Source organism: Campylobacter sp. CNRCH_2015_0338h (genome assembly GCF_025772785.1).
In the GTDB taxonomy this organism is placed as follows: Bacteria; Campylobacterota; Campylobacteria; order Campylobacterales; family Campylobacteraceae; genus Campylobacter_D.
Genome location: NZ_JAKMST010000002.1, coordinates 57,672 through 114,349, shown reverse-complemented (window position 1 = coordinate 114,349; position 56,678 = coordinate 57,672). Strand labels below are relative to the sequence as shown.

Below are 56,678 nucleotides of genomic sequence, written 5' to 3'. Positions count from 1 at the left end.
TATTGTTTCGATTATATTTTTTATACAACTTGCTAAAATTACTGCTTATATTGAAATTACTTTTTTTGAATTAATCAAATTATATATTTTTCTTTTACCAAAGATATTGATTTTTACTTTACCCATATCTTTTTTCATAGCTTTGACTTTGGCATTTTATAGGCTTTCTAGGGAAAATGAAAGCACGGTGTTATTTGCTTTGAGTATAGCTCCAAGTATGATAGCAAGTTTTTTTGCAAAAATTGCAGCTTTGGTAAGTGCTTTTATGCTTGTGGTGGTTTTGGTTTTTATACCTATATCTTTTGAACTTTTTGATAATTTTGTAGATTATAAAAAAATTAGCGCTAAAGTAAGTATAAAAACAGGAGAATTTGGACAAAGATATGGGGAATGGCTTGTTTTTATTGATGCTAAAAATTCTGATGAAACTTATAAAAATATCATAATGTATCATCCAAAGAAAAATCTACAAGATAAAGAACAAGTGATTTTGGCCAAAGAAGGAAAGTTAGAAACAAATGATGGGGTTATTACTTTTAAGCTAGATGAGGGAAAAGCTTATGAGATTAAAGAAGAAGATTGGCATATTTCTAGTTTTAAAAATTTATTAATTAAAAGCAAACTTTCTTCTAAAGAATTAAATACTCAAAGTTTTTATGGGTATTGGTCTGATGTAACAAGCAATAAAGAAAAAGCAAAAGAATTTGTTATTTATATTCTTATAGCTTTATTTCCTTTGGCTAGTGTGCTTTTTGCACTCTCTTTTGGTATAGTAACTTATCGTTATGAAAAAGGTTTTGCTTATTTTGGAATTTTTGTGATTATTTTTGCTTATTTTACGCTTTTGATTAGTTTTTACAATCCTCCTTTTGTAGCTATTGCTGTGATTTTTTCAAGTTTTTTAATTACTTCTTTGTTTTATTTTAAAGCAAAAATTGCAAGTAAGTATTAATGCTTTTAAAATTAACTTTTTCTTATGATGGTTCTAAATTTCAAGGTTCAGCTACCCAGCCACACAAGCTTAGTATCCAAGATACCTTAGCGCAAGCCTTGTCGCATTTGGGTATTTATGAAAAGCCTTTATTTGCTTCAAGAACTGATAAAGGTGTGCATGCATTTAATGCAGTTGCTTGTGTTAAAGCGGGAGAACATTTTAAAGATTTTGTATATTTAAAAAATAAAATCAATCATTTTGCGCACCCATTTATACATATAAAGCATATTCAAAGAATGCAAGAAAATTTCCAAGTGCGTTTTGATGTGCAAAAAAGAGCATATCGCTATATTATAAGTCATGAAAAATACAATCCTTTTTTAGCCTCTTATGTACATTTTTATCCAAAAATAAATATTGAATTGGCCAAGGAAATTGCATTTTTATTTGAAGGAGAGTATGACTTTAAACTTTTTCAAAAAGAAGGCTCTGATAATAAAACAAGTATAAGAAAAATGTATAAAACTAGAGTTTATGCTTATAAAAATTACACTGTGTTTTATTTTGAAGCAAATGGCTTTTTAAGATCACAAATTAGAATGATGATGGCAAGCATTTTAAAAGTATTAGAAGGAAAAATGAGCAAAAATGAGCTTTTAGAGCAAATTAATGCTAAAAAAGCTCATTGTAGATTTTTAGCTCCTGCTAGTGGTTTATATTTGAGTAAGATTTCTTATTATAATAATGCATGATTTTTTTATGTATAAAAAATGAAAAAAGAATGATTAAAGTCCCCATACAAAAAGGTAGCAGCTCTACATCTACTCCAAAAATACTCATATTGATAAAAATACTTATAGGTATAATGGCATTATTCATCAAGGCTAAAACCCCACTATCTACTTCCGTAGAGCCTTTATTCCATAAAAAATATCCAAGTCCCGAAGCAATAGTCCCAAGATAAATCAAGGCTATCCAAGAACTTAAATTGGATGGTAAATTATTATAATCTCCAAAAAATAAAAAAGCAGGTAAGGTTATACTGGTTGCGCCTAGATAAAAATAAGCAAAGGCTTCTTTTTGGCTTAAATTTGTATTTTTTTCTAATAAAATTTTATAAAAACTTTGTCCAGCACCAAATACTAAATTAGCTCCTTGAATAAGTAAAAATCCATATAAAAAATTAGAGTTAATATTATCAAATTTAACTACAAAAGCACCCATAATGCATATAAAAATACTTATAAAATATAAATATCTAAGATTTTTTGAAAAAAGCCCATAAAAAAGCACAACGTAAAAAGGTGTAAAAATCGTAAAAAGCGCTACTTCGCTTACACTTAAATATAAAAAAGAATGATAATAAAATAAATTCATCACGCCAAGTTGCAAAGCCCCAATGCTTATGAGTTTTAGTTTTAAATGCAAATTTAGCTTAAAATTTAAAAAAGGTAAAAATACCAATAAAGATAAAAAAACTTTTGCAAATGCTGCAAAAAAACTATCCATTTCTAAGGTAATAAAATGCCCAATTAATGGAAAAGAAAAAGCCCAAATAAAACTTGCTAGCAATAAGCTTGGCATTTTAAAGTACGCTTTCTAATTTAAGTAAAGTTTCTTTGATAAATAAACCACCATTGTATCCACCTAAGTGATTTTTAGCTACTACTCTATGGCAAGGTATAAAAATTGCAAGTTTATTTTTAGAATTTGCATTGCCTACTGCTCTAAAAGCTTTTGGATGATTGATAAAAGAAGCAATTTCTTGATAAGTTTTAGTTTGTCCATAAGGAATTTTTATCAAAGCTTTATATACCTTTTGTTCAAATTCGCTTCCCTGAAGAGCTAAGGGAGTGCTAAAAGTAAAAAGCTTTTTGTTAAAATAAAGGTCTAGTTCTTCTAAGGCTTGTTCTAAAACAGGGTGTTTATCTTTGGTAAAATCAGGCTTATATATAGCAAAATCAACATTAATAAGCTTATCTTTATCACTTTGTAAAAGAATATAAGCAAAACTAGCTTTATAAAAACTTTGATACATATTTTTCCTTATTTAAAAGCAAGCATTGTATGAATTTTAAATTAATTAATTGTTATTAAAGCAAAAATTTAGTTAAAATAGTGATTTAATTTATATTCAAGGAAAATATTTGAAGATTTTATTATTTAGTTTGATTATAAGTTTAAATGCTTTAGCTTTGGATTATACTTGTGAGTATGTTAAGGAAAATAAGGCTGATTTTTTTAAAGAGTTTGAGCCAAAAAATACACAAGATTTTTCTCAAGTGGATTTAAATTGCGCTTTTTCTTTAAAAAATCATCAAATCACAAAAAGATTATATGAACTTGCTAATGAAATTAGAGGAAGCAATAGTGCTTGTATGGGTGGAGAATACTTTAGTGATTTGAGAAAATTTGATTTTAAATTATTAGAAATTGCACTTGATCCACAAGGCTATCAAAAGACTTTACAAGATCCTATAATACTTGAAGAAAAATTTGCAAAATTAAAAGCGTATTTTAGATATTGGGCTTATCAAAGCATTGGAAATTTTAAACTTTTTAAGGAATTTTGGAAAGAATATAATAATGCGATTAACCCTCTAACAAGATATTTTCAAAAGGAATTTAATTTAGATAAAGCAAGTGCAATTTATTTTGCTAGTAATGCTTTGAATGAATTTTTAAACTGGGCAGTTGGCGAGACTAAAATCTTTAAAGATATTTCAGATTTTGAAAAATTTGTAGCTAATAAAAATAATTCTTTGGAGCAGATTAAAGAGTATATTTATACTAAAAAAATTAGTAATTTAGAATTAAACAATGGTTTTAAATCAGCCTTGTTAAATAATAGAGAAAGTGAGATTATAAGAGAATTTATTAAATTGGGTGTAAAAATAAATGAAGGTTATGAGTCTGCTTTATTTTTTGCACTAGATAATGCAGAAAATGTTAAGCTTTTGCTTGAAAATGAAGCGGTGGTTGATTATAAAAATTCTTTTGGAAAAACACCTTTGTTTTATGCTGTTGAATATAACAACTATAAGATTGCCAAGCTTTTGCTTGAAAATGGTGCAAATGTAAATCAAAAATACATTAATGATAATGAAAAACTTTCTATTGCCAGTATGGGAAGCAATACGCCATATTTTATCACCTTATGTGCGCTTGAGCATACTTCTAAAAATATCTTTATGCATGGAGCAAATTATGCTGATGTAAAAATGCTTAAGTTGCTTATAGATTATAAAGCTAATTATAAAGAAATAGATGATTTAGGATTTAATGCTCTTGATTTTGCTATCATTGCAAAAAAAGAAGAAAATATTAAATTTTTAAAAAAACTTGGTTTAAAAGAAAATGAAAATTTGATGTTGTATGAAGAGGCTCAACCATGAAAATTGCTTTAATAACAGGGGTAAGTTCAGGTTTTGGACTAGAGAGTTTAAAAGCCTTAATAGAACTTGATTATAAGGTTATAGCCATAGCAAGACGTAAAGAAAGGTTAGAAAAACTACAAGAGCTTTATGGGGATAAAATTTATCCTATCGTGCTTGATGTTAGGGATAAACAAGCGGTTTTTACAGCAATTGAAAATTTACCTCAAGATTTACAAAATATTTCTTTACTTGTTAATAATGCAGGTCTTGCTTTGGGTTTAAATGAGTTTGATTCTTTGGATATTGAAGATATTGAAGCCATGGTAGACACTAATATCAAAGGCTTTTTATATATAGCAAGAGCTACTTTACCTTTACTTAGAAAGGCAAAAAATGCTCATGTGGTTAATCTTGGTTCAATTGCGGCAAATGTGCCTTATTATGGAGGTAATGTTTATTGTGGTACGAAAGCTTTTGTGGCACAATTTTCTAAAGCTTTAAGAACAGATTTGCGCGGAAGTAATATAAAGGTAACAAATATAGCTCCAGGGCTTTGTAAAACTGAATTTAGTGAAGTGAGATTTAAAGGTGATATTAAAAAGGCTGATGAGGTTTATGAAAATACTAAATATATTAAAGCTGAAGATATAGCAAAAATTATTACTTTTATTATTAGCTTGCCTGAGCATATTAATATTAACGAAATTGAACTTATGCCTGTGACTCAAACATGGGCAGGAACTTTTAGCGAGAAAATATAAAAACTTAAGGAAAAATATGAAAATTTTTTATTTATTATTAGCTCCTTTATTGTTATTTGCTGATGCACAAGCAAATGCAGAACTTTTTGGAGTTTGGACGCTTTTACCACCGGTGATAGCTATTATTTTAGCTTTTATCACTAAAGATGTAGTGCTTTCGTTGTTTATTGGTGCATTAAGTGGTACTTTTATGCTAGGACTTATTGAAAATAGCATTTATCATGCTATTATTGCTTCTTTTACAGGCTTTATTTCTAAAGTGGTAAATGCCATGGCAAGTCCTGGTAATGCAGGAATTTTATTGCAAGTTTTAACTATAGGTGGGGTTGTAGCTCTTATTACTAAAACAGGTGGTACTAAAGCTGTGGCTGTTTGGCTTTCTACTAAAGCTAAGCAGGCAAAAAGCTCACAATTTGCTACTTGGTGTATGGGGATTTTTATTTTCTTTGATGATTATGCTAATTCATTAATTGTAGGTCCTATCATGCGCCCGGTAACAGATAAATTTAGAGTAAGTCGTGAAAAACTTGCTTTTATTATGGATGCAACTGCAGCGCCAATTACCGGTCTTGCTATCATTTCTACTTGGATAGGACTTGAAATTTCTTTAATTCGTAGCGGATATGATTTAATCGATAATGCAACTTTTGCGCATTTAGGTATAGTAAAAGAAGAAATCAATGCTTTTGAAATCTTTGTACAAACCTTACCTTATAGATTTTATAATCTTTTTATGCTGATTTTTGTTGTTTTAACTATTTATACAGGTAGAGAATTTGGACCTATGTTAAAAGCTGAGCTTAGAGCTAGAGCGGGTAAATTTTCTCATGGTCACGAGCAAATTGATAATATAGAAGATAAGGTTTTAGAGCCAAAAGAGCATGTGAAATTACAAGCTTCTAATGCTATTATACCTTTAGCTGTTTTGATTGTATTTTCATTTATAGGTTTTTATTTTAGTGGTTATAATGCTCTAGATGATGCGAGTATTAAAGCACAAATTGATGCAGCACCGCTTAGTTTATTTGCTTTTAGAGAAACTTTTGGTGCAGCTGATGCTTCGGTTGTATTATTTCAAGCAGCACTTTTAGCTACCATAGTAGCTATTATTTTAGGAATGTATAGAAAAATATTTACTTTAAAAGAAGCTATTGCGGTTTGGACCCATGGTTGGAGAACTATGATTATGACTGTGATTATTTTACTTTGTGCATGGTCATTAGCTTCTGTGATTAAGGATTTAGGAACTTCTAAATATTTAATTGATTTATTTTCAGATAAAACGCCTATTTACTTGCTTCCTACGGCAATTTTTATTTTTGCTTCTATTATTTCTTTTTCAACAGGAACTAGTTATGGGACTATGGGTATTTTAATGCCTTTAGCTATTCCTTTAGCTATGGCTGTTGGTGTTCATAATGAATTAAGCGGAGCAGAGTTGCACCAATATATGATTATTAATATTTCAGGGGTTTTAACAGGAGCTATTTTTGGAGATCATTGCTCGCCAATTTCTGATACAACTATACTTTCATCTATGGGAAGTAAGTGTGATCTTTTAGCTCATGTTAGCACGCAAATGCCTTATGCTTTGAGTGTTTGTGCTATTAGTATACTTTGTGGTTATTTACCAGTAGCACTAGGACTTAATGTATGGCTAGGGCTTGTTTTTGGAATCTTAGCTATGATAGCTTTACTTTTTGTAGTTGGCAAAAAGGTAGATGCATAGATGCATTTTGAAGAAAAAATTGCTTTAAATAAAGCATTGTTTTCTTCTTTATATGATAAAGAAATTCAGTGCTTTAAATCACCTTTAAAAGCTTATAGAACTAGGGCAGAATTTTCTATATATCATCATGAAAATGGGGAAATTTCTTATGCAATGTTTGAAAATAAGAAAAAAAATCCTATTGAAAAATTTGATATAGCAGATGAAAAAATTCAAGACTGTATGCCTATTTTATTAAATAATCTAAATGAAAATTTAAAACATAAGCTTTTTGGAGTAGAGTTTTTAGCTACAAAATTAGATTTAAGTATTACTTTGCTTTTTCATAAAAATATAGAGTTAATTGTACAAGATTTACAAGAATTAGCAGAAAAATTAAATCTCAAACTCATAGCAAGAAGCAGGGGTAAAAAACTTGTATTTAATGGAGAAAATTTAAGACAAGCTTTAAAAATCAATACAAATGAATTTTTATATGAGTTTAATAATGATTGTTTTATCCAGCCTAATACTTTTATCAATGAAAAGATGATTGAATGGGTTGTATCTTGCATTGGAAGTGATTTTAAACAAGATTTATTAGAGCTTTATTGTGGTTATGGAAATTTTACCATAGCTTTAGCAAGAAATTTTAACAAAGTTTTGGCAACTGAAATTTCTAAAAAAAATATCGAATTTGCTTTAAAAAATTGTGTTTTAAATTCTATTGAAAATATAACTTTTACAAGACTTTCTAGTGAAGAGTTGAGTCAAGCTTTGAAAAAAGAAAGAGAATTTAACCGTTTAAAAAACATAGATTTAGATAGCTTTAAAATATCTCATGTCTTGGTTGATCCTCCAAGAGCAGGGCTTGATCTAAGCGTGATTGAACTTATTAAAAATTATGAAAATATCATTTATATTTCGTGTAATCCTATCACTTTAAAAGAAAATCTTGAAATCTTGTGTCAAAGTCATGAAATTTTAAATTTAGCCTTTTTTGATCAATTTGCTAATACTCCTCATCTTGAATGTGGGGTGCATTTAAAAATAAAAGCTTAGTATAAGTTAGAATTTATACAAGCTTTGTTATTATAAAAATAGTTGATTTAATCAATTAATTTTTATAAAGGATTTCTTATTTTATTTCAAAAAATTACTTATACAAATAGAAAAATACTCTATAAAGTCAATGAAATTTTAAAACCCTTTGGATTAAAATCAAGTGATTGGAGGGTTTTTGTATATTTAAATCAGCATGGCTATAGTACTTTAGCTCCAATATGTGAGTTTTATCAGATGGATAAAGCTATACTTTCTAGAGTTGTTTCTAAATTAGCAAAACTTGAATATATACAGTTTTTAAAAGCAGATGATAAAAGAGAAAAAATCATTACTTTAAGCGCTAAAGGTAAGGAAATTTTTTTAGATGCAAATGCTTATATAAGAAAATATGAAAGAAATATTTTAGATATCTTAGATGTAAAAGATCAAGAAAGACTTTTAAAATTACTTGATTATATCAATGAGAAAATTTAAAAGGTTTTTTCATGGGATTAAGTAAAAAATATAATTTATTTAATATAAATTTTTTCTGTATTTTTGGGATAAATTTTGCTATTTGTCTTGTTTTTTATATGAGTACTATTTCTAGTACAGATTATGTTTTAGGTGTTTTAAACCTTCAAACTAGCACCGCAGGTCTTATTATGGGAGCTTTTGTTATAGGCGCTTTGCTATCTAGACTTTATTTTGGTTCTATAATTGATGATGTTAATATAAAAAAGGTTATAGTGTTTTCGCTTTTGTTTTATCTTTTTATTAATTTAATGTATTTGAAATTTTATAATGTATATTTTTTGATTTTGATACGCTTTTTAGCAGGGATTTGCTATGGAATTTGTTCTTGTGCTTGTGGGGCAGCTATTGCTAGGATAATACCTAGCAATAAAAGAGGAGTTGGTATAGGATATTATGCTACAAGTGTTGTTTTAACTTCAGCTTTAGGTCCTTTTTTGGCCATAAAACTTGACTCTATCAATCAATTTTGGCTTAGTTTTTTAATAGCTTGTTTGAGTATTGTCTTTGCATTGGTTTTGTCTATTTTTTTAAAAGTAAGAAGATTTAAAAAACATCATCATATAAAAAGAAAATTTAGTATTTATAATTATTTTGAAAAATCAGTTTTAAATTTAGCCTTGGTAACCTTTTTGCTTGCATGCCCTTTTGGCGCTATTATAGCTTATATGAGTGCTTATACCCAAAGGTTAAATTTAGCTTTTGCTGGATCTATGTTTTTTGTGATATATGCTGGATTTTCTATGATTTTTAGACCACTTGCTGGTAAAGTGTTTGATAAATATGGTGCTAATATTGTGATGATTTTTTCTTTTTTGAGTTTTATAGTATGTTTGCTTTTACTTGCTTTTGCATTAAATTTTTATATGATTATTTTAGCTGGAGTTTTTTGTGCGTTAGGTTATGCTAATGCTACTTCAAGTGCTCAAGCTTTAGCTATAAAACTTGCACCTAAAGAAAAAATGGGCTTGGCTAATTCTACATTTTTTATAGCCTTAGATTTTGGTATAGGAGTGAGTCCTTATTTGTTAGGCATTATAGAGCCAAGTATAGGTTTTGCTAATGTTTATGCTTTTTGTGCTTTATTAGTTGCAATGGCTTTGATTTTGTATTGTTTGTTGGTTGTAAAAAAAGCTTCTTGTTAATTTGATTTTAGATACAATGCTTTAAAAAGGAAAAAGCATTGTGTGATAGTTATAAAATACTAAGTACTATGAAAAATATAGCCATCATAGGACTTAGCCCTAATCAAGATAAACCTTCTCATTTTGTAAGCAAATATTTACAAGATTTAGGTTATAAAATTTATCCTATCTACCCTAAAGAAGATTTTATTTTAAATGAAAGAGTTTATAGAAACTTAAAAGAAATCCCTTTTGAAGTTGATACGGTTGTAATGTTTAGAAAAGCAAGTTTTGCAAATGAAATTTTTGAAGATCTTTTGAGTAAAAAGATTAAAAATTTTTGGATGCAACTTGGCATTATCAATGAAGAAATAATGCAAAAATGTAAAAAATATGGTATAAATTGCGTTCAAGATCGTTGCATTAAAATAGAACTACAAAAAGGATAATCATGGTTGAATTAAATAAAATTTATCAAGCAAAACAAAAAATCGCAGATTTTGTATTAAAAACCCCTTTTGTGCACTCTTCTTTTTTGAGTGAGTTTTTGGAAACTGATGTTTTTTTAAAATGTGAAAATTTGCAAAAAACAGGTGCTTATAAAATCAGAGGAGCTTATAATACAATAGCTAATTTAACTAAAGAACAAAAACAAGCAGGTGTAATAGCTGCAAGCGCAGGAAATCACGCACAAGGAGTAGCAATTAGTGCTAAAAAATTTGGCATAGAAGCTGTGATTGTTATGCCTGAAGCTACGCCTTTATTAAAAGTAAGTGCGACTAAAAATTTAGGCGCAAAAGTGATTTTAAAAGGGGATAATTTTGACGAGGCTTATGCTTATGCACTAAATTATGCTAGAGAGCATCATTTAAATTTCATTCATCCTTTTGAGAATGAAAGTATTATAGCAGGACAAGGCACTTTAATGCTTGAAATGCTTGATGAAATAAGTGATTTGGATATGATTTTAGCTCCAGTTGGAGGAGGGGGTTTGATTAGTGGAGTGGCAAGTGCTGCTAAGCAAATTAATCCTGCTATAAAAGTTATCGGAGTGAGTGCTAAGGGAGCTCCTGCGATGTATGAGAGTTTTAAAAGTAAAAAAATGATTAATTCAAAAGCTGTTAGAACTATAGCTGATGGTATAGCAGTGCGTGATGTGAATAAAATTAATTTTGATATTATTCTTGAATGTGTTGATGATTTTATTCAAGTTGATGATGAAGAAATAGCTAATGCGGTATTGTATTTACTTGAAAAACACAAAATAACAGTTGAAGGAGCAGGAGCATCAGCAGTAGCTGCACTTTTGCATAAAAAAATAGATTTAAAAAATCATAAGAAAATCGGTGTGGTTTTAAGTGGTGGAAATATTGATGTACAAATGTTAAATATTATTATAGAAAAAGGCTTATTTAAAGCTTTTAGAAAAATGCTTATTAATGTTACTTTAGTTGATAAACCAGGGGCTTTAAGTACTTTAAGTGATGCAATTAAGGAAGCTCAGGCTAATATAGTTAAAATTGACTATGATAGATTTTCAACCAAGCTTGAATATGGTGATGCAATGATTTCAATTACCTTAGAAACTAAAGGAAAAGAGCATCAAGAATTAGTTAGAAAGATACTTTATGATAAAGGTTTTAATTTTAATGAAATTTTATGATATATTAAATATAATATTTTTTAAATAAAACCAAAAAAAGGGTAAAAGTGTCACAAGAGAAAATTTTAGAACCAGATACACTAATAACTTCTAAAACAGATTTAAAAGGAGATATCATTTATGCTAATGATGATTTTTTAAAATATGCTGGTTATAAAATGAATGAGATTTTGTATAAACCACATAATATTGTGCGTCATCCTGACATGCCAAAAACGGTTTTTAAATGTTTGTGGAATTATATACAAGATGGAAAAGAAATTTTTGCCTTTGTAAAAAATAAAACCAAGCAAAATGATTATTATTGGGTTTTTACTAATGTTACAGCTTCATTTGATAATCAAGGAAATATTATAAATTATTATTCAGTAAGAAGAAAACCTAAAAGAGAGGCCATACCGGTTATAGAGCAAGTTTACAAGGTTTTACTAGAAGCTGAAAAAACTGGAGGTATAAAAGCTGGAGTGAATGAACTTATGAAGATAGTTAATTCTTATGGTATGAGTTATAATCAGCTAATTTTAGAGCTTCAAAAATAATTTTATAAAAATATTTAAAAAATGTTTTTACAAAAAAGGTATAATCGGTCTGATTAATTTAAATTTAAGGAATTTATCTATGTCTTTGGAAAAAGTTCTAACTTCAGATGTTTTAATAACATCAAAAACCAATTTAAAAGGTGAAATTATTTATGCCAATGAGGATTTTTTAAAATACTCTGATTATAAAATTGATGAAATTTTATATAAACCTCATAGTATTATGCGTCATCCTGATATGCCAAGAACTGTTTTTAAATATTTATGGGATAATATTCAAATGAAAAGAGAGGTTTTTGCTTTTGTAAAAAATAAAACAAAATTTAATGATTATTATTGGGTTTTTGCAAACATAACAGCTTCTTGTGATTCTAATGAAAATATTTTAAATTATTATTCAGTAAGAAGAAAGCCTAAAGCAGAGGCTGTTAAAACAATAGAAGAAATTTATAAAGTTCTTATAAGAAAAGAAAAGGAAGGCGGTATAAAAGCAGGACTTGAAGAACTAAATGCTGTAGTAAAATCTTATGGGATGAGCTACAATGAATTAATAATGCAAATTCAAAAATAAAAGGATGTTGATGAAAAATATAGTATTAGTTGGTATTGGTCTGGGTATTTTATCTTGTGCAAATTCTATATATTTTATGGATTTTATTTCTTTTGGGTTTTCTTTGGCTTTGTTATTATTGTTTGCTTTTGCTTTTGTTGTTTTAAAAAAAGAAGATCAATTTAGTGATAAAATCTTAGATCTTAGCAGAGAATTAAAAAATGGTAATTTTGATTCAAGAATTGTATATATTAAATGTAGCAATAAAAAACTTAAAGAAATTGCGGATAATCTTAATAATACTATAGATGGTTTAGAAGCTTATTTGAGAGAAATTAATACTTCTATTGCTTGTTCTCAAAAGGGTGAGTATTTTAGAAGAGCTATTCCTGAAGGTTTAAAAGGAATTTTTGTTCATAATATTAACTTTATCAATAAAGCCTTAGATGATATAGAAAAAACAGGAAAATCTGTTTTTAAAAATGCTTTATCAAGAGAATTGATGGATTTGAGTTTAAATAGTCAAAATAAAAATTTAAATGACTTATCTTCTGCTTTAAATGGTATTATTAAGTTGATGAGAGAAGTTTTTGGTGATATTAAAATAATATCAGATACTGCTCAAAAGAATGGTTTAGAAGTGGGTAATTTGCAAGATTCGATTTCTTCTATGATGCAAGTAGCCGATGAGAGTAAAAAAGCTGTTGATACTTTTGCCTCAAATGCCCAAAGTATTAATGCAATTGTAGAAGTTATTAGAGATATAGCAGATCAAACTAATCTTCTTGCACTAAATGCAGCTATTGAGGCTGCTCGTGCGGGTGAACATGGAAGAGGCTTTGCTGTGGTTGCAGATGAGGTAAGACAACTTGCTGAAAAAACACAAAAAGCAACTGGCGAGATTACCTTGGCAATTCAAGTAATGAATCAAGAAATTGGCTCAATACAAGAAAATAGTGAAAAGGTATTTGATATCGCAAATTCTTCTAATAGCAAAATCGCTGATTTTAGTGAAGCATTTAGAGAATTAGAGGATAAAAGTTCTCATTTAGGAAAAGAATTTGTAAATTTTGCTTCTGATTTGACTTTATCGGCTATGAAAATAGATCATATTTTATATAAATCAGATGTTTATCTAACTCTTAATGGTTCTCAGCAAAATCTACAAAATCTTGATCCAATCTCTAGTCTATGTAAAGATGAAGATGCAAAAAGTATTTTCTGTCCTTTAATCTCTCAAAATGAAATGGATTCCAAGAGTGAAAAAATACAATACTCTGCAAATAAAGCTATAGAAATAGCTAAAAAAGAAAATATTTCAAAAGAAGATTATGATTCAATTATTAGTGACATAAGAGAGTTGGAAAAAGATAGTAAATTAATTATGGATAAACTAGAAGCTTAATAAGCTTCTAGTTTTTACACAAGAGCTATTTTTAATACTTCATTTAAAGTTTTTACCCCAATTATTTTCATATTTTTTATTACTTCCTCTGGGATATCTTTTAAATCTCTTTCGTAGTTTTTATGTGGAATAATAGCCGTTTTAATATCAGCTTTATAAGCAGCAATTAATTTTTCTTTTAAACCACCTATTGGTAAAACATTACCCATTAGGTCAATCTCTCCTGTCATTGCAACATCAGATCTTACTTTTTTGTCACTAAAAATAGAGGCAATAGCTGTAGTGATTGTTATGCCTGCACTTGGCCCATCTTTTGGTGTTGCACCATCTGGAACATGAATATGAAGATTGTATTGATTGTAAATGCTTTCATCTTTTTTATAAAAAAGATTTTTTGGTGTTTTGATTTGTTCTTCATCAATTAAATTTTTAATAAGACTTTGAGCAATTTTTGCTGATTCTTTCATCACATCACCCAAACTTCCTGTAAGAGTTAACTCACCTTTACCTTTGATTTTAATAGCTTCTATTTTTAAAACATCTCCACCCACTGCAGTCCATGCAAGTCCATTTACTTGACCGATTTTATTTTCTTTTTCATGTTTTTCTATTTCAAAGACTTTTTTGTTTAAAAAATCTTTTAAATTTTTAGTATTAATATGAATGTTTTTAATATTTTCTTCCAAAAGAAGTTTTTTAACACATTTTCTACAAACTTCAGCAATCTTTCTTCTTAAATTTCTTACACCTGATTCTCTGGTATATTCACTGACTATTAATTCTATAGCTTCATCATCAAAGCTAATTTCTTTTTCTTTTAGTCCATGTTTTTTTATTTCATCAGGTATGAGATAGTTTTTAGCTATTTGGAATTTTTCTTGAGGGGTGTAAGAGCTAAGCTCTATAAATTCCATTCTATCTTTTAAAGCAGGTGGGATTAAACTTGCATCATTTGCAGTAGCTATGAAAATAATTTTACTTAAATCAATGTTGAAATTTAGGTAATAATCTCTAAATTTAGTATTTTGTTCAGGATCTAAGATTTCAAGTAAAACTGCACTTGGGTCTCCTCTATGGTTGCGACTTAGTTTATCAATCTCATCAAGCACTACTACAGGATTACTTTGTTTAGCTTCTATAAGTCCTTGTATAATGCGTCCTGGCATAGCTCCTATATAGGTTCTTCTATGCCCTCTTAATTCATTTACATCTTCTAAACCGCCTAAAGCTATGCGTACTAATTCCCTTTTTAGTGCTTTTGCAACTGAATTTGCTAAGGAAGTCTTACCAACACCTGGAGGTCCAACCAAACACAAGATAACTTTAGCACCATCTCTATCTTTAATTTTGCGTTTTTCTAAAAGCTCTTTTACTGCAAAATATTCTTCAATACGTTCTTTTGGTTTCTCTAGGGCATAGTGATCACTATTGAGTTGTAAAGATACATCTTTTAAATTTAGTTTTTTCTTTGAAGAGTGTTCAAAAGGTATGTCTAAAACCGTTTCTATGTAAGTTTGCACCATAGAGGCTTCTGAGTTATCTTGATGAATTCTTTCGTATTTTTGAATTTGTTTTTTGATTTCTTTATAAGCTTCTTCATACATAAAAGCTTTTTTCTTTTCTAATTTTTTATTATATTCTTCTACTTCGCTTTCTTTTTGTATGTCACTTCCAAGCTCTCTTTGAATTTGCTTGAGCTGTTCTTTTAGGAAATATTCTTTATTGACTTTATCTATTTTAGAATGAACTTTGTTTTTGATTTCTTTTTGAATTTTATTTGCTTCAATTTCTTTAGCTAAATAATCAATTAAATTTAAAAGCTTGGTTTCTAAATTAGTTTCGATGAAAAATTCATACGCTTGTTGTTTTTTGATTTTAATGGAATTTAGTATTAAATCACAAATTCTACCAGGCTCGACATCTTCTTCTATGGTTCTTAAAAGATCGGGTGGAAAATAATGACTCACGGTAGATAAAGCCTTAGCTTTTTCTCTTACTACTTCGATGATTGCTTCTTTTTTTGTGCTGCATAATGGTTCTTGGTGGATTAAATCAACTAGAGCAAGTAAGGGGTCATCTGAAATTTTTTCAACTATCTTAGCTTTGGCATAACCTTGAAATAAAATTTTAATTCTACCATCAGGCAATGGAACTTTTCTCATAATGGTTCCAATAACCCCGCAATCATAAATTTCATCAAAACCACGTCCGCCTTCAATCTTAGATGGTGCTACAAAAATCATGCTTTCATTTTGTAAAGCAGTATCTAAGGCTTTGATATTTTGCATATCATTTAAAAAAATTGGTGTTATCATAAAAGGGTATAAAAAAAGCTCATCTTCCACAAGAACAGGAAGTTTTGTTGGATAGTTTTGAGTATTTTCTAATTTCATTACATTATACCTTCTTCAAATATTTTTCTATACCATGGAAGTTCTGGTTTAATCATATCGATTTTATTAAAATCGGAATTTTCTATTTTTTGCTTATAAATCTCATAGCTTTGCTCTTTATTTTTTTTATGATATAACTCTGCTATGCTGGTATCAAGGTAAAAAACCGCAAGATTAAATTTAGTAAGCATGGTGTCAATTAAATCATTATATTGCACATTAGGATAGCTTTGATTGTATTCTTTGATTTCTTCTATTGTTTTTAACATTAGTGCTTGATTACGATTTGGAACAGCAAAAGAGTCAAATTTGGCTTTGATTTTTAAATATCTTATATAAGCTACATTTTGTGAATCACCAAATTTATTTAAATATTCATCAAGATAAAAATTTGCCATTTCATACTCTTCTTCACTAATGTGAGCTTGAGCCAATATAAGCAAAGTTTGTTCTAATAATGGATCAGCTATATGTTCAGCTGCCATTGAAGTATAATGTTTATCAGCTGCTTCAAGATTTTTTTCTTGTAAATCTTTTATAATTTGTTGATACCATTCCATCGAACTTAGATTATACAAATCTTCGGCTTTTTTTGAGCTGCATGCCCCTAAAAATAAACCTGCGATAATAAACGAAAAAATAAAAAGTTTTTTCATGATGTTACCTTATAAATTTATATAGTTTATAATTATAGTGTTTTTATGTTTATGAAAATGTTAATTTTTGAATTAAAATTATAATCAAAAAGTTTTAATTAGCATAATTTAAAAAGTTGGAACTAAAATTGCTTTATGAGTTGTAATTTCTTAGTCAATAGATTTTAGGAGGCAAAATGAACTTAGAGGTTAAATGTCCTATTTTGGGGTTTGAAGATACCAAAAATATGAACTTTTATAAAATAGATGAGGTTTTTTATAGACTTAAAAGCCTTGATGGTAAAGATTTTTCTTTTGTGATGATTGATCCTTATATGATCCGTCCTGATTATGATTTTGAAGTACCTGATTATTATCAAGAATTATTAGCTTTAAATGAACAAACTAATTTTGGTGTATTTGTTATTGTCGCTATTAATGAGCCATTAGAAGAATCTACAGTTAATTTTTTAGCACCTGTTGTGATGAATTATGATAATAATTCTTTAGTACAAGTGATTTTAGATACAAGCAAATATCCTAATTATTTTCAATCTGAAAAGATTTCAGCTTTTATTAAACAAGCAAAATAATGTCTGAAATTTATATCTTAGGAAATGGCGCTATGGCAAGTGCTATAGCTAAAGGTTTAAAAGATACTTATAAAGTAGTTATTGTTGCTAGGGATTTAAAAAAAGCTAGTAGCTTAAATTTAGAAGTTTTATCTTATGAAGAATTTGATTTAGAAGATAAAAATGTTATTTTAGCATTTAAACCTTATGCTTTAGAAGAAGTAGCTGTTAAATTAAAAGGCAAGGCAAGATGGCTTATTTCAGTTTTAGCAAATACTACTTTTGAGCAACTTCATTGTGTTAATGCGCAAAATTATATAAAAATCATGCCAAATACAGCAGCTGAATTTAAAGCCTCAGCGACTGCGTATTTGATGGAAAATGATTTATATAAAGATGAAATTTTATCTTTGTTAAATACTTTTGGTAAAGCCATAGGTTTGCAAAATGAAAAAGAATTTGATGTGGCTATGGTTTTAAGTGGCTGTGCTCCTGCGTTTTTGGCTTTGGTAGCAGAAAGTTTAGCAAATGCAGGTGTGAAAAATGGTCTAAAAAATGAGCTTAGTTATGAGCTTACTCGTGCTTGTTTTGAAAGCTTTAGTGCTTTATTTAATCATACACATCCTGCTATTATTAAAGAAAAAATTTGTTCTCCAGCAGGAGTGACTATAAGAGGAGTTGAGGCTTTAGAAAAAAGAGCTTTGCGCGGTGCTTTTTTTGAAGCTTTTAATGTAAGTTTAAACAAATGAAGCAAGCTTTTAGTCTCCTAGAGCTTGCTTTTTGTATTGTAATTTTATCTTTTGTTTTTGGATCTTATTATCTTATATTTGCAAATAAATCTTTAAATATTATATGGCAAAATCAAATCCTTTTTAATGAAGAAAAAGAATTATTTATGCAAAATCCTTCATATAAAGCAAAAGAAGTAAATATAAATACTTATAACTTTTTAGAATACACTAGTGATGAGTTTAAACTCAAATCTTTAAAAATAAAAGATTTATCCTATAAAGAAGCCTTTATAGATGAAAAAAGCTTTTAGTTTATTAGAGCTTGTGCTAAGCCTTGTTATCTTGGGTGTATTGATTGTTATCTTAAGCAATCCGGCTATACATCTTTATAATCATAGTTACAAAATTAAAAATTCCAACACAGTATTTTTAAATTTAAATCAAACTTTGCTTAGTATGGAAAAAATTTATCATTCTTGTTTAAATGCGACATTGACAAGTAGTTCTTTTGAGTGCTATATGAGTGCAAATGATGATATTTTTTATGATGTATCATTGAAAAAATTAAACTTTAGTGGCATTATTTTAGAAAACAATGAAAGTTTTTTTAGTCCAAAAAGCAATTTACATTTTATAGAAAATGGAAATTCTAAAGGAATTTTAAGTAATTATAAAGATATCCATAGCGAAAAAAAGTTAAAAATATATGCTAATGATTATATGTATTTTTATGATATAAAAAATTCAAAAATTTATAAAGCATTAGTGAATGATAGAGAGAAAATCCATTTTAATAATGAGAAATTTAGTGGATTTTATACTATTTTATATGCTTATGTTAGAGTATATTTAGAAAATGAAAATATTTATATGCAAATAGATGATTTAAATCATAACAAACGATCTTTTTTACTAGCTCAAAATATTTCAAAGCTTATTTTCAAGCAAGATGATAAGGCACTAAAAGTTTTAATATGCGATAAAAGTCAAAATGAATGTTTATTTAAGTGGATGTTTTTATGAAAAAATCGTTTGCTATGGTTTATACAATATCTTTTATTTTATTTATCTCTTTTGTTATGGTATTTATAATAAAAATTTCTTCATATTCTCCAAGAATTATGAAAGATTTAACTCTTTATACTCAAGGAAAGATTTTGCTTTATGATACAAAAGAGCTTTCTAAATATTTTTTATATCAAGCCTATTTAGAGGGTAAAGAATGTTTAAATGAATATAATTTTGAATATAATAATATAAAAATACGAATTGATTATGCTTATCCTTTGGGTGAGTGTAAAGGATATAAATTGATAGCAAATGATGCTAATGCAAAAAGCATTATAGCGGTAAATATTAGTGTGTTGCTAAATGATAATAAAGCGGTAAATGAAGAAGTGTTTTTACAAAAAAGTTTTTTTGTTTATCCTAAATTAGATTGAATGTAAGTTTGAACTCCAATAGCTATCATTTTTACCCCCATAGCCATAATAAAAACTAAAGCAATACGTGAAAAAACATAAAGTACAAGCTTTCCTATGACTTTTTCAATGGTAGCTGAAAAGTGAAATAAAGCAAAAATAAAAGCAAAGGTAAGTAGTATAGAAGCTATAGCTATAGTTAAATTTTGATCTTCTGAAATAACCACTATCGTTGAAAGTGTTCCAGGTCCTACTAGCATAGGAAATGCCATTGGAACTATACTTTTTTTCAATAATTCTTTATGACTTAATCCTTGATAATGTTGAAATTGAGAACTTGATGGAGTAAAAAGTAAGTTTTTAGTACTCATAATGATTAAAATCAAACCACCCGCAACTCGTAAATCATTAATATCTATTTTAAATAAATATTTCATAATAAACGGTCCAGAAAGTAAAAAAACTAAAACAATACAAAATGCAGTATAAATGATATTTCTAAAAAGTTTTTTTCTCGTATCAGCATCTAAGCCCTCAGTCATTGCGATAAATTGTGGAAGATTTCCAAAAGGATTTAAGACTGCTATAATAGCAACAGAAGCAAGTAAAATAGCATAAATTTCAGATTCTATATCTGAAAACATAAGACAACCTTTTATTTTCCCAAGCTTTTAAGCTTGGGATTGATTTAATAATTATAGTCCCTCAAAAGGATTAGTAACAACTTCTTTTCTATCTACGATATAAGGGATAAGTGCTACATGTCTTGCACGTTTAATAGCAACTTCAACCATTTCTTGGTGTTTTTTGCTAGTACCTGTTAAACGGCGTGGCATGATTTTAAATCTTTCTGATAAAGCATGTTTTAGCAATGCTGTATCTTTATAGTCTATAAAATCAACTTTAGCTTCTGTATATTTGCAATATTTACGTGAATATTTTCTTTTTTCTGCCATGTTTTTTCCTTTAAAATGGTAATTCTGTATCATCATCATATTTATCAATATCAATTTCCTTCATAGGAGCTTCCTTTTGAGGATTTTGATAAGTATTAGATGGGTTTGTTCTAGTTTGTACTTGAGCATAAGGGTCAAAACTTTGTTGTTGGTTAAAATTTTGATTATAGCCATAATTTTGATTGTCAAAATTGTTTTGTTGGTTATTTTGTACAGTTGAACCTAGCATTTCTAAATTCTCAACTTGAATGCTGTGTTTTGATCTATTTTGTCCATTTTGATCGCTCCACTGCTCAAATCTCAAACGACCTTCAATTAAAACTTTACTACCTTTGTTAAGGTATTGATTAGCAATCTCTGCTGTTCTACCAAAAAAGCTAATGTCGATAAAGCAGGTTTCTTCTCTTTTTTCTCCTGTATTTGTACTAAATCTTCTTGTTACAGCTATAGCAGAAGAGCCTATCGCGCTACCTGATGGAGCATAGCGCATCTCTATATCCCTTGTAAGATTACCTACTAAAACGACTTTATTAAACATTAATTAGCCTTCTGTATTTTCACTAGCTTTGATTTCTTTTTTATTTTGTTTGATACCTTTGCTTAGTTTTTCCCAAGCTGCAATTTCTTTTTTATTTTCATATTTTACGATTAAAAATCTAATTACTTCTTCAGTGATTCTTAATACCCTTTCAAGCTCTGCTATTAAATTTGTAGGAGCTTTGAAATAAATCACAAAATAAGTTCCTCTTTCGTATTTTTTAATTTTATACGCAAGTTTTCTTGTTCCCATTGGAACTACGCTTTCAATTTCTGCGCCATTTTTTGTAAGGACTTCTTTTACGAATTCCAACTTAGCACTTACTTCTTCTTCTGTAAGTGTCGGTTTTAATATGAATAAAACTTCATAATGTCTCATTTAATTTCTCCTTATGGATATAAAGCCTAAAATTTTTAGGCAAGGATTTTGCATAAAATGCAAATTTTATTTTACCATAAGTTTTCTTAATTTAACTTTTTAATATGGAGCTAAGTTGTAAAAGTGTTGCGATTAAAAACTCTTTTTTTTCTATTTTAGAATTCTTTTTTAATTCATATTCGCAATTACAAAGTGTTAAAAAGATATGTTTATATTGTGATATTTTGATCACAAGAGCTTGTTTTTGAAGATTTTGTGCCACAGAAATAGGCGGGGCATAGCCTAAAATTTCTTTTAAGTCTAAATTTCCATAAATTTTAACATGTAATGCAATTTTAAAAAGTCTAGAAAAATTTGCATATAAGGCGTTAATCAGTGCTATTTCATTATAATTTTCTAAAATATTTTCAAGTTCATTTCTTAAATCTTGTTTTTGCATTAATTTATCAAAAAAACTTTCAAAGCTAATAGTACTTAAGCTATAACAATGCTCTTGAATAATTTTTTCATCGATATTTAAACCGCTAAATTTATTTAACTCATTAGCTGCTAAATACAAATTCTCATTAAAATTATAAAAAAGAGCATAGAGGGCATTTTGAGTGATGTTAATATTTAATTCTTTGGCTTTTAAAGCTAGTAATTCCATACCTTCTTTGGCTGAATTTACTTTATAAAATCTACAAAAATTATTAGCAAAAATTTTTTCCGCTTCGCTTTGTTTGGAGCTTTCATCATAAATTTCAAGTAAAAAATAATTATCTTGCGAATTTTGACAAAGCTGTAAAAGTTGTTTGAGTTCTTTGCTTGGGATTTTCTTTTGAGTTTTGATTTCTAGCAGTTTTCTCTCGCTAAATAAAGAAGCACTAGATAAATAATCATGGGCTTGCTTAAAATCATATTCTTCAAAATAAAATCTTAAACTCTCATCAAAAGAGTATTTGTCTTTAATAAATTTAGCATAAAGCTCTATTTGGAAATTATCCGCTCCATAAAGTAAGAAATAATTAGGAAAACTATTGCTATTAAGTAAGCTTTGGAGTTGATTTTTATACATTTTGGTTTCTTTCTAAACTAAAATGCTTGGTAATTTTGCCAAAAATTTTAGCACTAACAATATCTACTTCAGTGATTTCTACTTCTACATTTTCTAATAAATTTGCCCTTGAACCTATGATGGTAATCAAAGCTCCTTTAATTTCATCATTTAATTTTACTTGTAATGAACTTTGATTTTCTACCACCAAAGCCTTAAATCTTTTTCCTATATTTTCTTTTGCCCATCTTGCAAATTTTCTATCCATGAAATGCCAAGCAACTTTATCCGCCTCTCTTTCTAGTAAGCTTAATTCCTCACAAGTACTTTGTATATTTAAAAGTAAATAATTAAACATTTTTTCATCATTGTTGATTTTGGCTTTTAAAAGTCTATGTAAAATAAGATCAGAATACCTTCTAATAGGACTTGTAAAATGGGTATATTTATCAAAACCTAAGCCAAAATGTCCCGCATTTTCACTAGAATATTCTGCCTTTTTTTGTGCTTTGATGATGAGCTTATCTACTTCTTCTCTTATATTTAGCTCATTTGCTAAGACTTGAATGTCTTTAAATAATTCTATGACATTATTTTTAGGATTAATATCTATACTAAGCGTTGAAAGATCAACTAGTAATTGATCTATTTTTTTATAATCAGGACTTAAGTGATTTCTAAAAACTCCTATATCAATGAGTTTTGCTGCAGCTTTATTAGCTAAAAGCATACAATCTTCGATTAAATTATGCGAGGCCGTGTCATTTTCAAGGCGTGTTTTTATGAGTTTATTATTTTCATCTAAAGTCATTCTTAGCTCTTGGGTTTTAAACTCACAAGCATTTTTTAATCGTTTTTTGCGTAAATTTTGAGTGATTTTAAAAACTTCATAAAGCCAATTAGTCACACCTAAATCTTCTTGCGTTTGTAAATACTCATCAACTTCATCATAATTAAAACGGCGCTTTGAGTTAATAATAGCCTCGAAAAGCTCTTCTTTAATCACTTCATTGTTTTGATCTAAGCTTATTTTAAAACAAAATGCTAACCTATCTTCATTAGGTTTTAGTGAGCAAATATTTTCACTCAAAGCTCTTGGCAACATAGGTATAGCAATATGAGGAAAATAAATCGAAAAACCCCTTGATCTTGCTTCTTTATCAATGGCGCTATAAGCATGCACATAAGCGCTTACATCAGCTATGGCTACATAAATGGCATGTTCATTTTTATCATAATAAATTGCATCATCAAAATCTTTTGCATCAATTGGATCAATGGTGCAAAAATTTAAATTTCTAAGATCTTTTCTTGATGGATACATACTTGCATCAACTTTATCTCCATAAGCTTTTGCTTCATTTTCACATAAATTATCAAAAATTGCATTTTTATTAAAAAGTGCTAAGGAAATTTTTTCATCCACAAAATCATCATCAATATGCCCTATCACTTCAGTGATATTGTTATCATGATTTTCTATTTTTAAAATAGTTCCTAAAGGCAGAGTTTTTAAGGATTTTTGAGAGGCTTTTAAGGCACATGTAAGTCCTGTTTGAATATTTACTCCAAGAACTGCTTCGCCGTATTTTTTAGTCATAACCAAAGAAGTTTCGTGGGCTCTTTTAAGTATTAAAATAACTTTAGCACTTGGTCGCTTTTTTTTAAGAGGGAGTAATTTTGCCACAACTATATCAGCATAATTTGCTCCTTTTAAATTTTTATTTTCTATGAGCAAATCACGCTTAAAAGCAGGATCAAAACTTTCTAAAAATCCCGTTCCATTAACAGAAATATCAATTTTACCAAAAGTAAAGCCATCTTTTAAATAGTATTTGTTTTTATAAAATTTAATGATATCACAAGTTAATAATTCTCTAATGATTTGCTTATTTTTATTGGTAATTTCATTAGCATTTAGACCATAACTTAGTTGATTAAATAATTCTTTCATAAGACTCTTTATAGTAATTTTTCAAAACTTAAATTTTATCATAAAAGGATTAAATTTATATTTTTTAGTTATAATCTTTGCTTTAATTTTAATTTTAGGAGTGCATAATGGCTGTATCAATTTATTATGATAAAGATTGCGATATTAATTTAATAAAATCAAAAAAAGTAGCTATTATAGGTTTTGGCTCTCAAGGTCATGCTCATGCTATGAATTTAAGAGATAGTGGTGTAGATGTTATCATAGGCTTAAAAGAGGGTGGGCAAAGTTGGGCAAAAGCTCAAAAAGCAAATTTTATAGTAAAAAGTGTAAAAGAAGCTACTAAAGAAGCAGATTTGATTATGATTTTAGCTCCTGATGAAATTCAAAGTGAAATTTTTAATGAGGAAATTAAACCTGAGTTAAAAGCAGGTAAAACTTTAGCATTTGCACATGGATTTAATATCCATTATGGACAAATTGTTGCTCCAAAAGGTATAGATGTGATTATGATAGCTCCTAAAGCTCCAGGTCATACTGTAAGGCATGAATTTAGTATAGGTGGGGGTACTCCTTGTTTAATTGCTATCCACCAAGATGAGAGTAAAAATGCTAAAAATTTAGCTTTAAGTTATGCTAGTGCTATAGGCGGTGGTAGAACAGGTATTATAGAAACAACTTTTAAAGCTGAAACTGAAACAGATTTATTTGGTGAGCAAGCAGTACTTTGTGGAGGACTTAGTGCTTTAATTCAAGCTGGTTTTGAAACCTTAGTTGAAGCAGGATATGAGCCTGAAATGGCGTATTTTGAGTGTTTGCATGAAATGAAATTAATTGTAGATTTGATTTATCAAGGTGGTATTGCTGATATGAGATATTCTGTTTCTAATACAGCTGAATATGGAGATTATATCACAGGGCCTAAGATTATTACCAAAGAAACTAAAGAGGCTATGAAAGGTGTTTTAAAAGACATACAAAATGGAAGTTTTGCTAAAGATTTTATCTTAGAAAGAAGAGCAAATTTTGCAAGAATGCATGCAGAGCGTAAATTAATGAATGATTCTTTGATAGAAAAAACAGGACGCGAACTTCGCGCTATGATGCCTTGGATTAGTGCTAAAAAATTAGTTGATAAAGATAAAAACTAATTTGAAAACTATAAATAAAAAATACAAAGTGCTTTTAGCACTTTGTTTGGTTGTGTTTGGAATTTTTCTTTTTGCATTTGGAGCTTTGTTTTTAAAAAAAGAAGAAAATAAAACCTTAGACTATAATCAAACCATAGTTAAAAAAGAACCATTACCACCTACAAAAGAACAAGAAAATAATTTTAGTTTTAATGATATAAATTTGACTTTAGAAAATGAAAAATTAGAATTTTTAGATAAAAATATTAGTGAAATTTTAAATTTAAACCCTGCAAATACAGAGTTAAATCAAACTAAAGAGGATAATCAAACTTTAATTTTAGAAATAATAGATCAAAATGCAAGCAAAGAATTAATCAATAAAGAGCAAAATATATCAGATAAAAATGAGGATAATAAAACTCAAATCCTAGTGCAAAAAAATACCAAACCTCGTCTAGCAATTATTATAGATGATATGGCAAGTCACACTCATGTAGATATGCTTAAAAAAACAAATTTAAAATTAATCCCATCTTTTTTTCCGCCTGATAAACATCATCCCTATACAGCTGAGTTCACAAAGGATTTTGACTTTTTTATGGTGCATTTGCCCCTTGCTGCTATAAAATATGACAAGGCAGAATTAAATACCTTACACCCTAGTGATGATATGCAAAAAATAAGCAAGCGCGTAGCTTTTGTAAAAGAGCAATTTCCAAAAGTAAAATTTATTAACAACCACACAGGAAGTTTATTTACTGCAAATAAGCAGGCTATGGAAAAATTATTTAGCGCCTTTAAACAAAATGATTTTATTTTTGTAGATTCAAGAACTATAGGAAATTCTAAAGCTAAAAATTTAGTAAGTCATTTTGAACAACCTTATATAGCTAGAGATGTTTTTTTGGACAATGAAGATGATATAGCATATATTAAAAATCAACTCAAACAAGCAGTAGAAGAGGCAAAAAAGAAAGGTTTTGCTATCGCTATTGGTCATCCAAGAGAAAAGACTTTTAAGGCCTTGGTGCAAAGTAAAGAATTGCTAAATTCAGTTGAGCTTGTGTATTTAAATGAAATTTATTGAGAATATTGAAGATTTTAAAAATCTTTTAAATCCGCCTTCAAAGATTTATTATAAAGGTAATTTAGAGCTTTTAAATGCTAGAAAAGTAGCTGTTATAGGTTCTAGAAAAATGAGTGTTTATACTAAAAATTGTCTTGTTGAATTGGTGACTTTGTTAAAAAAAGCTAAGGTTTGTGTGGTAAGTGGCGGGGCTTTGGGGGTTGATATCCAAGCAGCTAAAATAGCTTACCCTCAAACCATAGCTATATTTGCTAATGGGCTTGATGAGATTTATCCAAAAGCAAACACAAATGAAATTTTAAATATTTATGAAAATGCATTAGCCTTAAGTGAAAATGAAGGAAATTACAAGGCAAAACCCTATGATTTTTTATTAAGAAATAGACTTATTATTGCTTTAAGCGAGGTTGTTATAATAGCTCAAGCTGATTTAAAAAGTGGTTCTATGCAAAGTGCAAGACTTGCTTTAGGTATGAATAAACCTATATATGTATTACCTCATAGGAAAAATGAAAGCGAAGGAACAAATTTGCTTTTAGCTACAAAAAAGGCAAATTTAATTCATGATTTTGATGAATTTGCAAAAATGTTTGGAGAGCTTCATTATGAGCAAAGTGAAGATGATTTGTTAAGTTTTTTAAAACATGAAGACGATTTAGAAAAAGTTTTGAAAAAATTTGGCGATAGAGTTTATGAGTATGAACTTGAGGGTTTAGTGGAAATATCTGGAGTGAAAATAAGATCTTGCTTATGAAAACTTTAGCATTAGATATAGGCTTAAAGCGTATTGGTGTTGCTTTGTGTGTTAATAAAAGTATAGCTATGCCACTTGAAGCTATTATTAGAAAAAACCGTAACCAAGCAGCAAATGAGGTAAAAAAGTACATCAAAGAGTATGATATAAATACTTTAGTAGTAGGAATTCCTTTAGGTGGATCTAGTGAAGATGAAATGCGAAAAAGGGTGGAACATTTCATATCTTTACTTGATTTTGACAAAGAAGTTTTTTTTGTCGATGAGAGTTTTAGTTCTAAAAATGCACAAGAACTTGGCATGGTGAATTTAAAGAAAAAAGATGGCAAACTTGATTCTTTAGCTGCGTATTTGTTTTTAAAGGATTTTTATGGCCTTACTTGATTTAAATACAACTTTAGATGAAATTTATACAAAAGAGCAAAAAGAACAAATCCTTCAAAGTTTTAATCAAGAAAAATATATTAATATTTTTAGAAATTCCTTGCTTGTTGATAATGATGAATTAGAAGAAATTTTAAATAATGAAAATATAGAATTTGAAAAAATTGATCTATATTGTTATAAAATTCCATGTATCTTCAAAAGCAAACTAAGCTCAATGAAAGCTTTTAATGAGGGTAAGTTTTATATACAAAATTATTCTTCGTATTTATGCGCTAAAACTTTGGGTGTTAAAGCTGGTGAGAGTGTATTGGATATGTGTGCAGCTCCTGGTGGAAAAAGTCTAAATTTAGCTAATTTTATGCAAAATGAGGGTTATTTAGCAAGTTGTGAATTATCTAAAACACGTTTTTTTACCTTAAAAAAAACTATGGAAAATTATCAAGTTAAAATTGCAAAATGTTTCTTAAAAGACGCACGCATTATAGGCAAGGCTTGTCCTTTGAAATTTGATAAAATTTTACTTGATGCACCTTGCTCAACTTTTGCAAAAATGGGTTTTGAAATCCAAAAAAACACAAAAGAAATTAAGCAAATTGCAAATTTGCAAAAAAAGCTTTTGCATTCAGCATTATTAGCTTTAAAACATGGCGGAGAATTAGTATATAGCACTTGTACATTTTTAAGAGAAGAAAATGAAGCAGTTTTAGAAAATGCATTAAGAAATGAAAATTTTAAATTAGAATTGCTTGATTTTAATTTGATTAATGTTGATTTTATATGTGCAAAGAGTGATGAATTTGATTTATCATTTGCTAAAAGAGTTTTACCAGATGACTATGCAGATGGGTTTTTTATAGCAAAAGTGAAAAAATATTAAAAATTAATAAAATTAAATGTGAAAAATGTTTTTTAGTTTAAAACTTAAAGTGCTATTTTTAGGTGCTTAGAAGGTAAATTCACACTGTGAAACTCTTGTGAATAAAACGATGAAATTTTGAAAACTTAAATTAAAGTAGTAGTAAATAAATGTAATAAAAAATGTATAAAGATAAATAAGCACGAAGCTTATTTATCTCTTAAATTTAATTCGCTAATTAATTTAGAATAAACTTGATAATCTTTTCTTTTTAGATAAGATAAAAGTCTTTTTCTTTGACCAACAAGCTTTAAAAGACCTAAACGAGAAGAAAAATCTTTTTTGTAGATTTTTAAATGTTCTGTTAAATCTGAAATTCTTGCACTTAAAAGTGCGATTTGAACTTCTGGAGAACCCGTGTCTCCTTCTTTTCTAGCAAATTTTGCAACTATTTCTGCTTTTTTAGCCGAATCTAAAGCCATAATAGACCTCCTGAGCGGTATTAAAATAAAAAGTGTAATTATAACTAAAAAACCAAAAAGAATGCTGAAATTTAAAAAATATGAAATTTAATATTTATCGATACTTATTTTTGATATAATAAAAATTTTTATTAATAACCAATAATATATTTTATTTATAACTTGAAAGGAACAAATGTTATTTACCAAAGCTAGCGAATATGCTTTATTATCTTTAATTCATATAGCAAAATCCCAAGAACCACAAGATGTAGATACTATGTCAAATGTCTTAGATATACCTAAAAGTTTTTTAGCAAAAATTTTACAAGCTCTTGCTAAAGATGCACTTTTGAAGTCTTACAAGGGAGCTAAGGGTGGTTTTGCGCTTATTAAGCAGCCAAGTGAATACACTTTAAAAGAAATTATCAATAGCGTAGAGAAAAAATCTATTAATGTTTTTGAATGTAGTAATGGAATTTGTCCTTCTCAAAAAGAGGATAATTGCAAAATTATGCCAGTTTTAGTGAAACTTCAAAATAAAATCGATGATTTTTTAGTTTCTATTACCTTAGAGGATATTATTCAAAATAATGGCTAAAAGAGATATTTTTAGCTTAGTGTTGCCTTGGGTTGCTCCACTTGTTGCGCCTATTTTAAAGGCAAAAAGTTTAACTATAGTAGCCGTAATTATTGCAATTTTAGCAATTATTATAGTGCCTTTACCAAGTATAGTTTTAGACTTTTTTCTTGCTTTAAGTATTGCCATTTCAGTTTTAATTATTTTAATTTCTTTGTATATACCAAAGCCTACGGATTTAACAACTTTTCCAACGTTGATTTTGATCATCACACTTTTTAGGCTTTCACTTAATATTGCTACAACGCGTATGATTTTGAGTGAGGGTCATCAAGGTCCAGCAGCTGTTAGTGATATAGTAGCAAGTTTTGGTGAATTTGTTGTTGGTGGCAATTATGTTATAGGTATGGTTGTTTTTTGTATTTTGGTTTTGATTAATTTTATGGTTGTAACCAAAGGTAGTACAAGGGTTTCTGAGGTTCAAGCAAGATTTACCCTTGATGCAATGCCAGGTAAACAAATGGCTATTGATGCGGATTTAAATGCAGGTTTGATTGATGAAAAAACTGCACGCGCAAGACGCCAAGAAATTATAGCCGAAGCAAATTTTTATGGAGCAATGGATGGTTCTTCTAAATTTATAAAAGGGGACGCTGTTGCTGGGATTATCATCACCATTGTAAATTTAATTGGTGGGTTTATGATAGGTTATTTTCAGCATGATATGGAGCTTGGAGAATGTGCTTCAACTTATACTATATTAACAATAGGTGATGGACTTGTTTCTCAAATTCCTGGGCTTATCACTTCAACAGCAACTGCAATTATCATCACGCGTGCTAGTAAAGATGAGGATAATTTTGCTGAAGGTTCTATTAATCAGCTTTTGGGAGAATACAAAACACTATTAATTGTAGGTTTTGTTTTATTTATTTTTGCTTTAGTACCTGGTTTACCACATTTTTCTTTGGGTTTTATGGCTTTGGTATTTTTGGGTCTTGGTTATATGATAAAACAAGTACAAGAAGGTAAAATTCAAATCAATACAATTTCGGCTAAAAAATCTCAAGAAGCTGATGAGCAAGAGCAAGCTAAACCTCAAAAACGCAGTGAGGAAGAAATTTTAAAAGAAGAAGAAAACAAAATCACAGATATTTTAAAATTAGAAATTTTAGAATTAGAATTAGGCTACGGACTTATTAAATTAGCAGAAAGTGAATTAACAGAGCGTATTAGATCAACAAGACGCAATATAGCTCAAAGTTTAGGCTTTTTGATGCCAAAAATTAGAATTAGAGATAATTTACAATTAAAGCCTAATGAATATACTTTCAAGCTCAAAGGTGTGGGTATAGCTAGTGCTGAAATTTATCCAGATAAATATCTGGCTATGGATAGTGGTTTTATAACTGAACCTATCGAAGGTATAGCTACTAAAGAACCTGCTTTTAATTCTGATGCTTTATGGATTGAATCATCTTTAAAAGATGAGGCAACGCTAAATGGTTATATTGTAATTGATCCAGCAAGTGTGATTTCAACCCATATGAGTGAGCTTATAAAAGCCAATGCTTCAGAACTTTTAACTAAACAAGAGGTTCAAAATTTATTAGATAAAATCAAAAATGATTATCCTATCGTAGTAGATGATTGTTTAAGAGTTGCTAGTATAGGTTTAATCCAAAAAGTTTTAAAAGCTTTACTTAAAGAGCATATTCCTATTAAAGATATGCTTACAATTTTAGAATCAATTAGTGATATAGCTGAAGTAAGTAAGAGTTTGGATATGATTATTGAGCATGTAAGAGCTTCTTTAGCAAGAGCAATTACAAATTTATATGTGGATGAAAAAGGGCAAATTAGCTTTTATATTTTTGATGCAGCTGCGGCTGCAAAATTAATGGAGCATGTGCAGTTTAAAGATGGTTCGTATCATTTAATGATAAATGTAGCTCAAACTGGTGCTTTAGTGGAAGCTTTAAAAGCTGAACTTGCAAGTGTGGCAAATACAAGAATTAAACCTTTCTTGCTTTGTGTTGAGCCACAACTTAGAAAATTTATTGCTGATATTTGTTCTAATTTTGGTATTAATATTACAGTTTTAAGTTTTGCTGAGATTGCAGAAAATACCAAATTTGAAACAGAAGGTATCATAAAAGTTGATAATTTATAAAGGAAAAATATGAAAATTTATCATCTTTCACATACAGATTTAGATGGTTATGCTTGTCAGTATGTGCTAGATTTTTATTTTAAGAATTGTTATTTTTATAATTCTAATTATGGTAAAGAGATTAATGAAAATTTTAATGTGATTTTTAAAAATATAGAGGAAGATTTAAAGCAAAATCCTAATGAAGAATTTGTGATTTTAATCACGGATTTAAATTTAACTTTAAGTCAATGTGAAGATTTTCAAAAAGCTATAGAAGGTAAGAAAATCAAACTTTTACTTTTAGATCATCATCAAAGTGGCTTAGAATGTATGCAAAAATATCCTTGGTATTTTTTAGATGATAAAAGATGTGCTACTAAGATTGTTTATGATTTTTTTAGTAAATGTTATGGCGAAAATAAGGCTTTGTCAGAATTTGTAGATGTGGTAAATGCAGTAGATATTTGGTTGAGTGAAGATGAGAATTTTGAACTTGGAAAAGTACTGCTTGGTATGGTTTCTGGAGCAAAAGAAATCAATAGAGTAATGTTTGCACAAGAAAATATCAAATATCTTTTTTATCTTTTTGATGTTTGTAGAAAATACATTCATCAAAAAAATGCTCATATTAATTTAGATGATGATTTGCATGGCTTAAAAAAATCTTTTTTCAAAAAAGAAAATGATGACACCTTAAGCAATTTAATTTCCAAATTTGTGGTAGAAAGACTAAGTGTAAATAAAGAAAAATTTAGTGTATTTTATAAAGGAAGTAAAGGTTTATTAACTTCAAATATAGGTAATACTTCTGTAATTGGAAATGATTTTTTAATGCAAAATCCTGATTTTGATTTTTTCGTTGATCTTAGTTCAAGAAAAACCTTAAGTTTTAGAGCAAATAATAAAATCGATGTGAGTTTGATGGCTAAAAGTTTGGTCAATGGAGGAGGGCATAAAAATGCTAGTGGTGGATTGTTCGCTGCGTATAAAGATAGCTCTAACTATGATTTTATAAAAGCACAATTTGTGGATTTAATTAAAAGCAAAGAATTAAAGGAAAACAATGAAAACAAATCATGATTTTAAAGAAGAAATAGAAAATTTACAATATGAATTAAGCATAGTTTTAGAAGCAATGCTCTTATTTGCTGGGGTAAAAAGAGCAAAATTAGAAAAAGCAATTGGACTTTATATTGATTGTATTGATGAGGTTTGTCAAAATACTCAAAAAGAAGGAGTTGATGAGATCTTAGAAGTAGTAGAGTACTTAAAAAATCACCATAAAGATTTATTTGAATGAAAATTTTATTATTGTTTTTTGCGGGAATTTTTTCTTATGCAAATATCTATGAAGATTTAAGTGATTTTGCTTACAATAAACAAAACACGCTAAATTTAAGCTCAAGTCAAGCTTTATTTTTAGAATACAAACAAAACAAACAAGCTTGTGTGGATATAGTACTTGCTAAAGATAAGGTTTTTGTGGTTAAAATTTATCCATTATGTGAAAATTTAAACGAAAAAAGTCTAAATGAGTACTTAAATACGCAATTTATAAGCTTATACACTAAAGATTTATCAAAACTAAGAAAAGAAATTGCTGATATTAAAAACATAATGCGTGATTTTATGATTTATTATACCTTACATCAATCTTTTGCAAATGAAATTAAAAAAATGAGTAAAAATTATAAATTACAAGCGTATGAACTAGATGAGAAAAAAGGTGGAAAAATTCTTTACAAGGTTAATAATCAAGCTTGTGTAGTTTTTGATTTATATTTAGATGAAAATTTGCAAGCTAGTATGCAAATAAGCGGAATGGAAAATTTAGATAAAACTTGTATGGAGTTAATCTCATCTCCTGATTTTAAAGACTTATCTTTCACAAAAGAGGGTATGAAAAAATATAAATTAAAAAACTAATCTAAAAAATCTTAAATAATATAATTTTAAAATTCTACCTAAAGCCATTTTTTTTCTTTCTATATTAGAAAACACATAAGCTTCTAGATCTTGCTTTTCTCTTAAAGTAAGATTTTTCATTATTATAAACCTTTTAAAAAATATTGCTAGATGCAATTATATTATCTTTTCTTTTAAAAAAACTGAAAAATAAATTTTTATATATTATATATAAATAACTAAATAAACTTTAGTTATATAGACTAAATAATTTTAAATATTTTTATTTAAAAATAACTTGACATTATTATACTAAAGTTGTATAATTATTTTGTCACTTAAAAACATTGAGTGCTAAATTAAAAACTAAGGTTTTATAGTGAAGTCTTATAGTAAAAAAGATTTAATTTTAAAAACCATCATTGAGACCTATTTAGATGGTAATAATCCTGTGGGTTCTAATGAGTTAAATCATAAAGTTAGCATACCTGCTTCTACTATAAGAGTTTATTTTAAAAAATTAAGTGATGAGGGTGTATTAACACAACTTCACATTAGCAGTGGTCGCATACCAACTTTTACTGCTATGAAGGCTTATTGGTATGAGCAACTTTGCGAAGATGAGATTGTGATTAACGATCTTGCTTTGCTAGAGTTTTTACTTGATAAGTTTGAAATTTATACCTTAGTTTATGGTGGTGATGAGCTTATTTTACAAGATATTACTAAGGTTAATGATAAATTTATCATACTTGATTTTGGACAAAATGAGTTGGTTTTAAGATTTAGTCAAGATAGTTTAATTTTCTTACAAAGACTTATAGGACTTGATCTAAAAAGTATTGAAAATTTAGCTTTTAGAGTTGAGTTTAAAGAGTTGTTAGAAAAAATTGCTATGTTAAAAGATGCTATGGTTTATTATAGATATAATGAGAGTAAAGCTTATCAAATTTATCAAAATGATGAATTTGCTAAGCTTTTATCTCCTCAAATTGGATTTTATTTTAACGATAAATTGCAATTTGATCCTTTATTTGAAGAGGGTTTTATGGGATTAAAGCTTAAGAGTACATTTTTAGGCAAAGAATCTAATGTGGTTTTTGCCGGTAGTGTGTATTCTGATTTTAAAACAATGTTAAATATTATAAAGGAGGCTGCGTGAGCGAAGAAAAGCAAAATGAGCAAATACAAGAAGAAGCAGTGAAAAATTCAGAAAATCAAAACAATGAATTAGAAAAACTTCAAGCAGAGTATAATGAGTTAAAAGATACTTATTTAAGAGCAAATGCTGAATTTGAAAATATCAAAAAAAGAATGGAAAAAGAAAAAATTTCAGCAACAATTTATGCAAATGAAAGTTTTGCTAAAGATTTGCTTGATGTAGTTGATGCATTAGAGGCGGCTATTAATGTAGAAGCTAATGATGAATTAAGTTTAAAAATCAAAGAAGGGGTTCAAAACACTTTAGACTTGCTTTTGAAAAAACTTGAAAAACATATGGTTAAAGCAATAGAAGCAAATGGTGAGTTTGATCCAAATTTACATGAAGCGATGTTTCATGTTGAAAGCGCTGATCATGAAAGCAATCATATTGTCCAACTTTTACAAAAAGGTTATATGATGAATGATAGAGTAATTAGATCGGCAAAAGTTAGTGTTGCAAAATAAAATTTAATAAAAAGGATAAAAAATGGCAAAAGTTATAGGTATAGATTTAGGTACAACAAATTCTTGTGTGAGTGTGTATGAAAGAGGTGAGAGTAAAGTTATCCCAAATAAAGAAGGTAAAAATACTACTCCTTCAGTAGTTGCTTTTACAGATAAAGGTGAAGTTTTAGTTGGAGATAGCGCTAAGCGTCAAGCTGTGACTAATCCTGAAAAAACTATTTATTCTATAAAAAGAATTATGGGTTTAATGATCAATGAAGAAGCAGCAAAAGAAGCTAAAAATCGCTTACCTTATCATATCACAGAAAGAAATGGGGCTTGTGCGATTGAAATAGCAGGTAAAATTTATACTCCACAAGAAATTTCAGCAAAAGTTTTAATGAAATTAAAAGAAGATGCAGAGGCTTTCTTGGGTGAAAAAGTAGAAGATGCGGTTATTACTGTTCCAGCGTATTTTAATGATGCACAAAGAAAAGCTACAAAAGAAGCAGGACAAATTGCAGGATTAAATGTATTAAGAATTATCAATGAACCAACTGCAGCAGCTTTGGCTTATGGACTTGATAAAAAAGAAAGTGAAAAAATTGTAGTTTATGATTTAGGTGGTGGTACATTTGATGTTACTGTGCTTGAAACAGGTGATAATGTTGTAGAAGTTTTAGCAACCGGTGGTAATGCATTTTTAGGCGGTGATGATTTTGATAATAAATTAATCGACTTTTTAGCAAATGAGTTTAAAGATGAAATAGGTATTGATCTTAAAAACGATGTAATGGCTTTACAAAGATTAAAAGAAGCAGCTGAAAATGCTAAAAAAGAATTAAGTTCAGCTAATGAAACTAATATTAATTTACCATTTATCACAGCTGATGCAAGTGGTCCAAAACACTTAACTAAAACTCTAACAAGAGCTAAATTTGAAAGTATGATTGATGGCTTAGTTGCTGAAACTATTAGTAAGATTAACGAAGTAGTAAAAGATGCAGGGCTTGATAAAAGCGAAGTAAAAGAAATCGTTATGGTGGGTGGTTCTACCCGTGTTCCACTGGTACAAGAAGAAGTTAAAAAAGCTTTTGGAAAAGAGCTTAATAAATCAGTAAATCCTGATGAAGTTGTTGCAATAGGTGCGGCAATTCAAGGTGCGGTTATTAAAGGTGATGTTAAAGATGTATTATTGCTTGATGTTACTCCACTTTCTTTGGGTATTGAAACTTTAGGTGGGGTGATGACTAAAATCATCGAAAAAGGTACAACTATACCAACTAAAAAAGAGCAAGTTTTCTCAACTGCTGAAGATAATCAAAGCGCAGTTACTATCAATGTTTTACAAGGTGAGAGAGAATTTAGCCGTGATAATAAATCTTTGGGAAATTTCAATCTTGAAGGAATTCCACCAGCACCTCGCGGTATGCCACAAATTGAAGTAACTTTTGATATTGATGCAAATGGTATTTTAACAGTTAGTGCAAAAGATAAAGCTACAGGTAAAGCTCAAGAGATTAAAATCACAGGTTCAAGTGGACTAAGTGAAGAAGAGATCAATAACATGGTAAAAGATGCAGAGCTTCACAAAGAAGAAGATAGAAAACGCAAAGAAGCAGTAGAAGCTAGAAATGCTGCTGATAGCTTAGTGCATCAAGTAGAAAAATCTTTAAGTGAGCTTGGAGATAAAGTAGGTGATGATGATAAAGCAAATATTCAAAAAGCTTTAGATGAGTTAAAAGAGACATTGAAAAATGCTAATGCTTCTAAAGAAGAAATTGAAAGCAAAATGAAAGCTTTAAGCGAAGTTTCTCATAAATTAGCAGAAAATATGTATAAAAAAGAAGAGCCAAATGCTCAAAAGAAAAAAGACGATGATGTAATCGATGCTGAAGTTGAGTAAAAACTAAACTAGAAGCCTTGCGCTTCTAGTTTAATCAATATATTTTTTACAATCTTCCTTAAAATAATTTCTATCAAATCTTGCAAAATTATCATTATTTGGCACTTTATAACATTCGCTGAAATTTTTAGCCTTAAGAATTTTGACATAAAAACTAGGAATAGCTATGTTGTTTTTAATGCGTTTTGGCTTATCATCATAAAGTACTAAATTTAAGACCTCTAATTCTTTATTTTTCTTTGCTAAATATCTTTCTCTTTGTTCGATTTCATTCCAAATTTCTGCATTAATATCTTTTTTTTGCGGAGTTATGTTGCTCATTAAAAAAGTACTAAGTTGAGCTTGTGGGGTCGCATTCATGGATTGATTTGGCACGACATGCCCTCTTGTATAACCACTTCTTAGATAATCCTCCCAATAAGTTCTGTATTTTTTAGGAATATTGGTATCTTCTTGAAATCTTGGGCGTTTTTTGATGTGTCCTTGATTTAAAATTTTAGCTTCTAGTTTATAAGCAATAGCCTTAGTGCCTTTATAATTATAATCATAACAATTAATATAATAATATTTATCCATCAATAAAGAGCAGTCTTTAAAATAAGCTTTAAAGCTAGGATGTAATTCATATTGAGTATAAGCAAAAGAGCTTAAAGCTAAGGCGCAAAGCGTTAAAACTTTTTTCATGCTAAAAGCTTTCTTACCATTTCATTAAGTCTTTTACCATCAACGCTTGCGCCAAAAGCTGCTTTAGCTTCTTTCATCAAAATACCTTGTTCTTTTAAAGAGCTAATTTGTAATTTATTTATAAGTTTTTTTAGCTCGCTTTCTAATTCCTCATCGCTAAGTTGTTTTGGCAAATAAGCACTTAAAATAGCTACTTCTTGGAGTTCTTTTTGTGCTAAATCTTCTCTAGAGCCTTTAGAAAAAGCCAAAGCTGCTTCATTTCGTTTTTTAATCTCGCTCGCAATGATTTTGTATATTCTTTCATCACTAAGCGTAATTCTCTCATCAACTTCTATTTGTTTAAAGCTAGCATTAAGAGTTCTTAAAGTGTTTCTTTTAAAATCATCTTTATTACGCATAGCTTCTTTAATATCTTCTAAAATTTGATCTTTTAAACTCATTTTTTCTCCTTTAAAATTTGATATTTTTAAAATGTGCTATACACACACCTTCTCTAACACCATCATCAATCACAATGAGCTTTTGCTTATTAAATAAAGCAAAAAGTATCATTGAGCCTGCTATGAGGTATTTTTTTCTATTTTCTCCAAGATAAATTTTAGCTTTTTCTTGTTCTAAATTCCAAATTTTTAAAGCAAAATCAAAAAAATCTTTGCGTTTGAGTATTTTACCATTTACACTTTCTTCTAAGTAATCTTTGTATTTTATGTTTTGTTTATAAGCACAAAGTGTGGTGGGTACTCCTGAATTTAGTATGAAAAAATTTCCTTTTAATTTTATATCTTTACTAAGATTAAAAGCTTTTAGGGCAAGTTGTTTTAAATGTGCAGGGTAGGGGCTTAGATGAATTTTTAATTTTTCATCTTTAATACGTGCAAGATTTTGCGGGTATTTTTTAAAAAATCTTACATAAGCACTTGATTTTATAGCTTTAAAATGCATTCTTTCATAAAAACTAATGATTCCAAAATCATAACTTTTGCTAAACTTATCATTTGAAATTTCACAAGAAGCACCGCCCAAATCACAATAACTTAAGTCTTTTCTAAAAAGTTTAAGAGCTTTAAGACGCTCTTGCATACCTAAAACGCTTAGTTTTGCTTCGGTTTTTGCATCGATTAATTTTATATCAAGTTTAAATTCTTTTTGAATTTTTTCAAAAATAAGCTTAGTATTTCTTGCTTTTCTAAAAGCAGCTGTGGCGACTGCTTTAGCTTGACTTAAGTTATAATTTTTTTCTTTTAAGATTTTCAAAGCGCTAAAAATTCTTTCTATAGCTTCATCACTAATGGTGTCATTTTGCATATTTTTAGCTGCCCCTATGATAAATTCTTCGCTTTTTAATTTATTAAAATTCTCATCCATCAAAACAGCTCTCAATGTATTTGAACCCATATCAATACCTAGCACTAGCTCTCCTTAAAAAATTTAAAGTATAATAGCAAAAAACTTATAAGGAAAACTTATGCTTTTAGGGGTTAATATCGATCATATAGCAGTTTTAAGAGAAGCTAGAAAAGTAAATGATCCTGATTTGCTTGAAGCTGCGTTTTTGAGTGCAAATTTAGCTGATCAAATCACTATCCATGTAAGAGAAGATCGTCGCCATGCTAATGAGTTTGATTTAGAAAATATTTTAAAATATTGCAAATGTGTAGTGAATTTAGAATGCTCTATTGATATGATAGAATATGCTTTAAAATACAAACCCTCACGCGTTACTTTAGTGCCTGAAAAAAGACAAGAACTTACGACAGAAGGTGGTTTAAATTTAGATAATGAAAAACTACAAGAAGCTATTAATGCTTTAAAGCAAGAGCGAATCGAAGTTTCTTTGTTTATTGATCCAAATTTAGAAGATATTAAAAAATCATCTTCTTTAAATGCTGATTTTATAGAGCTTCATACAGGCTTGTATGCTAATATTTATAATGCACTATATACTAATATCAATCAAACTTCTTATGCATTGCCTGAATTAATTTTAAGTAAGAATGAACTCAAAAAGCTTTTAGAAAATGAACTCCAAAGATTAAGACAAAGTGCAAGTTTGGCTAAGAGTCTAAATTTAAGAGTGGCAGCTGGACATGGGCTTAATTATAAAAATGTAAAAAATATTGTAGATATTTTAGAAATAGAAGAGTTAAATATAGGCCAAAGTATAGTAGCAAGATCGGTTTTTGTGGGCTTAGAAAAAGCTATATTGCAAATGAAAGCTTTGATTAAAAGATGAAAAAAATTGCTATTAGCATAGGGGATTTAAATGGCATAGGTATGCAAATTTTATTAGCTTGTCATGATGAGCTAGTAAAAATTTGCGAACCTTATTATTTTGTGCATTATGAATTATTTCAAAAAGCAAATAAACTTTTGAAAATAAATCCTAAATCTAAAATCAATTTAGTTGAAATTTCTAATGCTTTAAAACCACATTTTATCTTTAAAGAAGAAAAAGAAAATTTTTTAATTTATGAGTTTTCATATCAAGCTAGTAAAATTATTGATTTTGATTTTGAGTTAAATCCTGCGAATTTAGACGCTAAAAGTGGGGTTTATTCTTTTTTAAGTTTTGAAGGAGCTAGTTATTGCACGCATTTATTTTTAGATGCTTTGGTAACTTTACCGATTAATAAAAAGACTTGGCAAATGGGGGGAGTGAGTTATAAAGGTCATACTGAGGCACTAAGAGATTTTTTCAAACAAGATGCTATTATGATGTTAGGGTGTGATGAGCTTTTTGTGGCTTTATATACTGAGCATATGGCTTTAAGAGATGTTTATAAAGAAATTAAGGCTTTCAAACTCGCGCAATTTTTAATTAATTTTTATCAATGCACTTTATTTGAAAAAATTGGAGTTTTAAGTTTTAACCCTCATGCAAGTGATAATGGTGTAATAGGTGGAGAAGAAGAGCAGGAAATAAAAAAAGCCATAAGAATGGCAAATGTATTTTTAAAAGATTACACGTTGAATTTACAAAATTTAGAAAATGAAGATTTTTTAAGTCAAAAAGAAAAAGAACTTTCTTATAAGGAAAATATTTATTTAAGTGAGCCTTTAGTGGCTGATAGTGCTTTTACTCCTTTTGCGTTAAGTAAATGCAAGTATTTGGTGAGTATGTATCATGATGTAGGCTTAGCACCTTTAAAGGCTTTGTATTTTGAAAAAAGTATTAATGTGAGTTTAAATTTACCTATAATTCGTACTAGCGTTGATCATGGTACAGCTTATGATAGGGCTTATAAAAATGAAAAAATTAATTTACAAAGTTATATGCAAGCAGTGAAATCTGCTTTGCAATTTTTAAAGATCAAAGAAAAAACTAAGTAAAAGTTACTAAAATTAATTCATTAAAATAAATTCTTAAGGAGAATACTTGAGTAAAGATAATGCTATTGCATTTTTTATTTTTATTGTGAGTGTTTTATGTTTTTTTGTTTGGGGATATAATTATATTCCTAATAATTCCATGATATTATTTATCCTTGCTAGTGTATTTGGTATTTTCATGGCCTTTAATGTCGGTGGTAATGATGTTGCAAATTCATTTGGTACTAGCGTAGGTGCTAAAACTGTTACTATAAAACAAGCTTTGATTATTGCAGCGGTATTTGAATTAAGCGGGGCTGTGTTTGCAGGTGAGGAAGTAACAAATACTATAAGAAGTGGTATAGTGGTTTTACCTGATGGAATTAATCCTATGGTGTTTGTATGTGTAATGCTCTCAGCTTTGTTAAGTTCAGGAATTTGGCTTTTTGTGGCGACTAAAAAAGGACTTCCAGTTTCTACTACTCATAGTATTATAGGAGGTATTGTAGGTTCAAGTATTGCTATGGGCTTTGTATTTTTTGATCAAGATCAAGCATTATCTATGGTAAATTGGAATGGTATTTATAAAATAGCTATGAGTTGGGTTATTTCACCTTTGCTTGGTGGGCTTGTGGCGTATTTAATTTATGCTTATATTTATAAAAAAATCCTAAAGCCATCAGAAGAAATAACTCTTGTGGTAAAAGAAATTAAAAAAGAAAAAAAAGCATTTAAAGAAGAATATTTTAAAAATTTAAAAAACAAAAGCCAAGAAGAGCAAATCAAAGAACTTAGCGCTATTGTTTTAGATGATGATGAAAAAAGAAGTGAATATAAGTTAAAAATCAAAGAGTTGAAAGAAAAAGAAAAAAACATAGATGTTTTCTCAAGAATGAAATTTCACGTTCCTTTAATAGCAGGTGTAGGTGCATTAACTATTGCTTCTATGTTTTTATTTAAGGGTTTAAATAATGTTTCTACTTTAGATGTAATGCAAAATTTATGGATAGTTTCGATTATTTCTATTTTTGCTTATATTGTTACTTTGGCAGTTGTGAGATTGATGAAAAAAACTCAGGTTAATAAAACCATAGAAAAGATTTTTTCATGGTTTCAAATTTTTACTGCTTCAAGTTTTGCTTTTTCACATGGAGCTAATGATATAGCTAATGCTCTTGGACCATTTGCTGCTATTTTAGATGTACTTAAAAATAACACCATTAATCCTAGCTCACCAGTACCTTTTGCTGTAATGCTTATGTTTGGTATAGCTTTGGTTATTGGGCTTTGGTTTTTGGGTAAAGAAGTTATTCAAACTGTGGGGTCAAAACTTGCTGAAATTAAACCAACAACAGGCTTTAGTGCTGAACTTGGCGCAAGTATTGTTATACTTTTAGCTACCCAACTTGGAATTCCAGTTAGTTCAACCCATATTTTAATCGGTGCTATTTTAGGTATAGGGGTATTTAATAAAGATGCTAAATGGGCTATGATGAAACCTATTGGTTTAGCATGGGTGATTACCTTACCAGTTGCTGGAATTCTTTCAAGTATTATTTTTATTATCTTTGTAAATACAATCTTATGAGTTTAAACTCATAAGATGTTTTTTAGCTTCATCTAAATTAGAACTATTGATAAAATAATCAATTTTTGAAGGTTTTTTATATACTTTATCATAATATTCAAAAAGCATTTTTACACAAAGTTCTAAATTGTTTTCTTTATAATTTTGACAAAGTCTTAATTTAAAATCCTTGCTGATATAAGGTGATATTTTTTCAACGCATTGATAAAATACTTTTTTATCCATTGGGGTGTAGTTTTTTAAAACTCTTTGAATGCGTAAATTCATATCACACTCACACCAAATTTTTTTAGCTTTTTGCATGCTATTGTATAAATTTAGCGGGATAGTTAAATTTCCAATTTGTCTGCTTTCAGCTTCTATAAAACAAGTTTTATAAGTATAATCTTTTAAAAAATAAAACAATTCATCTTCAAAGGCTTTTTGGCTTGGTTGTTCTCCATAAATTTTACCAAAACTAGATCCTTGGTGGTTGGCTAGTTTTTCTAAATTTAAAGCATTATCTAAAGTTTGGATTAAATCACTTTTACCACTTGCTGTATTACCACAAAGGCATAAAAACTCAATATTTAAATCTTTTCTAAAAAACTCACTCACATAACTTCTATAAGCTTTATATCCACCTTCTAATCTTATAACCCTATAGCCAAGTTCAGCTAAGATTAAAGCAATAGCTTTTGATCTTTTACCACCTCTTGCGCAATAAATTCCCACCAAAGAGCCTATTTTATAATTTTGATAAATTTTATTAATATGCTCACTCATATTTTTACAAATATAACTTGCGCCTTTTGCTTTAGCTAAACCTTTGTTTTTCTTATAAAGTGTGCCTATTTCTTCAAATTCATTATCATTGAGTGCGTAGTAATTCTGCGCAGATTTTATATGAGCAAGTTTGTATTCTTTGGGGCTTCTTGCGTCAATTAAAAGATCAAAATTAAATTTTAAAAAATTTTCAAAATCAACTTCTTTATACATAGTCTTTAAAAGCTTTACATAAGGTGGTATAAACTTTTTCCAAATCGCTCCCGCAAACTCTAGTTTGTCCTATGGTGGTGATAAAATTTGTATCGCCTTGCCATCTTGGGATTAAATGATAATGACAATGTGGTGCTATGCCAGCTCCTGCTGCGCTGCCTAAATTCATACCTATATTAACACCCTTAGCATGAAAGTTTTCTTTTAAAATTTTAACTCCAATACGTACAAAATGGCTAATTTTTAGCCATGTATCATCACTTAAATCTTCTATATTTTCTAAATGCTCATAAGGGATAATCATAAAATGACCTGGACTATAAGGGTATTTATTCATAATGCCAAAGCATTCTTTAGCTCTAAAAATCACCCCAAGTTTTTCATCTTCATTAAGTTCATACTTGCAATGACAAAAAGGGCAAAAATTTTTATCTTTATTGTTAAAATATACATCCCTCCAAGGTGCGTATAAATACTCCATTAACTCTCCTTTATGCAAGCATGAAGATTTTTAATATTTTTACTTATAAGAGCTTTATTTTTTGGTATCAAAGGTAATAGCTTTTCATCTTCTAATAAAAAAATTCTAGCTCCTGCTAAAATAGCATTATTAAGGTCACTTTTGCTTTCAAGGTAAAAAATGGCCTCTAAACCAAGATGTATTGCAAAATTATAAAGTTTTTTTAGTTGCATGGTTTTTAGCATTTTAGGAAATACAATAAATGCATCAGCCCCATATACTAAGCTTTCTAAAATTTGATATTCATCAAAAATAAAATCAAATTGCACAATAGGTTTTTCATGATAGCGTCTAAAAAGACTTAAATTTTGTATGTCTTGATTAAGCAAAGGGCTTGTTGGCAAGATGATGGCATCAAAATTTTCATGATCAAAATTTAAATCTTTAGAATATAAAAAATGTGAAAGTTTTCCTTCAAGTAAAAGTGTATAAATATCTTTAGGATAAAAGGCATTAGAAGCTAGACTTCTACCTAACATATCATAAGGAAAAATTTCTTTTTTACTTTCAAGAATTTTTTGTGTTTTTGAAAAATGATTTTTTAAATCTATTGTTTTAAACATTTTTCAATGGCCTTTAAGTGATCTTTGCTTTCTTGGGAATTTGCAAATTCTTTATCGTGGAATGTTTTTTGTAAAATTTCATAAGCTTTTTTGCAATCTTTAAGTTTATAATACCCCCAAGCTAAAGAGTCTAGATAATAAAGATTTTGTGGTTCTTGTTCAAGCGCCCAGCCTACTAGCTCCATACCTTTGACTATATCAATATCATATTCAATCAAGGCATAGCCATAGTAGTTTTGATATAAAGCATCACTGCGCACATCTACGCTTTGTTCAAATTTTTTCATGATAGAGGCTAGAATTTTTGGGTCCGCGACTTTTTTACTTTTAGGATCCATATGAATTTCAAATTCTAAAACACCTGCCATAGAAAGATATTTTTTATCTTTACTAAGTTCATAATGTTTTAAAGCTATTTCATAGGCTTTTTTATAATCTTTTGTTTGTGTATATAAGAAAATTTTAGTATCAGGATCTATGTTATATTTTTGGGTTAAATTTAGAGCCTGAGTATAATTTTTTTCTTGTACTAGTAATTCTATCATAGCGTAGATGTATTTAATATCATTGTTGAGTTTATATAGCTTTTCAAGGGTTTGGATACTTGCTTTATGATCTTTTTGTTCTTGATAAATTTTTAAAAGTAGGGTACATGTTTTAAGAGTGCATTGTGAACTTTTTACAAATTCTTCTAAGGCCTTTTTAGCTTGGTTGATATTTTTATTTTTGATATTAATTTCAACTATTTTAAGTAATAAATTTTCATGTTCAAAAAGCTTATAAGCAAGATTGTATTGTTCTAAAGCTTTAGTATATAAAGCTTTTTTGGCAAAAATATCGCCTAATATTTCATAATTTCTATAATCTTGTTCTTCTTTAACGAGTTTATAAAGTATAGCTTCAGCTTGTTTGTAATCTCCTATTTCAAAAAAATATAAAGCATTTAATCTTGCAATAGCTGTGTGTTCTAAAAAGTCTTTAGAAGCTTTTAAAAGCTCATCTTTTTGTTTTAAATTAGCACTTAAGGCTAAAAGTAAAGCCTTTTGCAAATATATACTTTCATTATTTTCATGAAATAAATTTGTATAAATATCACATGCTTTTTGAAATTGCCCATGCTCTTCATAAATAAGTGCTTGTAGGATTTTATCTTCACCTTTAGCTAAAGCAAGGCTTGTTAGGATAAAAACGATAATTAGTGAAAGCAAACCCCTATACATTCTTTTTTTAACTCCTCTTTGTGTGTTTTAAAATACTCCCAAAATGGAAAAGTTCTACATTGTTTTGGTCTATGCTTGTAAATTAAACATTTTTTATACATTGTATCAAAAAAAATACAACGGTAGCCATTTTCATACTTTGCTTCTTTAAAGCTATATTTAAATCCAACTTTGATGAGGTATTGTTCTTTAAAGGCTTCAAAGTTTAAATTTAAAAAACTAGCAATAGCTTCTAGTTCTTCTTTGCTAGCATAGATATACCCACTTTCTCCAGTGCAACACTTCCCACCACATTTTTCACAAGCACTTTCATCAAAAGAATAATCAAAACCTTTTTCACACATCATAGCTTATAGTTCCTGTATTTTTATAAATTTCACTAATTTTTGGATTTAAAACATCATTTTCATACATAAAAAGTGTAGGCATTATCGCGCAAGGACTTTTGCTATTTTTTTTAATATACATTAAAACAAGTCTTGCGTTAGTTTGTGCATTAGTATGAACACATTGAAGTGAAACCAGTTTTAATTTAAATTGTTTTAAAGAAGCGCAGATTTCATCTAAAAAACTTGCCTCATAGCACATAAAAAAACTACCATTTGGTTTGATTAAAGTATTTATTTTAGCAAACATTTTCTCAAGTGGCATAAATTCTTGATATCTTGATATACATAAATGCAAATCTTGGCTTTTTTGTGTATTTTTTTTATAAAATGGAGGATTAGAGATTAAAAAATCAAATTTTATATCACTTTTATAGTTTAAAAAATCTTCACAAATGCCTTGAATTTCAAGTTTATTTTCTTTGGCATTTTTATAGCTTAGTTTGATATTTTGCTCTTGGATATCTAGTAGATAAACATTTGAATTTGGAAATCTTTGCTTTATTAAAAGTCCTAAAATTCCACAACCACATCCTATATCAAGGATATTTCCTTTTAAATTATTTTTAGATAAAAAGTCAAAAAGTAAAAGGCTATCGTTATTATAGCGATAGCCTTTTGAATATTGAAAGAGTTTTAGCATTTATAAAGATGATTGCAGATTTTAAATGAATCATTTAAACCCACTACAATAGAAGCTCCGTTTTTACTCGCTATATCACCTGCTACAAATAATCCTTTTACATTGCTTTCTTTGTTTTCATCAAAGCTTGGCACACCTTTTTCATCAACTTCTATAGAGCATTTTTGTAAGAAATCAAGTGGAGTTGAACCCCCAATAGCATAAATAATACGATCATAAATTTCATTTGTGTCATTAGTGAAATTTACTTTAGCTTTGCCATTTTCATCTTTAATGCCAGTTATATCTATGCCAAGTTTTGCTTTTACACTACCTTGTTCAAAAGCTTTTTGAATATCTTCTAGATTAATATCGTTTAATCTTGAGAAAGTTTCTCTTCTATAGCAAAGCGTTACATCGTTATTTTTAGCTAAATCTATAGCGTATTCTGCTGCTGAATTTCCACCACCTACAACTAAGATTTTTTCACCTTGGCTTGCTGAATTTGCATTAAAATTGATGATTTTTGTCAAAGTTATAGGTAAAGTATAGCTTGGTTTATTTGGTTTACCCATTCTACCTATGGCAATAACTGCATTTTTGCAAATATAATTTTCATTTGCGGTGCTAACAATGAAATTTTCTCCATCTTTTTTAACACTTTCAACTTCACTAGAAAGCTTTACTTCAAGATTATGTTCTTTGATAGCATTTTGGAAAGTTTCTATCGTACTTTCTCTAGTTCCATCTTCAAAATTTATATGCCCGTGATTTGTACTATCACAACCTTTATAAGCTTTATCTACTCTTTTGCCTTCTTTGTAAAATTTTACTAAGGTTTGACAAATCGCATCAGTTTTTTCTAAAACAATAACTTCTTTATTTTTTATTTTAGCTTCTACTCCCGCTGCAATACCTGCAGGGCCAGCACCAATAACTACCATATCAAAAATTTTCATTATTTCCCTTTTTTAGTATTTTAATGTGTAAATGTATCAAAAAAATGATAATGAAATATAAAAATTTATAGATAATTTTAATTTTTTGTGGAGTTTTTGTTTTTTATTGCAACTCATTTAATTAAAAAAATTTTTTAAAAATTATCTTAAGTGTGTAAAAAAATATATCAATTTAAAATTTTTATGCAAAATTATCTATATTTAGATTAAAAAATAAAAAAATCATATATAGTATAAAAAAGGAGGTTTTTAATGTATGAAAATAAAGAACAAAGTTTAAAAAATAATTTTTTTACATTATTGTTATTATCTTTTTGTGGATCTATTATTTATGGTTTGCCTTATTTTAGAAAATATTATTATGATGATTATATGAGTCTTTATCATTTAAATAATTTTGAAATGGGCCTTTTGGGTAGTGCTTATGGATTGCTTGGTTTGTTTTCTTATGCCTTAGGAGGATATTTAGCAGATCGTTTTGCGCCAAAAAAATTATTGATTTTTTCTTTAATTGCTACAGGACTTGGTGGTTTGTTGCATTTATATTTTACTTCTTTAAATGCACTTTTGATTATTTATGGAATCTGGGGAATTACTTCATTATTAACTTTTTGGCCTTCTTTGATGAAAATAGTAAGAAGTTTGGCAAATTCTAAAGAGCAAGCAAAAGCTTATGGAATTTTTGAAGGTGGTAGAGGTGTTGTTGGTGCTGCACATTTGGCTATAGCTACAAGTATTTTTGGATATTTTCAAACAAAAGCTTTAGCCGCACAAGGTATAGAAATGGTTATTATTTTTTATTCTATAGCTCCTATTGCAAGTGCTGTTTTATTATTTTTTCTTTTAAAAGATGAGGTTAATGAACAAAGTGAGAAGATTAAAATCAAAGATTTAGTTTTTCTTTTAAAAAATTCTGCTCTTTGGCTTGTGGTTGCTATTACTTTTTGTACCTATTTTTTTAATATGAGCTTTTATTATTTTACTCCTTATGCAAGTAATGTAATAGGAGCTTCTGCTGTTTTTGCAGCTATTTTAACAGTATTAGCTCAATACATTCGTCCTGTTTCTTCTGTGGTAGGTGGGTTTATAGCAGATGGATATGGAAAGGCTAAAATAATGATGATAGGCTTTATTTTAATGGGAATTGGTGTTATTTTTTTAATGCTTAGTTCAAAATTGAATGGATTTTTGCAAATGAGTGTTTTAACTTCTGCTTGTGTGGTAATTTATGTAGCTATGTATTCTAATTTTGGAATTTATTACTCTTTACTTAGTGAGGGAAAAATTCCTATTCATTTAGCAGGTATGGCCATAGGTATTGTATCTACTTTTGGATATTTACCTGAGGTTTTTGCACCTTTGCTTGCTGGAGATTTATTAGATAGATATCCAGGTGTAAAAGGTTTTCATATATATTTTACTATTATGGTAGCTATGGCTATTTTGGGTGTAATGTTTTGTTTGATTTGGATTAAAAAATACAATAAAAAGGAGATGAAATGAAAGAAATTATTCTTGATCTTAAAAACAAGGTTAAAGTGATAGAAAATGAATGGATAGTTTTAAAAGATGGCACCAAGCTTTCATCACGAATTTGGCTTCCTCAGGTAAAAGAAAAAGTTCCTGCTATATTAGAATATATTCCTTATAGAAAAAATGATGGAACAAGAGGTAGAGATGAGCCTATGCATGGATATTTTAGCGGTAATGGCTATGCGGTTGTTAGAGTTGATATTAGAGGAAGTGGGGAATCTGATGGTTTATTAGAAGATGAATATTTAAAACAAGAACAAGATGATGCATTAGAAGTTATTGAGTGGATAGCAAAGCAAGAATGGTGCAATGGAAATATTGGTATGATGGGTAAATCTTGGGGTGGATTTAATTCTTTACAAGTTGCAGCAAGAAAACCTAAAAATTTAAAAGCTATTATAGTAGTAGGTTTTACTGATGATAGATTTAATGAAGATATTCATTATAAAGGTGGATGTTTGCTTAATGATAATTTTTGGTGGGGTAATATCATGCTTGCATATCAATCACGTTTTGTTGATCCAAAAATTGATCCAAATGGTAGAAATAAATGGCTCAATAGGCTTGAGAATATGCCTTTATGGCCCACATTGTGGCTTGAGCATACTTTAAAAGATGATTATTGGAAGCACGGATCTGTTGGAGAAAATTATGATGATATACAAGTTCCTGTTTTTGCATTAGATGGGTGGGCTGATTCTTATACCAATCCTGTTTTTACTCTAATGAATGCTTTGAAAGTTCCAAAAAAAGCTATCGTTGGTCCTTGGGCTCATGTTTATCCTCATGATGGATCTCCTTTGCCTGCAATGGGTTTTTTACAAGAAGCACTTAAATGGTGGGATAAATGGCTTAAAAATGAAGAAAACGATGTGCTTGAAGCTCCTATGATACAAGCATATATTGAAAATAGCTCTAAGCCAAATTCAAAAACAGAGAAAGTAGAAGGTCGTTTTGTTGCTTTAAATGATTTTAAAAATGATATTAGCTATAAAAAATACTATTTAAATCCGTATAAACTAACATGCAAAAAATCAAGTGAATTTATCAAAATTAACACTCCATTAAATCATGGGCTTTTATCCGGAGAGTGGATGGGGGCTGGTGTTTTAGGAGAAAGTCCTAGTGATCAAAGGTTGGATGATGGGATGGCAGTTGTTTTTGAAAGTGATTTTTTAGAACAAGATTTAGATATTTTGGGTTTTCCGGTTTTAAATGTAAAAATTGCAAGTGATCAAGGAAAAGCTATGCTCTTTGCTCAGCTTAGTGAAGTTAGAGCTGATGGTTTTGTAAAAAGAGTAAGTTATGGAGTGATCAATCTTGCATTAAGTGATGATAAAGAGCAATTTATACCTTTAAAAAAAGATGAATTTATCCAAAAGCAAATCAAACTTGATGCTTGTGGATATAGATTTGGCAAGGGTTCTAAGATAAGATTATCATTAGCAAATTCTTTTTGGCCTATGTTTTGGCCTATGCCAAAAATTTCAACCTTGACTTTGGATTTAAATGAGTGTGAATTTAATTTGCCATGTTTTAATGGTCAAGATAGCGATAAAATCAATATGCAAGCACAAAGTGCTCCTTTAACTCCAATAACACTTTTAGAAGAAGGTAGGGTAGATAGAAGCATTTCTTATGATATTTTAAATGATACTTGGACTTGTATTACAGATGGTGTTGGCGGAGTTTTTGGAGAAGGTGTTTATAGATTTGATGAGGTTGATGTTTTAGTAAAGCATAATTTAAAAAGAGAATTAAAACTTCAAAATGAAAACCCATTAAGCGCGCAATATACCATTACTCAAACAATGCAAATAGGACGTGAGGGTTGTATGATGGAGGCTGATATAATCTTAACACAAACTAGTGATTTGGAATATTTTTATATTAAGGGAAAAATAGCAGTCAAAGAAAACGATAAACTTGTTTTTGATAAAAAATATGATTATAAAACTAAAAGAAATAGTTTGTAAAATTTCCCAAAGTAAAATTACTTTGGGAATTAATTTTCTTGCAAGATTTTAGCTAAATCTTTAGCGCCTTTTAAATCCACTTTGCCAGAACCTAAAAGTGGAATTTGTTCTACTTTAAAATATTTACTTGGTTTAAAAATAGCAGGCATAGTAGAGTTTTTAATCGCTTCGCAAATTCCATCAAAATCTTGCTCTTGGCATTCTACTAATAAGCATACCATTTCACCTTTTTTATCATCATCTAGTGCAACTGCGCAAAATTTTACTATATCTGTATTGATAAATTTAGCAATTTCCTCTTCTAAAGCCCCTAAAGATATCATCTCGCCACCAATTTTTGCAAAACGAGAATAACGATCTACTATATATAAAAAGCCATCCTCATCTACATGACCTTTATCGCCGGTATTATACCAGCGTATGCCATCGATTTCTTTGATAACTTCACCGGTTTTTTCTTTATTGTTTAAATAACCTACCATAACCTGATGGCCACCAATGAGTATTAATCCATCTTCTCCATGATTTAAACTTTCATAAGTAGATGGATCTACTATGCGTATAGCGCTTCCTGGTAAAGGCATACCTACACTACCTTCTTTATTTGCACGGTGTAAAATCCAATAATCAGGATCAAATTTATTCGGTAAATTCACACTTGCAACCGGAGTGGTTTCAGTGGCTCCATAGCCTTCAAAAATAGGTTTTTTAAATTTCATTTCAAAGGCAGTTCTTACTTCGCTTTTGAGTTTTTCAGCACCTGAGACGATAATCCTTAAGCTTTCAAACATAATCGCATCAAGTTTTTTATTTCTTGCATAAATACCTAGAAAAGTTGAAGTAGCACACATAATGCTAACATTATTTTTTACTATAGCTTTTGCTACACCTAGTGCATCTGTTGGATCAGCATGTGTTATGCTTTTAATCCCTTCTAATAAAGGCATAAAAGTAGTTACAGTTAATCCAAAAGCATGAAAAGGTGGCAAAGAAGATAAGACAACATCTTCATTTTTTGCACATAATACATCTGAAATTTGGGCTATATTGCTTAAAATATTACGATTATTTAGCATTACCCCCTTAGGCGCTCCCTCACTACCACTACTAAATAATATAGCAGCTATGGCAAGGTTTTGTTTATTAGGCGCAAATAATGCTTTTATCAAACAAGTAGGTAAGATGCTTACTAAAGCAAGCATAGAAAAGATTTTGAGTTTTTGTCTTTTAAAGTTTGCGATAATATCTTCCATAAAAATGATTCTAATATGCTCTTCAAATTCTAGTTTTATACCTTTATTTTCTAATTTTTCCATAAATTTTCTAGAAGTATAAATTTGTTGAATTTGAGAACTTTGAATAGCTTGATTTATTGCTTTTACACCTGCTGTGAAATTTAAATTTACCACGATTTTATTGGCAAGTAATACAGCTAGATTGCAAAGAGAACTAGCCATAGAAGCAGGGAGTAAAATTCCCACACATTCTTCTTTTGGAGCATAGCTTCCTTGGGTAGGTTGTATATTTAGCTCATGCGATCTATTTTTTATGAAAGAGCTAAAAACTAGACTTAAAGCAAGCATTTTTCTATAGGTAATACCACCTATTAAAGGATCAACAATAGCTATTTGACTTAAATTTCTTTTAGCGCTATCTATCCAAGCTCTGGCTATAGTATGCATACTTTCACATTGAGATTTCCAAGCAATAAATGAAAGTTCAAAAACCTTTGTTTTAACCACTTCTTTTTTAGTGTGTATTGGCAAGCTTTTTCCAAAAGCAATAGCGATTTTTCTTTTGCTTATTTTGCGGTTTCTTGCTGAAAATTCTTCATCACTTCTTGAAAAAGCACTTCCCCAAAGTCCTCTAATATAAAAAGGTAAAATCACTCCATCTTGTTCTTCTAATTTTGAGCAAACTAACTCAAATCCGCCTTTAAATTCATTAAGCTGCCCATGGCGTGAAAGTACTCCTTCTGGGAAAAGGCAAACTAAATTTCCGTTTTTAATATGCATAGCAATAAGCTCTAAACTTGATTTACTAGAAGCACTTGAAACAGGAATAACTCCAAATTTATCAAGAAAAATTCTAATATACCACTTAGAATAAATGCTTTTTTCCATAACAAAATAAATTTTTCTTGGTATAGCCATTTGCACAATAGCCCAATCTATAAAAGATATATGATTGCCAAGTAATAACGCTCCACTTTTTTCAGGAATATTCTCAAAACCTTCTACCAATAAACGGTAGCGTTGAAAAAACGCTATACTCATTAATAAACGCACTAAAGAAAAAGGTAATTTACCTAGTACATAAATGCTTCCAAAAAATGCTACAGCGATGATAAAATAAAACAAATTTATCACTTCAATTTTAGCATAAGCAGCAAAAGTAGCTAGTGCTAAAAAGCCTAACATAAAAATATTTTGTATGAAATTATTTCCTGCTAAGACTTTTCCTAATTCATTTTCTTTTGCATGAAATTGTATTAGAGAGTTTAAAGGTGTTATAAAAAATGCTCCGCTTAAACCAAAAATAAAAAACACCACACTATAACTTAGTAGGTTTTCTAAAAATGGCATTAAAATGCTCATTAGAAAAATCCCTAAAGCGCCTAGTGGTACAAGACCTAATTCGATGTAATTTTTAGAAAATTTACCACTAATAAGCGATCCTATAATCACTCCTATACCAGAAAAAGCTAAAGAGCATTGTACATAAAAGGTATTTTCTATGAAAAGATCGTTTTTTGCATATACAGGAAAACTCACTAAATAAAGTTGTGATATGGCCCAAAAAAGTGAAATTCCTACAATACAAAGCCAAATGATTTTATGAGAAAATATTGTTTTTAAATTAGAGGCTAAAAGCTTTCCTTGGAAATATTGTTTTTTATCAAAGCTTAAATTTTTATCTTCTTCTTTTAAGCTAGGAAGCTTATAAGCTAAAAAAAGTTCTAATAAAGCAAAAGCTATTAATACAAAACCCAAAGGCGCAATTTGTGTTAAAATATCCGAAGGAGTGTTAAAATTTGGCTCAAAAAGCATTTCAAAGCTTAGAGAAAATACTGCCATGCCCGCTAAAATAGCCACAATGCTTACCGCATTTACAGCTCCATTTCCCATAGCTAAAAGCTCTTTTCCTACTAATTCTTTTATAAAACCATATTTTGCAGGAGAGTATAAGGCAGATTGTACTCCCATGATAAAAGTCATTACAAAAGCAAGCCAAAATGCTCCAAGATAATAACACAAACAAATAATACAAGTTAATATTGCTGAAAATAATGCAGATATTTTCATGATTTTATTTTTAGGAAATTTATCTGCTAAAAATCCAGAAGGCGAAAGCATAAGAATAAAAGGCAAAAGCATTAAAGCATTGACAATAGCAGTTAGAAAAAGTTGGGTGCTATCTTCATAAAATTTATAGATAGTGTTTTGTATAATGATTTTGTGTCCTAAATCCACAAAAGCATTAATAAAAGCCACTGCTAAAAATGGCGATACGCCAAAAATCTTTAAGAAATTTCTTTGCATTAAAAACTCCATTTTATTTTAAAAATATTATTCTATTATATAAAATTTAAATGGAGTTTTGATATTTGATTAATCTTTAAATTCTACCACTTCATTAAATGCAAAACGAACTTTTTCTGTGCTAATATTTTCTTGGGTATGTCCTAAAGTAATGAGCATGGATACTCTTTGCTTGGTAGTGTCTAAATTTAAATATTGATTGATTTTATCTTTATCAAAGCCACCGATAATGCATGAGCCTAAATTTAAACTATAAGCAGCATTGATAATATTTGCAATAGCAAGATAGCTTTGTTCTTTAGCATAAATAAAACTTTGTTCTAAATCCATTGCGTCTAAAAATGGCTTATAAGTTTGCAAGCGTTTGTTTAATTCTTCTCGGCTTAAACCTCTCTTTTTTAGTTTTTCTTCAAAATAATCTTTAAAATCAGCCCTTGAAATTACAACTATAATAGCAGCACAATTTGCTACATGGCTTTGGTTATTAGCTATTTTAGCAATTTCTTTTTTATGTTCATCTTTTTGAAAAACTAAGAATTTCCAAGGTTCAAGTCCTAAGGAGCTAGGAGATAATCTAGCGCATTCTAAGATATATTCTAAATTCTCTTTAGAAATTTTTTCTTGGGTGTAAGCTCTAATAGAAGAGCGATTTTGCATTAAATTTAAATAATCTTGCATTATTTTTCCTTTTTTTGATTTATCTTATATCTTATAAGCTTTAAAATTGTTAAAATTATATTTTATTGTTACAATTTTATTTTTACTTCATACAAATGTTTTATTATATGATTTTTAAAGGATTAAAATGAAAAAAATAATTTATTTAAGCATATTTTTGATTATACTCATTATAGGGGTGTATTTTTTCTTTTTTGCAAATAAGGAAGAATATAATTATCTAACTTATGAAGTTAAAAAACAAGATATTACTCAAAGTATAGAAGCAATAGGCGAAGTTTATGCAAAAACCCAAGTTGATGTTGGTGCACAAGTTAGTGGGCAAATTACTAAACTTTATGTAAAATTAGGTGATCATGTTAATGAGGGTGATTTAATCGCACAAATTGATAAAGATAAGCAACAAAATGATTTAGATATTACCAAAGCTCAGCTTGAAAGTGCAAAGGCAAATTTAGAAAGTAAGAAAATCGCTCTTGATATAGCTACTAAACAATACCAAAGAGAGCAAAAGCTTTATGCTAAAAAGGCTACCTCTTTGGAAAATCTTGAAAATCTTAAAAATACTTTTTATACCCTAAGGGCAAATGTGGCTGATTTAAAAGCTCAAACTACTCAACTTGAAATTTCTTTAAAAAATGCTCAAAAAGATTTAGCTTATACTACTATAACTGCACCTAGTAAGGGTGAGATTATCAATGTAGCGGTTGAAGAGGGTCAAACTGTAAATGCAAACCAAAATACACCAAGCATAGTGCGTTTGGCTGATTTAAGTGAAATGGAAATTCGTATGCAAATAGCTGAAGCTGATATCAATAAAATTAGTGTTGGAAAAAAGGTTAAATTTAGCATTTTAAATGAACCTGATAAAAAATACGAAGCAATTATTTCAAGTATAGATCCAGCAAATACTACTATAAGCGATGCAACAAGTAATACAAATTTAAACTCAAACTCAAGTACTAGCACTAGTGCTGTGTATTATTATGCAAGGGTTTTTGTAAAAAATGATAATAAT

At 28.8% G+C, this 56,678-nt stretch carries 61 protein-coding genes (2 of these 61 cut by a window edge); 37 read left to right on the top strand and 24 right to left on the bottom strand.

Annotated elements, in window-relative coordinates:
* Together L8X30_RS01915 and truA are read left to right on the top strand one after the other, a co-directional pair.
* Positions 1-952 carry the 3' portion of an LptF/LptG family permease gene (locus L8X30_RS01915; RefSeq protein WP_115645724.1) on the top strand. It extends 74 nt beyond the left edge of the window, so the window shows 952 of its 1,026 coding nt (coding positions 75-1,026); its start codon lies beyond the left edge, outside the window; the stop codon is at positions 950-952.
* Positions 952-1,686, top strand: coding sequence for a tRNA pseudouridine(38-40) synthase TruA (gene truA, locus L8X30_RS01910; RefSeq protein WP_263678721.1), 735 nt, complete (start codon positions 952-954; stop codon positions 1,684-1,686). The genes L8X30_RS01915 and truA overlap by 1 nt, the downstream gene beginning before the upstream one ends.
* Here truA and L8X30_RS01905 read toward each other — a convergent pair.
* Together L8X30_RS01905 and L8X30_RS01900 are read right to left on the bottom strand one after the other, a co-directional pair.
* A complete protein-coding gene (locus L8X30_RS01905) occupies positions 1,640-2,518 on the bottom strand; it encodes an EamA family transporter (RefSeq protein ID WP_263678720.1) in 879 nt (292 codons plus the stop codon). The genes truA and L8X30_RS01905 overlap by 47 nt on opposite strands.
* 1 nt (position 2,519) lies before the next feature.
* Positions 2,520-2,972: a methylated-DNA--[protein]-cysteine S-methyltransferase gene (locus L8X30_RS01900; RefSeq protein WP_263678718.1), complete on the bottom strand. Its 453-nt coding sequence runs from the start codon at positions 2,970-2,972 to the stop codon at positions 2,520-2,522.
* A 109-nt stretch (positions 2,973-3,081) separates the two neighbouring features.
* Between L8X30_RS01900 and L8X30_RS01895 the strand changes: the two genes are divergently transcribed.
* From L8X30_RS01895 to L8X30_RS07910, 11 genes are all read left to right on the top strand, one after another.
* Positions 3,082-4,329: an ankyrin repeat domain-containing protein gene (locus L8X30_RS01895; protein ID WP_263678717.1), complete on the top strand. Its 1,248-nt coding sequence runs from the start codon at positions 3,082-3,084 to the stop codon at positions 4,327-4,329.
* Entirely contained in the window at positions 4,326-5,072 is a 747-nt protein-coding gene (locus tag L8X30_RS01890; RefSeq protein WP_263678716.1) for an SDR family NAD(P)-dependent oxidoreductase, read from the top strand. The genes L8X30_RS01895 and L8X30_RS01890 overlap by 4 nt, the downstream gene beginning before the upstream one ends.
* A 16-nt stretch (positions 5,073-5,088) precedes the next feature.
* Positions 5,089-6,801 (top strand): Na+/H+ antiporter NhaC family protein, encoded by a 1,713-nt coding sequence (locus tag L8X30_RS01885; protein ID WP_263663159.1) that lies wholly within the window; start codon positions 5,089-5,091, stop codon positions 6,799-6,801.
* Positions 6,802-7,842: a tRNA (uridine(54)-C5)-methyltransferase TrmA gene (gene trmA / locus L8X30_RS01880; RefSeq protein WP_263678715.1), complete on the top strand. Its 1,041-nt coding sequence runs from the start codon at positions 6,802-6,804 to the stop codon at positions 7,840-7,842.
* A gap of 54 nt (positions 7,843-7,896) precedes the next feature.
* Positions 7,897-8,319, top strand: a complete 423-nt coding sequence (locus L8X30_RS01875) for a MarR family winged helix-turn-helix transcriptional regulator (RefSeq protein WP_318529742.1) — start codon at positions 7,897-7,899, stop codon at positions 8,317-8,319.
* Positions 8,320-8,330: 11 nt separating this feature from the next.
* Positions 8,331-9,503: an MFS transporter gene (locus L8X30_RS01870; protein ID WP_263678714.1), complete on the top strand. Its 1,173-nt coding sequence runs from the start codon at positions 8,331-8,333 to the stop codon at positions 9,501-9,503.
* Between the two features lie 68 nt (positions 9,504-9,571).
* Positions 9,572-9,931: a CoA-binding protein gene (locus L8X30_RS01865; RefSeq protein ID WP_052243414.1), complete on the top strand. Its 360-nt coding sequence runs from the start codon at positions 9,572-9,574 to the stop codon at positions 9,929-9,931.
* A gap of 2 nt (positions 9,932-9,933) precedes the next feature.
* Complete coding sequence (gene ilvA / locus L8X30_RS01860; RefSeq protein WP_263678713.1) at positions 9,934-11,145, top strand: threonine ammonia-lyase; 1,212 nt, start codon at positions 9,934-9,936, stop codon at positions 11,143-11,145.
* Between the two features lie 47 nt (positions 11,146-11,192).
* Positions 11,193-11,684 (top strand): PAS domain-containing protein, encoded by a 492-nt coding sequence (locus L8X30_RS01855; RefSeq protein WP_263678712.1) that lies wholly within the window; start codon positions 11,193-11,195, stop codon positions 11,682-11,684.
* Between the two features lie 79 nt (positions 11,685-11,763).
* The gene (locus L8X30_RS01850; protein ID WP_263678711.1) at positions 11,764-12,255 is read left to right on the top strand and encodes a PAS domain-containing protein; all 492 of its coding nucleotides are present in this window, start codon (positions 11,764-11,766) and stop codon (positions 12,253-12,255) included.
* Positions 12,256-12,259: 4 nt separating this feature from the next.
* Complete coding sequence (locus L8X30_RS07910; RefSeq protein ID WP_412175493.1) at positions 12,260-13,639, top strand: methyl-accepting chemotaxis protein; 1,380 nt, start codon at positions 12,260-12,262, stop codon at positions 13,637-13,639.
* 14 nt (positions 13,640-13,653) lie between these two features.
* On the opposite strand, the gene lon is transcribed toward L8X30_RS07910, so the two are convergent.
* Both lon and bamD read right to left on the bottom strand, forming a co-directional pair.
* The gene (gene lon / locus L8X30_RS01840; RefSeq protein WP_263663166.1) at positions 13,654-16,032 is read right to left on the bottom strand and encodes an endopeptidase La; all 2,379 of its coding nucleotides are present in this window, start codon (positions 16,030-16,032) and stop codon (positions 13,654-13,656) included.
* Positions 16,032-16,688: an outer membrane protein assembly factor BamD gene (gene bamD / locus L8X30_RS01835; RefSeq protein ID WP_263678709.1), complete on the bottom strand. Its 657-nt coding sequence runs from the start codon at positions 16,686-16,688 to the stop codon at positions 16,032-16,034. Before bamD ends, lon begins: the two co-directional genes overlap by 1 nt.
* A gap of 176 nt (positions 16,689-16,864) precedes the next feature.
* Here bamD and fliW point away from each other — a divergent pair, with 176 nt between their 5' ends.
* Genes fliW through L8X30_RS01810 form a run of 5 tightly spaced genes read left to right on the top strand, consistent with a single transcriptional unit; the run spans position 16,865 to position 19,412 of the window.
* Positions 16,865-17,260: a flagellar assembly protein FliW gene (fliW, locus tag L8X30_RS01830; protein WP_263663168.1), complete on the top strand. Its 396-nt coding sequence runs from the start codon at positions 16,865-16,867 to the stop codon at positions 17,258-17,260.
* Positions 17,260-17,988 carry a pyrroline-5-carboxylate reductase gene (locus L8X30_RS01825; RefSeq protein WP_263678707.1) on the top strand — a complete coding sequence of 243 codons (729 nt, stop codon included), beginning with the start codon at positions 17,260-17,262 and terminating at the stop codon, positions 17,986-17,988. The genes fliW and L8X30_RS01825 overlap by 1 nt, the downstream gene beginning before the upstream one ends.
* Positions 17,985-18,281, top strand: a complete 297-nt coding sequence (locus L8X30_RS01820) for a hypothetical protein (protein ID WP_039618527.1) — start codon at positions 17,985-17,987, stop codon at positions 18,279-18,281. The genes L8X30_RS01825 and L8X30_RS01820 overlap by 4 nt, the downstream gene beginning before the upstream one ends.
* Positions 18,265-18,993 (top strand): prepilin-type N-terminal cleavage/methylation domain-containing protein, encoded by a 729-nt coding sequence (locus L8X30_RS01815; protein ID WP_263678706.1) that lies wholly within the window; start codon positions 18,265-18,267, stop codon positions 18,991-18,993. Before L8X30_RS01820 ends, L8X30_RS01815 begins: the two co-directional genes overlap by 17 nt.
* A complete protein-coding gene (locus L8X30_RS01810; protein ID WP_263678705.1) occupies positions 18,990-19,412 on the top strand; it encodes a hypothetical protein in 423 nt (140 codons plus the stop codon). Before L8X30_RS01815 ends, L8X30_RS01810 begins: the two co-directional genes overlap by 4 nt.
* On the opposite strand, the gene L8X30_RS01805 is transcribed toward L8X30_RS01810, so the two are convergent.
* The 6 genes from L8X30_RS01805 to L8X30_RS01780 all read right to left on the bottom strand — a co-directional run bounded on the left by L8X30_RS01805 (position 19,394) and on the right by L8X30_RS01780 (position 24,253).
* Positions 19,394-20,035 (bottom strand): MarC family protein, encoded by a 642-nt coding sequence (locus L8X30_RS01805; protein ID WP_263678703.1) that lies wholly within the window; start codon positions 20,033-20,035, stop codon positions 19,394-19,396. The genes L8X30_RS01810 and L8X30_RS01805 overlap by 19 nt on opposite strands.
* A gap of 51 nt (positions 20,036-20,086) precedes the next feature.
* Positions 20,087-20,347 (bottom strand): 30S ribosomal protein S18, encoded by a 261-nt coding sequence (gene rpsR, locus L8X30_RS01800; RefSeq protein ID WP_039618521.1) that lies wholly within the window; start codon positions 20,345-20,347, stop codon positions 20,087-20,089.
* Positions 20,348-20,357: 10 nt separating this feature from the next.
* On the bottom strand, positions 20,358-20,885 hold the full coding sequence (locus L8X30_RS01795) for a single-stranded DNA-binding protein (RefSeq protein WP_263663174.1): 528 nt from the start codon (positions 20,883-20,885) through the stop codon (positions 20,358-20,360).
* 3 nt (positions 20,886-20,888) lie between these two features.
* Positions 20,889-21,263 carry a 30S ribosomal protein S6 gene (gene rpsF, locus L8X30_RS01790; RefSeq protein WP_263663175.1) on the bottom strand — a complete coding sequence of 125 codons (375 nt, stop codon included), beginning with the start codon at positions 21,261-21,263 and terminating at the stop codon, positions 20,889-20,891.
* Positions 21,264-21,354: 91 nt separating this feature from the next.
* Positions 21,355-22,320 (bottom strand): DNA polymerase III subunit delta, encoded by a 966-nt coding sequence (gene holA, locus L8X30_RS01785; RefSeq protein ID WP_263678701.1) that lies wholly within the window; start codon positions 22,318-22,320, stop codon positions 21,355-21,357.
* Entirely contained in the window at positions 22,313-24,253 is a 1,941-nt protein-coding gene (locus tag L8X30_RS01780) for a VacB/RNase II family 3'-5' exoribonuclease (RefSeq protein WP_263678699.1), read from the bottom strand. The genes holA and L8X30_RS01780 overlap by 8 nt, the downstream gene beginning before the upstream one ends.
* Positions 24,254-24,360: 107 nt before the next feature.
* Between L8X30_RS01780 and ilvC the strand changes: the two genes are divergently transcribed.
* The 5 genes from ilvC to L8X30_RS01755 are packed head-to-tail and all read left to right on the top strand — an operon-like array spanning position 24,361 to position 28,469.
* A complete protein-coding gene (ilvC, locus tag L8X30_RS01775) occupies positions 24,361-25,383 on the top strand; it encodes a ketol-acid reductoisomerase (RefSeq protein ID WP_263678698.1) in 1,023 nt (340 codons plus the stop codon).
* A 1-nt stretch (position 25,384) separates the two neighbouring features.
* Positions 25,385-26,452, top strand: coding sequence for a divergent polysaccharide deacetylase family protein (locus tag L8X30_RS01770; RefSeq protein WP_263678697.1), 1,068 nt, complete (start codon positions 25,385-25,387; stop codon positions 26,450-26,452).
* On the top strand, positions 26,439-27,206 hold the full coding sequence (locus L8X30_RS01765; RefSeq protein WP_263678695.1) for a DNA-protecting protein DprA: 768 nt from the start codon (positions 26,439-26,441) through the stop codon (positions 27,204-27,206). Before L8X30_RS01770 ends, L8X30_RS01765 begins: the two co-directional genes overlap by 14 nt.
* A complete protein-coding gene (gene ruvX / locus L8X30_RS01760) occupies positions 27,203-27,589 on the top strand; it encodes a Holliday junction resolvase RuvX (RefSeq protein WP_263678693.1) in 387 nt (128 codons plus the stop codon). Before L8X30_RS01765 ends, ruvX begins: the two co-directional genes overlap by 4 nt.
* Positions 27,576-28,469, top strand: coding sequence for an RsmB/NOP family class I SAM-dependent RNA methyltransferase (locus L8X30_RS01755; RefSeq protein ID WP_263678692.1), 894 nt, complete (start codon positions 27,576-27,578; stop codon positions 28,467-28,469). The genes ruvX and L8X30_RS01755 overlap by 14 nt, the downstream gene beginning before the upstream one ends.
* Before the next feature lie 188 nt (positions 28,470-28,657).
* On the opposite strand, the gene rpsO is transcribed toward L8X30_RS01755, so the two are convergent.
* Complete coding sequence (rpsO, locus tag L8X30_RS01750) at positions 28,658-28,930, bottom strand: 30S ribosomal protein S15 (protein WP_263678691.1); 273 nt, start codon at positions 28,928-28,930, stop codon at positions 28,658-28,660.
* Between the two features lie 175 nt (positions 28,931-29,105).
* On the opposite strand from rpsO, the gene L8X30_RS01745 reads away from it, so the two are divergent.
* The 5 genes from L8X30_RS01745 to L8X30_RS01725 are packed head-to-tail and all read left to right on the top strand — an operon-like array spanning position 29,106 to position 33,570.
* Positions 29,106-29,510, top strand: coding sequence for an Rrf2 family transcriptional regulator (locus tag L8X30_RS01745; protein WP_263663184.1), 405 nt, complete (start codon positions 29,106-29,108; stop codon positions 29,508-29,510).
* Positions 29,503-31,662, top strand: coding sequence for a flagellar biosynthesis protein FlhA (gene flhA / locus L8X30_RS01740; protein ID WP_263678690.1), 2,160 nt, complete (start codon positions 29,503-29,505; stop codon positions 31,660-31,662). Before L8X30_RS01745 ends, flhA begins: the two co-directional genes overlap by 8 nt.
* Before the next feature lie 9 nt (positions 31,663-31,671).
* Positions 31,672-32,724 carry a DHH family phosphoesterase gene (locus tag L8X30_RS01735; protein WP_039618500.1) on the top strand — a complete coding sequence of 351 codons (1,053 nt, stop codon included), beginning with the start codon at positions 31,672-31,674 and terminating at the stop codon, positions 32,722-32,724.
* Positions 32,708-32,944 (top strand): hypothetical protein, encoded by a 237-nt coding sequence (locus L8X30_RS01730; protein ID WP_039626390.1) that lies wholly within the window; start codon positions 32,708-32,710, stop codon positions 32,942-32,944. The genes L8X30_RS01735 and L8X30_RS01730 overlap by 17 nt, the downstream gene beginning before the upstream one ends.
* Complete coding sequence (locus tag L8X30_RS01725) at positions 32,941-33,570, top strand: hypothetical protein (protein ID WP_263678689.1); 630 nt, start codon at positions 32,941-32,943, stop codon at positions 33,568-33,570. The genes L8X30_RS01730 and L8X30_RS01725 overlap by 4 nt, the downstream gene beginning before the upstream one ends.
* On the opposite strand, the gene L8X30_RS01720 is transcribed toward L8X30_RS01725, so the two are convergent.
* Complete coding sequence (locus L8X30_RS01720; protein WP_255197728.1) at positions 33,559-33,690, bottom strand: hypothetical protein; 132 nt, start codon at positions 33,688-33,690, stop codon at positions 33,559-33,561. The genes L8X30_RS01725 and L8X30_RS01720 overlap by 12 nt on opposite strands.
* Before the next feature lie 238 nt (positions 33,691-33,928).
* On the opposite strand from L8X30_RS01720, the gene L8X30_RS01715 reads away from it, so the two are divergent.
* From L8X30_RS01715 to dnaK, 3 genes are read left to right on the top strand one after another with little or no spacing between them, the layout of a single operon-like run.
* Complete coding sequence (locus L8X30_RS01715; protein ID WP_263678687.1) at positions 33,929-34,711, top strand: HrcA family transcriptional regulator; 783 nt, start codon at positions 33,929-33,931, stop codon at positions 34,709-34,711.
* Positions 34,708-35,217, top strand: a complete 510-nt coding sequence (gene grpE, locus L8X30_RS01710) for a nucleotide exchange factor GrpE (RefSeq protein ID WP_263678685.1) — start codon at positions 34,708-34,710, stop codon at positions 35,215-35,217. The genes L8X30_RS01715 and grpE overlap by 4 nt, the downstream gene beginning before the upstream one ends.
* Before the next feature lie 22 nt (positions 35,218-35,239).
* Positions 35,240-37,102 (top strand): molecular chaperone DnaK, encoded by a 1,863-nt coding sequence (dnaK, locus tag L8X30_RS01705; protein ID WP_263678683.1) that lies wholly within the window; start codon positions 35,240-35,242, stop codon positions 37,100-37,102.
* 30 nt (positions 37,103-37,132) lie between these two features.
* Here dnaK and L8X30_RS01700 read toward each other — a convergent pair whose 3' ends face one another.
* From L8X30_RS01700 to L8X30_RS01690, 3 genes are read right to left on the bottom strand one after another with little or no spacing between them, the layout of a single operon-like run.
* A complete protein-coding gene (locus L8X30_RS01700; RefSeq protein WP_047208365.1) occupies positions 37,133-37,786 on the bottom strand; it encodes a DNA/RNA non-specific endonuclease in 654 nt (217 codons plus the stop codon).
* A complete protein-coding gene (locus tag L8X30_RS01695) occupies positions 37,783-38,226 on the bottom strand; it encodes a GatB/YqeY domain-containing protein (RefSeq protein ID WP_257928420.1) in 444 nt (147 codons plus the stop codon). Before L8X30_RS01695 ends, L8X30_RS01700 begins: the two co-directional genes overlap by 4 nt.
* Positions 38,227-38,236: 10 nt before the next feature.
* Entirely contained in the window at positions 38,237-39,196 is a 960-nt protein-coding gene (locus L8X30_RS01690) for a Ppx/GppA family phosphatase (RefSeq protein WP_263678681.1), read from the bottom strand.
* A gap of 55 nt (positions 39,197-39,251) precedes the next feature.
* On the opposite strand from L8X30_RS01690, the gene L8X30_RS01685 reads away from it, so the two are divergent.
* From L8X30_RS01685 to L8X30_RS01675, 3 genes are read left to right on the top strand one after another with little or no spacing between them, the layout of a single operon-like run.
* Positions 39,252-40,019, top strand: a complete 768-nt coding sequence (locus L8X30_RS01685) for a pyridoxine 5'-phosphate synthase (RefSeq protein ID WP_263678680.1) — start codon at positions 39,252-39,254, stop codon at positions 40,017-40,019.
* The gene (pdxA, locus tag L8X30_RS01680; protein ID WP_263678679.1) at positions 40,016-41,116 is read left to right on the top strand and encodes a 4-hydroxythreonine-4-phosphate dehydrogenase; all 1,101 of its coding nucleotides are present in this window, start codon (positions 40,016-40,018) and stop codon (positions 41,114-41,116) included. Before L8X30_RS01685 ends, pdxA begins: the two co-directional genes overlap by 4 nt.
* 46 nt (positions 41,117-41,162) lie before the next feature.
* A complete protein-coding gene (locus L8X30_RS01675) occupies positions 41,163-42,683 on the top strand; it encodes an inorganic phosphate transporter (protein ID WP_263678678.1) in 1,521 nt (506 codons plus the stop codon).
* Here L8X30_RS01675 and mnmH read toward each other — a convergent pair.
* The 7 genes from mnmH to L8X30_RS01640 are packed head-to-tail and all read right to left on the bottom strand — an operon-like array spanning position 42,678 to position 47,931.
* Entirely contained in the window at positions 42,678-43,661 is a 984-nt protein-coding gene (gene mnmH, locus L8X30_RS01670) for a tRNA 2-selenouridine(34) synthase MnmH (RefSeq protein WP_263678677.1), read from the bottom strand. The genes L8X30_RS01675 and mnmH overlap by 6 nt on opposite strands.
* Positions 43,654-44,142 carry an HIT family protein gene (locus L8X30_RS01665; protein WP_263678675.1) on the bottom strand — a complete coding sequence of 163 codons (489 nt, stop codon included), beginning with the start codon at positions 44,140-44,142 and terminating at the stop codon, positions 43,654-43,656. Before L8X30_RS01665 ends, mnmH begins: the two co-directional genes overlap by 8 nt.
* Positions 44,142-44,744 carry an indole-3-glycerol-phosphate synthase TrpC gene (locus tag L8X30_RS01660; protein WP_263678673.1) on the bottom strand — a complete coding sequence of 201 codons (603 nt, stop codon included), beginning with the start codon at positions 44,742-44,744 and terminating at the stop codon, positions 44,142-44,144. Before L8X30_RS01660 ends, L8X30_RS01665 begins: the two co-directional genes overlap by 1 nt.
* Positions 44,729-45,964 carry a tetratricopeptide repeat protein gene (locus L8X30_RS01655; RefSeq protein WP_263678672.1) on the bottom strand — a complete coding sequence of 412 codons (1,236 nt, stop codon included), beginning with the start codon at positions 45,962-45,964 and terminating at the stop codon, positions 44,729-44,731. The genes L8X30_RS01660 and L8X30_RS01655 overlap by 16 nt, the downstream gene beginning before the upstream one ends.
* On the bottom strand, positions 45,940-46,311 hold the full coding sequence (locus tag L8X30_RS01650; protein WP_263674548.1) for a YkgJ family cysteine cluster protein: 372 nt from the start codon (positions 46,309-46,311) through the stop codon (positions 45,940-45,942). The genes L8X30_RS01655 and L8X30_RS01650 overlap by 25 nt, the downstream gene beginning before the upstream one ends.
* Positions 46,301-46,993, bottom strand: coding sequence for a tRNA1(Val) (adenine(37)-N6)-methyltransferase (locus tag L8X30_RS01645; protein WP_263678671.1), 693 nt, complete (start codon positions 46,991-46,993; stop codon positions 46,301-46,303). Before L8X30_RS01645 ends, L8X30_RS01650 begins: the two co-directional genes overlap by 11 nt.
* Complete coding sequence (locus tag L8X30_RS01640) at positions 46,987-47,931, bottom strand: NAD(P)-binding domain-containing protein (protein WP_263678670.1); 945 nt, start codon at positions 47,929-47,931, stop codon at positions 46,987-46,989. The genes L8X30_RS01645 and L8X30_RS01640 overlap by 7 nt, the downstream gene beginning before the upstream one ends.
* A 252-nt stretch (positions 47,932-48,183) precedes the next feature.
* On the opposite strand from L8X30_RS01640, the gene L8X30_RS01635 reads away from it, so the two are divergent.
* Positions 48,184-49,434, top strand: coding sequence for an MFS transporter (locus tag L8X30_RS01635; RefSeq protein WP_263678669.1), 1,251 nt, complete (start codon positions 48,184-48,186; stop codon positions 49,432-49,434).
* On the top strand, positions 49,431-51,440 hold the full coding sequence (locus tag L8X30_RS01630) for a CocE/NonD family hydrolase (protein ID WP_263678667.1): 2,010 nt from the start codon (positions 49,431-49,433) through the stop codon (positions 51,438-51,440). The genes L8X30_RS01635 and L8X30_RS01630 overlap by 4 nt, the downstream gene beginning before the upstream one ends.
* Before the next feature lie 29 nt (positions 51,441-51,469).
* Here the strand turns inward: L8X30_RS01630 and L8X30_RS01625 are convergent, their stop codons facing one another.
* Complete coding sequence (locus L8X30_RS01625) at positions 51,470-54,982, bottom strand: acyl-[ACP]--phospholipid O-acyltransferase (protein ID WP_263678666.1); 3,513 nt, start codon at positions 54,980-54,982, stop codon at positions 51,470-51,472.
* A gap of 69 nt (positions 54,983-55,051) precedes the next feature.
* Entirely contained in the window at positions 55,052-55,660 is a 609-nt protein-coding gene (locus L8X30_RS01620; protein ID WP_263678664.1) for an NAD(P)H-dependent oxidoreductase, read from the bottom strand.
* A 127-nt stretch (positions 55,661-55,787) separates the two neighbouring features.
* Here L8X30_RS01620 and L8X30_RS01615 point away from each other — a divergent pair, with 127 nt between their 5' ends.
* Positions 55,788-56,678, top strand: partial view of an efflux RND transporter periplasmic adaptor subunit gene (locus L8X30_RS01615; protein WP_263678662.1) — the 5' portion only. It continues 243 nt past the right edge of the window; 891 of the gene's 1,134 nt are visible here — the first part of the coding sequence; the start codon lies at positions 55,788-55,790; the stop codon falls past the right edge of the window.

Coding starts and splice junctions, on each gene's coding strand:
- truA (WP_263678721.1), top strand. CDS start 952: ATGCTTTTAAAATTAACTTTTTCTTATGATGGTTCTAAATTTCAAGGT.
- L8X30_RS01905 (WP_263678720.1), bottom strand. CDS start 2,518: ATGCCAAGCTTATTGCTAGCAAGTTTTATTTGGGCTTTTTCTTTTCCA.
- L8X30_RS01900 (WP_263678718.1), bottom strand. CDS start 2,972: ATGTATCAAAGTTTTTATAAAGCTAGTTTTGCTTATATTCTTTTACAA.
- L8X30_RS01890 (WP_263678716.1), top strand. CDS start 4,326: ATGAAAATTGCTTTAATAACAGGGGTAAGTTCAGGTTTTGGACTAGAG.
- L8X30_RS01885 (WP_263663159.1), top strand. CDS start 5,089: ATGAAAATTTTTTATTTATTATTAGCTCCTTTATTGTTATTTGCTGAT.
- trmA (WP_263678715.1), top strand. CDS start 6,802: ATGCATTTTGAAGAAAAAATTGCTTTAAATAAAGCATTGTTTTCTTCT.
- L8X30_RS01870 (WP_263678714.1), top strand. CDS start 8,331: ATGGGATTAAGTAAAAAATATAATTTATTTAATATAAATTTTTTCTGT.
- L8X30_RS01865 (WP_052243414.1), top strand. CDS start 9,572: ATGAAAAATATAGCCATCATAGGACTTAGCCCTAATCAAGATAAACCT.
- ilvA (WP_263678713.1), top strand. CDS start 9,934: ATGGTTGAATTAAATAAAATTTATCAAGCAAAACAAAAAATCGCAGAT.
- L8X30_RS01850 (WP_263678711.1), top strand. CDS start 11,764: ATGTCTTTGGAAAAAGTTCTAACTTCAGATGTTTTAATAACATCAAAA.
- L8X30_RS07910 (WP_412175493.1), top strand. CDS start 12,260: ATGTTGATGAAAAATATAGTATTAGTTGGTATTGGTCTGGGTATTTTA.
- lon (WP_263663166.1), bottom strand. CDS start 16,032: ATGAAATTAGAAAATACTCAAAACTATCCAACAAAACTTCCTGTTCTT.
- bamD (WP_263678709.1), bottom strand. CDS start 16,688: ATGAAAAAACTTTTTATTTTTTCGTTTATTATCGCAGGTTTATTTTTA.
- fliW (WP_263663168.1), top strand. CDS start 16,865: ATGAACTTAGAGGTTAAATGTCCTATTTTGGGGTTTGAAGATACCAAA.
- L8X30_RS01825 (WP_263678707.1), top strand. CDS start 17,260: ATGTCTGAAATTTATATCTTAGGAAATGGCGCTATGGCAAGTGCTATA.
- L8X30_RS01820 (WP_039618527.1), top strand. CDS start 17,985: ATGAAGCAAGCTTTTAGTCTCCTAGAGCTTGCTTTTTGTATTGTAATT.
- L8X30_RS01815 (WP_263678706.1), top strand. CDS start 18,265: ATGAAAAAAGCTTTTAGTTTATTAGAGCTTGTGCTAAGCCTTGTTATC.
- L8X30_RS01810 (WP_263678705.1), top strand. CDS start 18,990: ATGAAAAAATCGTTTGCTATGGTTTATACAATATCTTTTATTTTATTT.
- L8X30_RS01805 (WP_263678703.1), bottom strand. CDS start 20,035: ATGTTTTCAGATATAGAATCTGAAATTTATGCTATTTTACTTGCTTCT.
- rpsR (WP_039618521.1), bottom strand. CDS start 20,347: ATGGCAGAAAAAAGAAAATATTCACGTAAATATTGCAAATATACAGAA.
- L8X30_RS01795 (WP_263663174.1), bottom strand. CDS start 20,885: ATGTTTAATAAAGTCGTTTTAGTAGGTAATCTTACAAGGGATATAGAG.
- rpsF (WP_263663175.1), bottom strand. CDS start 21,263: ATGAGACATTATGAAGTTTTATTCATATTAAAACCGACACTTACAGAA.
- holA (WP_263678701.1), bottom strand. CDS start 22,320: ATGTATAAAAATCAACTCCAAAGCTTACTTAATAGCAATAGTTTTCCT.
- L8X30_RS01780 (WP_263678699.1), bottom strand. CDS start 24,253: ATGAAAGAATTATTTAATCAACTAAGTTATGGTCTAAATGCTAATGAA.
- ilvC (WP_263678698.1), top strand. CDS start 24,361: ATGGCTGTATCAATTTATTATGATAAAGATTGCGATATTAATTTAATA.
- L8X30_RS01765 (WP_263678695.1), top strand. CDS start 26,439: ATGAAATTTATTGAGAATATTGAAGATTTTAAAAATCTTTTAAATCCG.
- ruvX (WP_263678693.1), top strand. CDS start 27,203: ATGAAAACTTTAGCATTAGATATAGGCTTAAAGCGTATTGGTGTTGCT.
- L8X30_RS01755 (WP_263678692.1), top strand. CDS start 27,576: ATGGCCTTACTTGATTTAAATACAACTTTAGATGAAATTTATACAAAA.
- rpsO (WP_263678691.1), bottom strand. CDS start 28,930: ATGGCTTTAGATTCGGCTAAAAAAGCAGAAATAGTTGCAAAATTTGCT.
- L8X30_RS01745 (WP_263663184.1), top strand. CDS start 29,106: ATGTTATTTACCAAAGCTAGCGAATATGCTTTATTATCTTTAATTCAT.
- flhA (WP_263678690.1), top strand. CDS start 29,503: ATGGCTAAAAGAGATATTTTTAGCTTAGTGTTGCCTTGGGTTGCTCCA.
- L8X30_RS01735 (WP_039618500.1), top strand. CDS start 31,672: ATGAAAATTTATCATCTTTCACATACAGATTTAGATGGTTATGCTTGT.
- L8X30_RS01730 (WP_039626390.1), top strand. CDS start 32,708: ATGAAAACAAATCATGATTTTAAAGAAGAAATAGAAAATTTACAATAT.
- L8X30_RS01725 (WP_263678689.1), top strand. CDS start 32,941: ATGAAAATTTTATTATTGTTTTTTGCGGGAATTTTTTCTTATGCAAAT.
- L8X30_RS01720 (WP_255197728.1), bottom strand. CDS start 33,690: ATGAAAAATCTTACTTTAAGAGAAAAGCAAGATCTAGAAGCTTATGTG.
- dnaK (WP_263678683.1), top strand. CDS start 35,240: ATGGCAAAAGTTATAGGTATAGATTTAGGTACAACAAATTCTTGTGTG.
- L8X30_RS01700 (WP_047208365.1), bottom strand. CDS start 37,786: ATGAAAAAAGTTTTAACGCTTTGCGCCTTAGCTTTAAGCTCTTTTGCT.
- L8X30_RS01695 (WP_257928420.1), bottom strand. CDS start 38,226: ATGAGTTTAAAAGATCAAATTTTAGAAGATATTAAAGAAGCTATGCGT.
- L8X30_RS01685 (WP_263678680.1), top strand. CDS start 39,252: ATGCTTTTAGGGGTTAATATCGATCATATAGCAGTTTTAAGAGAAGCT.
- pdxA (WP_263678679.1), top strand. CDS start 40,016: ATGAAAAAAATTGCTATTAGCATAGGGGATTTAAATGGCATAGGTATG.
- mnmH (WP_263678677.1), bottom strand. CDS start 43,661: ATGTATAAAGAAGTTGATTTTGAAAATTTTTTAAAATTTAATTTTGAT.
- L8X30_RS01665 (WP_263678675.1), bottom strand. CDS start 44,142: ATGGAGTATTTATACGCACCTTGGAGGGATGTATATTTTAACAATAAA.
- L8X30_RS01660 (WP_263678673.1), bottom strand. CDS start 44,744: ATGTTTAAAACAATAGATTTAAAAAATCATTTTTCAAAAACACAAAAA.
- L8X30_RS01655 (WP_263678672.1), bottom strand. CDS start 45,964: ATGTATAGGGGTTTGCTTTCACTAATTATCGTTTTTATCCTAACAAGC.
- L8X30_RS01650 (WP_263674548.1), bottom strand. CDS start 46,311: ATGATGTGTGAAAAAGGTTTTGATTATTCTTTTGATGAAAGTGCTTGT.
- L8X30_RS01645 (WP_263678671.1), bottom strand. CDS start 46,993: ATGCTAAAACTCTTTCAATATTCAAAAGGCTATCGCTATAATAACGAT.
- L8X30_RS01640 (WP_263678670.1), bottom strand. CDS start 47,931: ATGAAAATTTTTGATATGGTAGTTATTGGTGCTGGCCCTGCAGGTATT.
- L8X30_RS01635 (WP_263678669.1), top strand. CDS start 48,184: ATGTATGAAAATAAAGAACAAAGTTTAAAAAATAATTTTTTTACATTA.
- L8X30_RS01630 (WP_263678667.1), top strand. CDS start 49,431: ATGAAAGAAATTATTCTTGATCTTAAAAACAAGGTTAAAGTGATAGAA.
- L8X30_RS01625 (WP_263678666.1), bottom strand. CDS start 54,982: ATGCAAAGAAATTTCTTAAAGATTTTTGGCGTATCGCCATTTTTAGCA.
- L8X30_RS01620 (WP_263678664.1), bottom strand. CDS start 55,660: ATGCAAGATTATTTAAATTTAATGCAAAATCGCTCTTCTATTAGAGCT.